The sequence below is a fragment of the Acinetobacter amyesii genome (genome assembly GCF_023499985.1).
In the GTDB taxonomy this organism is placed as follows: Bacteria; Pseudomonadota; Gammaproteobacteria; order Pseudomonadales; family Moraxellaceae; genus Acinetobacter; species Acinetobacter amyesii.
Genome location: NZ_JAMCOU010000034.1, coordinates 1 through 55,405 on the forward strand (window position 1 = coordinate 1; position 55,405 = coordinate 55,405).

Annotated in this window: 38 protein-coding genes and 3 pseudogenes; 27 read left to right on the top strand and 14 right to left on the bottom strand. The window is 38.1% G+C overall.

All coding sequences use genetic code 11. The features are described from left to right. A partial coding sequence (locus M5F03_RS12510; RefSeq protein WP_249708490.1) for an FAD-binding protein occupies window positions 1-378 on the top strand: 378 nt, incomplete at its 5' end. Window positions 379-554: 176 nt separating this feature from the next. On the opposite strand, the gene M5F03_RS12515 is transcribed toward M5F03_RS12510, so the two are convergent. The 4 genes from M5F03_RS12515 to M5F03_RS12530 form a co-directional block, all read right to left on the bottom strand. Next, window positions 555-1,409 (bottom strand): IclR family transcriptional regulator, encoded by an 855-nt coding sequence (locus M5F03_RS12515; RefSeq protein WP_121523334.1) that lies wholly within the window; start codon window positions 1,407-1,409, stop codon window positions 555-557. A gap of 141 nt (window positions 1,410-1,550) precedes the next feature. Then, window positions 1,551-2,759 (bottom strand): 3-oxoadipyl-CoA thiolase, encoded by a 1,209-nt coding sequence (locus M5F03_RS12520; protein WP_121523332.1) that lies wholly within the window; start codon window positions 2,757-2,759, stop codon window positions 1,551-1,553. Window positions 2,760-2,794: 35 nt separating this feature from the next. Beyond that, window positions 2,795-4,315, bottom strand: coding sequence for a 3-hydroxyacyl-CoA dehydrogenase (locus M5F03_RS12525; RefSeq protein WP_121523330.1), 1,521 nt, complete (start codon window positions 4,313-4,315; stop codon window positions 2,795-2,797). 55 nt (window positions 4,316-4,370) lie between these two features. Beyond that, window positions 4,371-5,150 carry an enoyl-CoA hydratase gene (locus M5F03_RS12530; RefSeq protein ID WP_121523328.1) on the bottom strand — a complete coding sequence of 260 codons (780 nt, stop codon included), beginning with the start codon at window positions 5,148-5,150 and terminating at the stop codon, window positions 4,371-4,373. 254 nt (window positions 5,151-5,404) lie between these two features. On the opposite strand from M5F03_RS12530, the gene M5F03_RS12535 reads away from it, so the two are divergent. The 8 genes from M5F03_RS12535 to M5F03_RS12570 all read left to right on the top strand — a co-directional run bounded on the left by M5F03_RS12535 (window position 5,405) and on the right by M5F03_RS12570 (window position 15,098). Further along, window positions 5,405-6,559, top strand: a complete 1,155-nt coding sequence (locus M5F03_RS12535) for an acyl-CoA dehydrogenase family protein (protein ID WP_121523326.1) — start codon at window positions 5,405-5,407, stop codon at window positions 6,557-6,559. Between the two features lie 24 nt (window positions 6,560-6,583). Further along, a complete protein-coding gene (locus tag M5F03_RS12540) occupies window positions 6,584-7,780 on the top strand; it encodes an acyl-CoA dehydrogenase (protein WP_121523324.1) in 1,197 nt (398 codons plus the stop codon). Window positions 7,781-8,282: 502 nt separating this feature from the next. Then, window positions 8,283-9,050, top strand: a complete 768-nt coding sequence (badH, locus tag M5F03_RS12545) for a 2-hydroxycyclohexanecarboxyl-CoA dehydrogenase (protein WP_086179310.1) — start codon at window positions 8,283-8,285, stop codon at window positions 9,048-9,050. Window positions 9,051-9,145: 95 nt separating this feature from the next. After that, window positions 9,146-9,928: a 2-ketocyclohexanecarboxyl-CoA hydrolase gene (badI, locus tag M5F03_RS12550; protein WP_121523322.1), complete on the top strand. Its 783-nt coding sequence runs from the start codon at window positions 9,146-9,148 to the stop codon at window positions 9,926-9,928. A gap of 13 nt (window positions 9,929-9,941) precedes the next feature. Next, window positions 9,942-11,099 (top strand): cyclohexanecarboxyl-CoA dehydrogenase, encoded by a 1,158-nt coding sequence (aliB, locus tag M5F03_RS12555; RefSeq protein ID WP_121523320.1) that lies wholly within the window; start codon window positions 9,942-9,944, stop codon window positions 11,097-11,099. A 145-nt stretch (window positions 11,100-11,244) separates the two neighbouring features. Then, window positions 11,245-12,882 (top strand): cyclohexanecarboxylate-CoA ligase, encoded by a 1,638-nt coding sequence (gene aliA, locus M5F03_RS12560; protein ID WP_249683474.1) that lies wholly within the window; start codon window positions 11,245-11,247, stop codon window positions 12,880-12,882. 136 nt (window positions 12,883-13,018) lie between these two features. Continuing rightward, window positions 13,019-14,362, top strand: coding sequence for a DcaP family trimeric outer membrane transporter (locus M5F03_RS12565; RefSeq protein WP_121523316.1), 1,344 nt, complete (start codon window positions 13,019-13,021; stop codon window positions 14,360-14,362). 148 nt (window positions 14,363-14,510) lie between these two features. Continuing rightward, window positions 14,511-15,098, top strand: a complete 588-nt coding sequence (locus M5F03_RS12570) for a TetR/AcrR family transcriptional regulator (RefSeq protein ID WP_235831043.1) — start codon at window positions 14,511-14,513, stop codon at window positions 15,096-15,098. Window positions 15,099-15,198: 100 nt separating this feature from the next. On the opposite strand, the pseudogene M5F03_RS12575 reads toward M5F03_RS12570, so the two are convergent. Then, a pseudogene (locus M5F03_RS12575) lies at window positions 15,199-15,570 on the bottom strand (transposase); the annotation flags it as partial. 274 nt (window positions 15,571-15,844) lie between these two features. Continuing rightward, window positions 15,845-16,645, bottom strand: a complete 801-nt coding sequence (locus tag M5F03_RS12580) for an undecaprenyl-diphosphate phosphatase (protein ID WP_180133888.1) — start codon at window positions 16,643-16,645, stop codon at window positions 15,845-15,847. Between the two features lie 305 nt (window positions 16,646-16,950). On the opposite strand from M5F03_RS12580, the gene kdpA reads away from it, so the two are divergent. The 6 genes and pseudogenes from kdpA to M5F03_RS12610 form a co-directional block, all read left to right on the top strand. Then, window positions 16,951-18,672, top strand: coding sequence for a potassium-transporting ATPase subunit KdpA (gene kdpA, locus M5F03_RS12585; RefSeq protein WP_180133887.1), 1,722 nt, complete (start codon window positions 16,951-16,953; stop codon window positions 18,670-18,672). A 50-nt stretch (window positions 18,673-18,722) separates the two neighbouring features. Beyond that, window positions 18,723-20,750 carry a potassium-transporting ATPase subunit KdpB gene (gene kdpB / locus M5F03_RS12590; RefSeq protein ID WP_180133898.1) on the top strand — a complete coding sequence of 676 codons (2,028 nt, stop codon included), beginning with the start codon at window positions 18,723-18,725 and terminating at the stop codon, window positions 20,748-20,750. Between the two features lie 19 nt (window positions 20,751-20,769). Beyond that, window positions 20,770-21,435: a potassium-transporting ATPase subunit KdpC gene (gene kdpC, locus M5F03_RS12595; RefSeq protein ID WP_249708491.1), complete on the top strand. Its 666-nt coding sequence runs from the start codon at window positions 20,770-20,772 to the stop codon at window positions 21,433-21,435. Between the two features lie 41 nt (window positions 21,436-21,476). Next, window positions 21,477-24,140: an ATP-binding protein gene (locus tag M5F03_RS12600; protein ID WP_249708492.1), complete on the top strand. Its 2,664-nt coding sequence runs from the start codon at window positions 21,477-21,479 to the stop codon at window positions 24,138-24,140. Between the two features lie 23 nt (window positions 24,141-24,163). Beyond that, the gene (locus M5F03_RS12605) at window positions 24,164-24,886 is read left to right on the top strand and encodes a response regulator (RefSeq protein WP_180133884.1); all 723 of its coding nucleotides are present in this window, start codon (window positions 24,164-24,166) and stop codon (window positions 24,884-24,886) included. A gap of 15 nt (window positions 24,887-24,901) precedes the next feature. Next, window positions 24,902-25,054: pseudogene (locus M5F03_RS12610) on the top strand (acetyl-CoA C-acyltransferase); the annotation flags it as partial. 389 nt (window positions 25,055-25,443) lie between these two features. Here M5F03_RS12610 and M5F03_RS12615 read toward each other — a convergent pair. Genes M5F03_RS12615 through M5F03_RS12625 form a run of 3 tightly spaced genes read right to left on the bottom strand, consistent with a single transcriptional unit; the run spans window position 25,444 to window position 31,123 of the window. Then, the gene (locus M5F03_RS12615) at window positions 25,444-28,518 is read right to left on the bottom strand and encodes an efflux RND transporter permease subunit (RefSeq protein ID WP_249708493.1); all 3,075 of its coding nucleotides are present in this window, start codon (window positions 28,516-28,518) and stop codon (window positions 25,444-25,446) included. Then, complete coding sequence (locus tag M5F03_RS12620; RefSeq protein WP_249708494.1) at window positions 28,515-29,657, bottom strand: efflux RND transporter periplasmic adaptor subunit; 1,143 nt, start codon at window positions 29,655-29,657, stop codon at window positions 28,515-28,517. The genes M5F03_RS12615 and M5F03_RS12620 overlap by 4 nt, the downstream gene beginning before the upstream one ends. Further along, window positions 29,654-31,123, bottom strand: a complete 1,470-nt coding sequence (locus tag M5F03_RS12625; RefSeq protein ID WP_249708495.1) for an efflux transporter outer membrane subunit — start codon at window positions 31,121-31,123, stop codon at window positions 29,654-29,656. Before M5F03_RS12625 ends, M5F03_RS12620 begins: the two co-directional genes overlap by 4 nt. A 45-nt stretch (window positions 31,124-31,168) precedes the next feature. Between M5F03_RS12625 and M5F03_RS12630 the strand changes: the two genes are divergently transcribed. The 5 genes from M5F03_RS12630 to M5F03_RS12650 all read left to right on the top strand — a co-directional run bounded on the left by M5F03_RS12630 (window position 31,169) and on the right by M5F03_RS12650 (window position 38,483). Beyond that, a complete protein-coding gene (locus M5F03_RS12630; protein WP_249734850.1) occupies window positions 31,169-31,771 on the top strand; it encodes a TetR/AcrR family transcriptional regulator in 603 nt (200 codons plus the stop codon). A 256-nt stretch (window positions 31,772-32,027) separates the two neighbouring features. Beyond that, a complete protein-coding gene (locus tag M5F03_RS12635) occupies window positions 32,028-33,362 on the top strand; it encodes an ISNCY family transposase (protein ID WP_249708497.1) in 1,335 nt (444 codons plus the stop codon). A gap of 622 nt (window positions 33,363-33,984) precedes the next feature. Further along, window positions 33,985-34,218: a hypothetical protein gene (locus M5F03_RS12640; protein ID WP_178928827.1), complete on the top strand. Its 234-nt coding sequence runs from the start codon at window positions 33,985-33,987 to the stop codon at window positions 34,216-34,218. A gap of 678 nt (window positions 34,219-34,896) precedes the next feature. Then, a complete protein-coding gene (locus tag M5F03_RS12645; RefSeq protein ID WP_249708498.1) occupies window positions 34,897-37,293 on the top strand; it encodes a glycerophosphodiester phosphodiesterase family protein in 2,397 nt (798 codons plus the stop codon). 398 nt (window positions 37,294-37,691) lie between these two features. Continuing rightward, on the top strand, window positions 37,692-38,483 hold the full coding sequence (locus M5F03_RS12650; RefSeq protein ID WP_249708499.1) for an SEL1-like repeat protein: 792 nt from the start codon (window positions 37,692-37,694) through the stop codon (window positions 38,481-38,483). 340 nt (window positions 38,484-38,823) lie between these two features. Here the strand turns inward: M5F03_RS12650 and M5F03_RS12655 are convergent, their stop codons facing one another. Then, on the bottom strand, window positions 38,824-40,200 hold the full coding sequence (locus M5F03_RS12655; RefSeq protein ID WP_249708500.1) for a hypothetical protein: 1,377 nt from the start codon (window positions 40,198-40,200) through the stop codon (window positions 38,824-38,826). Between the two features lie 168 nt (window positions 40,201-40,368). Continuing rightward, entirely contained in the window at window positions 40,369-40,824 is a 456-nt protein-coding gene (locus M5F03_RS12660; protein WP_249708501.1) for an Rrf2 family transcriptional regulator, read from the bottom strand. Window positions 40,825-40,933: 109 nt separating this feature from the next. Here M5F03_RS12660 and M5F03_RS12665 point away from each other — a divergent pair, with 109 nt between their 5' ends. From M5F03_RS12665 to M5F03_RS12695, 7 genes are all read left to right on the top strand, one after another. After that, on the top strand, window positions 40,934-41,821 hold the full coding sequence (locus M5F03_RS12665) for an NAD(P)/FAD-dependent oxidoreductase (protein WP_249708502.1): 888 nt from the start codon (window positions 40,934-40,936) through the stop codon (window positions 41,819-41,821). Window positions 41,822-42,291: 470 nt separating this feature from the next. Beyond that, the gene (locus M5F03_RS12670; RefSeq protein WP_180036186.1) at window positions 42,292-42,552 is read left to right on the top strand and encodes a helix-turn-helix domain-containing protein; all 261 of its coding nucleotides are present in this window, start codon (window positions 42,292-42,294) and stop codon (window positions 42,550-42,552) included. Window positions 42,553-42,845: 293 nt separating this feature from the next. Further along, complete coding sequence (locus tag M5F03_RS12675; RefSeq protein WP_249683465.1) at window positions 42,846-43,148, top strand: helix-turn-helix domain-containing protein; 303 nt, start codon at window positions 42,846-42,848, stop codon at window positions 43,146-43,148. A 4-nt stretch (window positions 43,149-43,152) separates the two neighbouring features. After that, window positions 43,153-44,412 carry a type II toxin-antitoxin system HipA family toxin gene (locus M5F03_RS12680; protein ID WP_249683463.1) on the top strand — a complete coding sequence of 420 codons (1,260 nt, stop codon included), beginning with the start codon at window positions 43,153-43,155 and terminating at the stop codon, window positions 44,410-44,412. Window positions 44,413-44,859: 447 nt separating this feature from the next. Further along, the gene (locus M5F03_RS12685; RefSeq protein WP_249683460.1) at window positions 44,860-45,531 is read left to right on the top strand and encodes a hypothetical protein; all 672 of its coding nucleotides are present in this window, start codon (window positions 44,860-44,862) and stop codon (window positions 45,529-45,531) included. Next, window positions 45,531-47,858, top strand: coding sequence for a hypothetical protein (locus tag M5F03_RS12690; RefSeq protein WP_249683456.1), 2,328 nt, complete (start codon window positions 45,531-45,533; stop codon window positions 47,856-47,858). Before M5F03_RS12685 ends, M5F03_RS12690 begins: the two co-directional genes overlap by 1 nt. Then, window positions 47,842-51,030, top strand: coding sequence for a tyrosine-type recombinase/integrase (locus tag M5F03_RS12695; RefSeq protein WP_249683453.1), 3,189 nt, complete (start codon window positions 47,842-47,844; stop codon window positions 51,028-51,030). Before M5F03_RS12690 ends, M5F03_RS12695 begins: the two co-directional genes overlap by 17 nt. A 185-nt stretch (window positions 51,031-51,215) precedes the next feature. Here M5F03_RS12695 and M5F03_RS12700 read toward each other — a convergent pair whose 3' ends face one another. The 3 genes and pseudogenes from M5F03_RS12700 to M5F03_RS12710 all read right to left on the bottom strand — a co-directional run. Continuing rightward, window positions 51,216-53,072 carry a UvrD-helicase domain-containing protein gene (locus M5F03_RS12700; protein ID WP_249683451.1) on the bottom strand — a complete coding sequence of 619 codons (1,857 nt, stop codon included), beginning with the start codon at window positions 53,070-53,072 and terminating at the stop codon, window positions 51,216-51,218. Beyond that, on the bottom strand, window positions 53,065-54,939 hold the full coding sequence (locus tag M5F03_RS12705; RefSeq protein WP_130130616.1) for an ATP-dependent nuclease: 1,875 nt from the start codon (window positions 54,937-54,939) through the stop codon (window positions 53,065-53,067). The genes M5F03_RS12700 and M5F03_RS12705 overlap by 8 nt, the downstream gene beginning before the upstream one ends. 362 nt (window positions 54,940-55,301) lie before the next feature. Beyond that, a pseudogene (locus tag M5F03_RS12710) lies at window positions 55,302-55,405 on the bottom strand (IS5/IS1182 family transposase); the annotation flags it as partial.

The following is a 55,405-nucleotide window of genomic DNA, read 5'->3' on the forward strand; positions in this document are numbered from 1 at the left end:
TCTGAACGTCCAGAATTAACAGCTGCGCGTATTGTTGTTTCAGGCGGTCGTGGTGTTGGTTCAGGTGAAAACTATCACACTGTTCTTGATCCATTAGCGGACAAGCTTGGTGCTGCGCAAGGTGCTTCACGTGCTGCGGTAGATGCTGGTTTCGTACCAAACGATATGCAAGTGGGTCAAACAGGTAAAATCGTTGCTCCTGACTTGTACATCGCTGTAGGCATCTCTGGTGCGATTCAGCACTTGGCAGGTATGAAAGAATCTAAAGTGATCGTTGCGATCAATAAAGACGAAGAAGCGCCAATCAACTCAGTAGCTGACTACTGGTTAGTGGGTGATTTGAACACTGTTGTTCCTGAATTGGTGTCACATATTTAACGATACTTGATAACCAAAATAAAAAGCCAGTCTGTATAAATACAGACTGGCTTTTTTAATGAATCACTATTGAGTTAAGAAAACTGATTAGGGATGTACCACCCGAGGCAAAGCAAACTAACAGGCACTAGTTTTTTTATTCAAGAGAATGTTTGACTGAATAAAAAAATATCTTTTTAAAGTGCGTTTAAAGCTTCTTGAATATTTTGAACCATATAGATCAGACGTGGCCCAATTTCATTTTCAAGCTTTTCTTGATTGACCAAATAGCTTGGCGCTCCGCAGTTGAAGACCAATAAACCATGGATGGGATGTACCATTGGTACTGCAACTGAATTTACTTCTTTATGCCATTCACTTAAAGACAAACAGTAGCCATAGTTTTGGTAATCATGAAATGAACGTTCTAATCCGCGCTTTATCATAGGCCAATCATCTTGATGGCGTTTAGCTAAAGCTTCCATAATGAAGTCGCGTTCAGTTTCTGGTAGCGCAGCCAAGCAAGCACGTCCCATTGCAGTATTGTGTAGTGGAATGGTTGAGCCAATCGGGCGACGCATGGTCAAATTCGATTCTGCCTGTACTACATCTAAATACAGCATATTTAAACGGTCGCGTGTTGCCATTGCGACAGGCGCCTGAGCATACTTTGCCATTTCTTCCATATAAGGACGAGCGTGGATACGTGCAGAAATATTTGAAAGGGAAGCATAACCGAGTGCTAATACACCTGTATCTAAGGTGTATTTTGTTGAATTGGGTAATTGTTTCAAATAACCCAAAGAAACTAAGGTATTGGTAATACGTGCAATGGTAGGTTTCGGTAAACCTGTTAATTGCGACAATTCTTGGTTGCCCAAAATTTGAGTTGTAGCGGTAAAACAACGCAGAATTTCCAAGCCACGTGCAAGCGACGCAATGAATTGCGGATTATTTTCGCGATGAATATGTGAAATTGGATCAAGGCGAATTTCATCTAAATTTATTTTTTTTTCTGTTTGCTCAAGAGCAATTTCATCTTGATGATTCATGATGTTCCATTTGTTTTTTAAATCAATACACAATGTATGATAACAATAAATTTCGCTATACAAAACTTTTTGAAGCTTTAAAGCCTAAGTTTCTGCATAGCGGAACCAATAAAAATTGTAATTTCACATATTTAATGCAATTTAGCTTAGCTGTGTATTTTCAATGACCATCGCTAAACCTTGTCCAACTCCAATACATAAACTGATCACTGCATATTTTTTATTGCGGCGTTTTAACTCACGCGCCACAGTTAATGCAAGGCGTGCTCCCGAACAACCCAATGGATGACCAATCGCGATTGCACCACCATTTGGATTTACCCTTGGATCATCAAATGCAACATTTAAACCTTTCAGACAAGATAAAACTTGTGGTGCAAAGGCTTCATTAATTTCAATAATGTCCATGTCATCAAGGCTGATATTGGCACGCTTTAAGGCTTTATTAATTGCTTCAATTGGACCAGCACCCATAATACGAGGCTCAATACCCGAAGAAGCTGAAGCTAAAATTTTAGCCAGTGGTTGTAAGCCATACTTTTGTTTAACACTTTCGTTGCCAATGAGTAATGCTGCTGCGCCATCATTGACCCCAGATGCATTGCCAGCGGTGACTACACCGCCTTCAAATAAAGGTTTGAGTTTTTGTAATGCTTCAAAGTTTGATGAGGGGCGAGGATGTTCGTCTTCATCTACAATTTTCGGTGGTGCTTTACGACCTTGTGGTACTTCAATTGTCAAAATTTCATCTTTGAAGAAACCATCTTGTTTGGCTTGTTCATATTTGGCCTGAGAAGCTGCTGCAAAGCGATCTGAATCTTCACGGCTAATTCCAAAAGCTTCAGCGACATTGTCACCTGTTTCAGGCATAGAGTCATTACCATACATTTTTGTTAATGCCGGATTTGGAAAACGAGAGCCAATGGTGGTATCAAACATTTTTATATCTCGGCTATAAGCTGATTCAGCTTTGGCTAAAACATAGGGTGCACGTGACATATTTTCAACACCGCCAGCAATATATAGATTGCCTTCACCACAGTGAATTGCGCGAGCTGCATCAACAACAGCTGCTAAACCACTAGCACATAATCGATTGACAGTTTGACCAGCGACACTAACTGGCAGCTCTGCGAGTAATAAAGCATTGCGTGCTACATTTCGACAATCTTCACCCGCTTGATTGGTGCTACCCAAGATCACTTCTTCAATATCAGTGGCGTCAATACCCGTTTTTTGTACTAAAGATTTAATCACTTGTGCCACAAGATTATCTGGACGGATACTGGCAAGACTACCTGCATGGCGACCAATTGGCGTGCGTAAGCCATCGTATATATATGCATTCATAACATTCTTTCCTTGAAGTTTTTTAATCTAAAAATTTAGCGTTGATAGTTGAGTGATAGATTCAGTTTGCAGCGTCTTTGTAACCATGGACTTGGTCTATAACGTGGGTCATGACTGATACTTGAAATACGCTCGAGAACTTTTAAAATCTTTTCTTTGCCGATTACATCGCCCCATTCAATCGGGCCAAATGGATAACCAAGTCCAAGTTTCACTGCGGCATTGATATCTTCAACTATGGCAATTTTCTGTTGCGCCATATCGCAAGCCAAATTCACCACCATGGCAAGAACACGTTGTGAAACAAAGCCTAAGCTTTCTTCAATCACTATAGTTTCGGAGTTTGGCTGATTGAATAGATCCAGCGCAGCTTCAATCATTTTTGGCTGAGTCAGCAGGCTAGGCATTAAGGTGCGGCATTGCTCAAAATTACCCAACATATCAATACAAACAACTTGTTCAGGATTGACGCCTAGACGTTGTGCGCTATGTGTTGCGTCATCGCCATAATTGGCAATTAGAATTAAATCTTCATTATTGGGCTGAGCATTGAGATTAATTTGAATCCCTTTTTGTGTTAAATAAGTGCTAAGTTTTTTATGATCATCATCAAATTCTGTACTAAGCCATACTGTTTTTAAATCATGACGATGTGCTGAGTACTTAGGAATAATTGCAATCTCTTGCTTGGCTTGATCAATGTATTTATAAAATCCTTCACCTGTTTTGCGGCCTAGTTTTTTCCCAATGAGCATTTGTTGTGTTAATACATTCGGGCGATAGCGTGGCTCTTGATAATATTGGTTGTAAATTGACAGCATGACAGGATGGGAGACATCTAAGCCAGTCAGATCCAGAAGTTCAAAAGGTCCCATCTTAAAACCTAAGGATTTTTTCAAAATGAGATCGATTTCAGTAACGGATGCAACATTTTCACTCAAAATTTTAAGTGCTTCTGTTCCATATGCACGACCTGCATGATTAATAATAAATCCCGGCGTATCTTTGGTACGTACGGGGCGATGTCCCATCTTGCGTGCGAGTTCAGAGAGTTGGTCAATAATTTTAGTGTTGGTATGCAGACCTTGAATGACTTCAACTACTTTCATCAATGGCACTGGATTGAAAAAGTGATAACCAACTACTCGATCTGGTTGCTGACATTGCGCTGCAATTTCAGTAATTGAAAGGGAAGATGTATTCGACGCTAAGATACATTCTGGACGAACAATAGCTTCGAGCTGTTTCATTAAACTTTGCTTGATGTCTAATTTTTCTATAATGGCCTCAATTACCAAATCACAGATATGCAATTCCTGAATATTTTCAACAATATGTAAATTCGCTAATGATTGTTCTAAGTCGGTTTGGGAAATTTTATTTTTTTCGACCAATCTGCTTAGTGTGGTATTGAGTTTGTCATATGCTTTTTTTGCAGCATCTTGCTGAGCATCGTATAAATAAACTTGACGATTGGATTGAATTGCAATTTGCACAATCCCAATGCCCATAATGCCTGCACCAATCACACCAATGTTGTTGATTAATCTGTCCATGTTTACCTCAATAAGCTGCTGTCCACCATGTTGAAGTAGAACGAGCTAACTCAATTTATTTACCTTGAAAGTTTGGTTTGCGCTTCTCTAAAAATGCCGCCATGCCTTCTTTTTGATCTTCGGTACTAAATAGCAACTGAAAAGCTTTACGCTCAAGTGACAGTCCTGCGTTTAATGGCACATCTTCACTGAGTAATACCACTTCTTTAATTTGTTCAAGGGCAATAGCTGGCAGTTTGGCAATTTGTTGAGCCATTTTATATGCTGTATTTAAGGTCTCAGCATCGTCTGTAACTTGAGATACTAAGCCCATGGCAAACGCTTCTTCTGCGGAAACTAAACATCCTGTCATGATCATGCGCATGGCTTGAAACTTACCAACGGCACGCACTAAGCGCTGGGTGCCACCTGCACCAGGCATAATGCCGACTTTGATTTCTGGTTGACCAAATTGAGCATTTTGACCGGCAATAATTATGTCTGCATGCATGGCGAGTTCACATCCACCGCCCAGTGCAAAGCCGTTGACAGCGGCAATAATCGGCTTGGGGCAATTGGCAATCGTTTGCCAATAACGTTCAGTACGGCGTAAATACAGATCCATAGAACTGGCTTCCGCAAGCTCGGTTAAATCAGCACCCGCAGCAAAAACGTCATCACCACCTGTCAATACAATCACGCGAATATCATCATTATCCACTTGCTGAGCAACGGCTTCTGCAAGCAACTTGCGCACTTGGGTGTTCAGTGCATTTTTAGCTTCAGGACGATTGATTTTTATAATTGCAATGGAAGGCAATGCATAGTCTATTTGAACAACTGAATTTTGGTTCATTTTTCTAAAATTCCGCATAGCAAAACTTAATTTACAAAATAATTTAAGATAATTTTGCTCATTGTTCAATCAAAATACCAGTTAAAAATAAAATATTTCAGAAATAGGCTAAAATTTGTAACTAATTTTATAATTTAGAAGATTTTTAATTGTCACCACATAAAAATATTGATAATGTATTTCGCATAACGAAATTAAGTGACTATTTTGATAAATAAAGGAAGTCTAATCCTAAAAATGGACTAGGAGAAAAAATGATTCGTGATGAACAGATGTTAGAGCAGTTATTGTCGACACTACGTGATTTTGTACAAAATGAATTGCGTCCACTTGAACATGAAGTCGATGAAACTGATGCGATCCCTGAACATATAGTGCAGCAAATGCGAGAAATGGGTTTATTTGGCTTGACGATTCCAGAAGAGTTTGGCGGTCTGGGTATTACCATGGAAGAAGAGGTTCGAGTGGCATTTGAATTGGGTCATACCTCTGCTGCATTTCGTTCTTTAATTGGGACAAATAATGGTATTGGTTCAAGCGGTATTCTGATTGACGGTACAGAAGAGCAGAAACAAAAATACTTACCTCGCTATGCAAGCGGTGAAATTATTGGTTCTTTTTGTTTAACTGAACCAGATTCAGGTTCAGATGCGGCAGCGCTGAAAACTTCAGCCGTGAAAGACGGTGACTATTATGTGCTAAATGGTACGAAACGATTTATTACCAATGCACCTCGTGCACAAACTTTTACTGTTATGGCGCGTACAAATCCTGAAATTAAAGGTGCTGCAGGTATTTCAGCGTTCTTGGTTGAAGCAGGCACTGCAGGTTTGTCACTGGGTAAAATTGATAAGAAAATGGGACAGAAAGGTTCTTATACCTGTGATGTGATTTTCGATAATTGCCGTGTACATAAAGACCAATTGATTGGCGGTGTTGAAGGCATTGGCTTTAAAACTGCAATGAAAGTATTGGATAAAGGCCGCTTGCATATTGCTGCTTATAGCGCAGGTATGGCGGAACGGATGCTTGATGATGCGTTAAATTATGCCATTGAACGTAAACAATTTGGTCAACCTATTGCAAACTTTCAGTTGATCCAAGGAATGCTGGCAGACTCTAAAACTGAAATATATGCAGCCAAATGCATGGTTTTAGATGCAGCTCGTCGCCGTGATTTGGGCGAGAACATTAGTACAGAAGCGTCATGTTCAAAAATGTTTGCAACAGAAATGTGTGGCCGTGTAGCTGACCGCTGTTTACAGATTCATGGTGGTGCTGGTTATATCAGTGAATATTCTATTGAGCGTTTTTATCGTGATGTGCGCTTGTTCCGCTTGTATGAAGGCACAACCCAAATTCAGCAAATTATTATTGCACGTGACATGATTAAGTCAGCGACTGCTTAACACAATAAATGAAGGAAAAACAAAATGAAACCGACTAAATTCAACTGGAAAGATCCGTTTTTATTGGAACTGCAACTGACTGAAGAAGAGCGCATGATTCGAGACACTGCGCATGCTTACTGCCAAGAACGTTTACAACCACGTGTGCTAGAACAATTCCGTCACGAACAAACCGATGCTTCAATTTTCCGTGAAATGGGAGAACTAGGTCTACTTGGTCCAACGATTCCAGAACAGTATGGTGGTGCGGGTTTGAACTATGTGAGCTATGGTTTGGTGGCTCGTGAAATTGAATATGTAGACTCGGGTTATCGCTCAATGGCGAGTGTGCAAAGTTCACTTGTTATGGTGCCGATTAACGAATTTGGCTCTGAAGAACAAAAGCAAAAGTACCTGCCAAAACTGGCAACTGGCGAATACATCGGCTGTTTTGGTCTAACCGAACCAGACCACGGTTCAGACCCAGGCAGTATGATTACACGTGCGAAAAAAGTAGATGGTGGCTATCGTTTAACGGGCGCAAAAATGTGGATTACCAACAGCCCGATTGCGGATGTATTTGTGGTTTGGGCTAAAGAAGTTTCGCAAGAAGGCAATGTCGGTGATATTCGTGGTTTCATTTTAGAAAAAGGATGGGAAGGACTCTCTGCGCCAGCGATACACGGTAAAGTAGGGCTACGTGCTTCAATCACAGGTGAAATCGTTATGGATAATGTCTTTGTCCCAGAAGAAAATGCCTTTCCAGAAATTCGAGGTTTACGCGGTCCATTTACCTGTCTGAACAGTGCCCGTTATGGTATTGCATGGGGTGCAATGGGTGCAGCTGAGTTTTGCTGGCATACAGCCCATCAATACACGATGGATCGAAAACAGTTTGGTCGTCCATTGGCAGCGAATCAGTTGGTTCAAAAGAAACTAGCCGATATGCAAACTGAAATTGCACTGGGTCTACAGGCTGCACTGCGCTTTGGTCGTATGAAAGACGAAGGTATTGCTTCGGTCGAGGGAACTTCACTGATTAAGCGTAACAACTGTGGTAAGGCATTGGATATTGCCCGAGTTGCTCGTGACATGTTAGGTGGCAATGGTATTTCAGATGAATTTGGTGTGGCACGACATCTGGTGAATCTAGAGGTAGTGAATACCTATGAAGGCACCCATGATGTACATGCACTGATTCTTGGTCGAGCACAAACGGGTATTGCAGCATTTTGCAATTGATCAGTCCTTTTTAAGCCAAAAGCGTTCGTGGTTCTCCATTGTTAGTTGGACTAATGGAGAAGTAAACGCAATTTTAAAAAATATAAAATCTAAAAAAGGCATTACATATATTGTAGTGCCTTTTTTTATGCTTGATGAAAATGGATAAAAGCAGGAAATTGATATTTTTTTATTGGAATAAATGTATTTCACTATACGAAATAAATAAGTAATTAAAAGCTAATTTATGATTTTGATTACGGTGAAATAGAGGATTTTTTACAATTTTTAGCTATAAATATTTATATCACACCAAAATATGTAACAAAATATTGCAGATATATGGTGAATATTTAAGTTATATCCATATATAACAATAAGATAGATAGTTGAAAAGAATTTTATTTAAATTCCGTATAACGAAATATGTTAATGGATAATTGAAATTAATTTCCTTTTTGTCTATGTTGGATATATCGATTAGAAAATCATAATTCTGAATAACACAAGAAAGGATACTGGTATGAAAGGCCTAAAGGATAAAGTCATTATTGTAACTGGTGGTGCTGGTGGTATCGGCAGTGCGACTTGTAAACGCTTAGCGCAAGAAGGCGCAAAAGTTGCTGTGTTTGATATGAATATGGACACTGCACAAAAACTAGTTACAGAGATCCAAAACGCGGGTGGTAAAGCATTTGCAGTACAGTGCGACATTACCAATAAACAAGTCGTCGATCAGGCGATTGAGAAAACAGAAGCTGAGCTAGGTCCAATCGATGGTCTTGTGAACAATGCAGGTTGGGATATCTTTAAGCCATTTATTAAATCAGTACCAGAAGAGTGGGAAAAACTGATCCAAATTAACTTGGTTGGCATGTTGAATATGCACCATGCAGTGCTTAAAGGGATGGTTGAACGCAACCAAGGACGTATCGTCAATATCGCATCGGACGCAGCACGTGTAGGTTCATCTGGCGAAGCAGTCTATGCAGCGTGTAAGGGCGGTCTACTTGCATTTTCAAAAACGCTAGCACGTGAGCATTCACGCAACAATATTACTGTAAATGTAATCTGCCCAGGCCCAACGGATACCGCGCTTTTAGCAGGTGTTACGGAAGGAGCATCAAATCCTGAAAAACTTCGCGAAGCATTTACTCGTGCTATCCCGCTTGGTCGTTTAGGTCAGCCAGATGATCTTGCTTCATCTATTGCATTTTTCTTAAGTGATGATGCCAGCTTTATTACAGGACAAGTACTCAGCGTTTCAGGCGGTTTAACCATGAATGGTTAATTGAGTAGTTGCGCACGATGGAATGAAGAACATTCTGAGTCGCTCAAAAATATACAGTAAAAGTCAAATGTAGTTTTCAAGGAAAGGAAAAGATCATGAATTTTGAAGATATTTTATACGAAGTAAAAAATGGTGTTGCATGGATCACAATTAACCGCCCAGAAAAAATGAATGCTTTTCGTGGACAAACCTGTGATGAAATTATCCGTGCACTTAACAAAGCAGGCTATGACCGTCAAATTGGTGCAATTGTTCTGACAGGTGCGGGTGAAAAAGCATTCTGCACAGGCGGAGATCAATCTGCACATGATGGTAATTATGATGGTCGTGGCACGATTGGTCTGCCAATGGAAGAATTACATACGGCGATTCGTGATGTACCTAAACCAGTCATTGCACGCGTACAAGGTTATGCAATCGGTGGTGGTAACGTTTTAGCAACGATTTGTGATTTAACCATTTGTTCTGAAAATGCAATTTTTGGTCAAGTTGGTCCAAAAATGGGTTCTGTCGATCCGGGCTTTGGTACAGCTTATTTAGCACGTGTTGTGGGTGAAAAGAAAGCGCGTGAAATTTGGTATTTATGCCGTCGTTACAAAGGTCAAGAAGCGGTTGATATTGGCCTAGCTAACAAATGTGTACCAGCAGATCAGTTAGATGCAGAAGTACAAGCATGGGCAGAAGAAATTTGTGAACGTAGCCCGACTGCAATTGCGATTGCTAAACGTAGCTTCAACATGGATACCGCACATCAAGCGGGTATTGCTGGCATGGGCATGTATGCATTGAAATTGTATTACGACACAGAAGAATCGCGTGAAGGCGTAAATGCGTTGAAAGAAAAACGTAAACCTGAATTCCGTAAATTCTTTAAATAAGGAGGAACACGCTATGAGTAAAAATCCTTACATCACTGAAGATTTAGAATTCTTAGCCGAAACTGCGGAAAAATTTGCGCAAAAATATATTGCACCGGGGTTTTTAGAACGTGATCAAAGCCGAATTTTTGATCGTGATCTAGTCAAAAAAATGGGTGAAATGGGCTTTATTGCTCCAGAGCTACCAGAGCAATATGGTGGTCAAGGCATGGGATGTTTGGCGGCAGGTGTAATTCATGAAGCCGTTGCCAAAGCAGATTTAAGTTTTTCATACATCAATTTGCTTGCTTCCTTAAATGGTCAAATCTTGGCGGAACATGGTGATCCTGAAGTAGTTGAGCCTTGGTTGCGTAAATTGACAGCAGGCGAAGCTATTTTTGCCATTGGGTTAACTGAGCCTCGTGGCGGTTCAGATGCAGGAAATCTGCGTTTGAAAATAGAACGTGATGGCGATGAATACGTATTAAATGGTGAAAAGACCTCCATTTCGGCGGCTGATCAAGCAGATGCATCCGTCATCTTTGGTCGTACTGGTACGATTGAATCTGGTGCACATGGAGTAACAGCAGTTTTAGTGCCTATGGATTTACCAGGTATTACAACAACACGTTTTGACTGTCATGGGCAGCGTGCCATTGGACGAGGTTCTATTTTCTTTGACAACGTACGTGTACCTGTTAATCACCGTTTAGGTGAGGAAAATAAAGGCTTCGTTCAAGTGATGCAAGGCTTTGATTTTTCCCGTGCATTGATTGGTTTGCAAGTACTTGCAGTCGCTCGTGTGTCTTTGGACGAGGCTTGGGAATATGCGGCACAGCGTGAAGCTTTTGGTAAGCCTTTAACAGCGTTTCAAGGTGTTTCTCACCCATTGGCAGACTATGAAACCCAAGTAGAAGCAGCGCGTTTACTTTGCCTACAAACCTTGTGGCTTAAAGACAATCATTTACCGCATACGTCAGAAGCTGGCATGTGTAAATGGTGGGGGCCAAAATTAGCCTATGACGTTGTGCATCAATGTTTATTGACCTTTGGTCATGCAGGTTATGACCGCGGTGTAATGGAGCAACGTATGCGAGATGTACTCGGTTTCCAAATTGGTGATGGTACAGCACAAATTATGAAAACCATTATTGCGCGCCATAAAGCGGGTCGAAAGGCTGTTCCTGCATAAAGCAGATCGAAAAGGCGCTACATGTCTATTAGCTAAGTTAATTTTTAGCTATTAGACAACGTTTGAAAGAAAATGGCAGTCATAAAGCTTGCAGTTAAATAGTTTGAAGTAAAACGGTTGGATAATTATAAATTGGAGTTACGGAATGGATTTCGATGCGGTTCTTTTACCCCCTCGCAGGGAAAAAATGATTCAAGCAGGTTATTGGTTAAATAAAACCATCTTGCAATCATTAAATGAAGCAGTGCACCAGCATCCAGATAAAATTGGTTTGGTGAGCTATAAAACGGAAAATCAGTCTGAAACCAGCTTTACTTATCGTGAAATGCTGCATACAGCCAATCGTATTGCTTTGGGGCTAAAGCGCCTAGGTGTGCAAAAGCAAGATATCGTTTCTTGCCAATTGCCAAACTGGTGGGAATTTACACTGCTGTATATTGCTTGCCGACGTATTGGCGCTGTACTTAATCCACTAATGCCGATTTTTAGAGAGCGCGAACTTTCTTTTATGTTGAAACATACAGAAAGCAAAGTTTTTATTGTGCCTAAAATCTTCCGTAAATTTGATTATGAAAAATTAGCCAATCAGCTACAAAGTAATATACCAAGCCTTGAGCACGTTGTTGTCATTGGTGGAGAAGGTGAAAACAGCTTTGAAAAACTACTGCTCAATCATGGTTTAGACAAAGATCCGCAAATTCTCAATACACTGAATGACGTCACGATTTCTGCAGATGATATTGCTCAATTAGTCTTTACCTCAGGCACAACAGGTGAACCAAAAGGTGTAATGCATACGGCAAATACTTTATTTTCCAATATTGTGCCTTATGCGAAACGTCTGCATTTGGATAAAGATGATGTGATCTTAATGGGTTCGCCAATGGCTCATCAGACCGGCTTTATGTATGGCTTAATTATGCCTGTACTGCTGAAAGCAAAAGCCGTGCTCTTGGATGTTTGGGACGTCAATGTTGCGATTGACTTGATTCATAAGCACCAAGCGACATTTACTATGGCTTCTACGCCATTTCTAAATGATCTTTCTGAAGCGGTAATGGAGTCTCATCAATCACTTGATAGCTTGAAATTATTTTTATGTGCTGGAGCGCCAATTCCAAGTACTTTGGTACAAAAAGCGCGTCAAAACATGGGGGTTAAGGTTATATCTGCTTGGGGTATGACTGAGTGCGGTGCTGTGACCATGACCTGTCCAGAAGATGATGACGAACGCTCATTCAATACCGATGGTCTGCCATTGCCCGGAGTTGAAGTGAAAATTGTTGGTGATGACGGTGAAACACTTGCACCTATGCATTCTGGCACACTGATGATTCGTTGCTGTTCAAATTTTGGCGGATATTTAAAACGTCCACATCTGAATGAAACCAATGCAGAGGATTGGTTTGATACAGGTGATATTGCCTATCAGGATGAGCAAGGTTATATCCGCATTGCAGGTCGTAAAAAAGACGTCATTATCCGTGGTGGGGAGAATATCCCAGTCGCTGAAGTGGAATCATTAATTTATTTACATCCTGAGATTGCAACTGTTGCTTTGGTGCCATATCCAGATGAACGTATGGGTGAAAAAGCTTGTGCAGTTGTGAAATTGAAAAATCCAGAGTATGAGCTGACATTGCCAGCACTGTTGGAATTTTTGAAGACGCACAAATTGGCCAATCAATATTTACCAGAACGTTTAGAAGTTTGGGATGAGCTTCCAATGACGCCATCAGGCAAAATTCAAAAATTCAAAATTCGTGAATTATTGGCGAATTAATACTTAAAAAGATGTATGGAAAAACCCGAACATTGCCATTCGATAAATAATTGTAGTGAGTTTATCAATAGCTTTTTTCAGACTGAAAACGTGGGTATTTGAAATTAATCATTTGGGGAAAAAAAGGATTTTTACCATGAAAAAAAATGTACAGTTTTTTGCTAAAAGCACACTCACATTGTCAATGTTGGTTTTGACATCAATGACACATGCAGAGTTGAGTTTGCAACAGCAAGTTGATCAATTGCAGCAACAGGTTCAAGCCTTGCAAGAGTTAGTACAGCAACAGCAAAAAGTTTATGATCAAAAATTAAATGAGCAGAAAATAGCAACTGCACCAGTAGTGGTTGAAAGTGTCACACCACAAAAGGTACCGTCACCTGTACTACAACATACGACAAAAGGTGGCGCTGAGTTTGAATTGTACGGTAATGTTCGTGCGGACATGAGTTATCAAATGAAAGGTCCAAGCACCATGTATAACCTGATTAGTGCAGTACCTCTTGAAGGCTCTGCTGATGAGCGTAAAAATTCAGACAAATTCCAAAGTACATTAAATGCCACGCGTTTCGGCTTTAATTTTAAAACACCACAGCTAGGTAATCATGCTGTGGGTGGCAAAGTGGAAATGGACTTTTTTGGTGGCGCGGGTCGCGATACCTTCCGTATACGTCATGCTTATATGACTTATGATCAATGGTTATTGGGTCAAACTTGGTCAAACTTTAACGCTGTTGAATATTATCCAGAAACGGTGGATGCATCACTTTCTGTGGGTGGCTCACTGACTCGTGTACCACAAATTAAATATTCGGTTCCTGTAAATCCAAATTTAAATTTGGCATTTAGCTTAGAGGACTCTAAAGCAGAAACGGTAACGCGTACAGGTACTCAGAATTTTACAACAGACCCAGATGCAAAATTAAAACTGCCGTCAGCGACGGGGCGTATTAATTATAAGTTTGATAATGGTTCAGCCATTTCAGGGCGTACTTTTGTCACGCAAAAAGCGACAAACCATGCAGGAGATGATGATTTCTTGGCATGGGGTGTTGGGCTAGGTGGTAAATATCAAGCTACAGAAAATACACTTGTTCGTGTTGACTATAACCACATAAAAGGCGATACCAAAAATCTACTTTGGTCAAATATGGCATATGTGTTTGATGATAATAATAAAATGCGCGCTAATCAGTTTGATGCGATTACTGTAGGTTTAACTCAAAAACTCACACCTAAAATCCGTTCGACATTAGGTTTTGGTTATATGAAAGCTGATGATAACAATGCTTTCTCTCGTCTTGTACATAATGATGAAACCCAAAATGCTGAGTTAAAAGAGGGCTGGATTAACATATTCTATAACCCAGTGAAACCAGTCAATTTCGGTCTGGAATATATGTATGGTGAGCGAAAAACCTTCAACGACAAGACAGGAATAGATAACCGACTTAATTTCACAGCAATTTATGATTTCTAGTAGGTTTTTTATTCATTAAATAATCCATCTTGCCATAAATCTTATAAGTTTGAGGCTTATATCTAATTTATGGCAGGGTAGATATATCAATGAGCTTGCAATATACAATTGCTGAAAAGAATTCCTATAAAAATATTGTGGTTTATTCATGATGAATTTAGATAAACAGCAAAAACATTTGATCAATATTCATTATATTTTAGAGGTAGCAGAACAAATCATCATTGATAATGAACACGAACTTGTGATTTCAGATCTTGCCGAACAAGTGAATATGGCAAAAGGTACTGTATATAAATATATTAAAAGCAAAAATCAGTTATATCTTGAAATATTGATAAAAAATGAAAAAAGATTGCTAGAAATCTCCATGCAACATGATGGGGATATGCATAACTATTTGTCTAAATATATGAAATTTCATTTGGATGATGCCCTACGAACAATTAAATTCCACCATTTGGAAGAAAGAATCACCAATAAAGAAAAAAATCTGAAAGCATTATTTCAAGAACTATATGTGATACGTGAAAAAAGGATTTTGGCAATTCGAAGCATTGCAATGTCGCATCTAAAATTTAGAAAAAGTGTATTCTCAGTCAGTGAGTATTTTTCTTATATTTGGAGTATTACCTACGGTATTGCTCTGCTTCTAAATTCAAATAGTTGTAAGCAATCTGTACTAGACAAAGAAAAACTAATAAATTTTCATATCGATCAATTAATAAATATTTAATACTGAACTTTGTAGATGTTTTTTACAAACAGTTTTTTAGCACTCACTGGCTTTGTTGCACAAAGATTTAAAAGTTAAATTTACCCTGATCTACTCAAATTTAAGTGACAACTCGGGTATGAGCTTGGCCTAATTCCGTAAATTTATTTAAGACTGCTATGCGAGCATGAATCTCAATGACTTGGCTGTCAAAATTTATGGGACTGAGTTTATCGCATAATAACTTGATGCAATGTAGCTTGGTTTCGACCAAACTTCGACTATGATAACCTGACCATTTTTTCCATAATGTCCTGCCTGAGAAGCACTGCTTCGCAAGATTAACTGTTCGAAGTAATTCATTTCGCTCAAGCGAACTAGTCTTTATATCTTTCCATGGTTTCGCATTTTTTCTAGGTGGAATCACCGCATGCCCTTGCCGATCTGCAATGACCTGACGGCATTGCTTGGTGTCATAAGCTCCATCAGTATAATAAGTATAGAACGTTTGAGCTTACTAAAGTTTATTACTTTATTTCGGGCAGGAGCATTATGTAACATATATGAAGTTATTTTCTCGCATACTTTATTTAACTTATGTTCACCTAAAATCTAGTTCATAAATAATTTCTAGTGAAATTAAAATAAAAACAAAAACTTATATGATTGTTTTGAATTAAATATTAAAGTTGGTTCATGAACTAGTGCTGTAGGCTAATTTTAATCGATAGTAAATCGGTGAGATTCATACTCAAAAACCATTTTTATTATAAAAATATTATGAGTAAAATTCCTCCAAGAATAATCCGATACCAAGCGAAGACTCTCAGTGAATGTTTCTCTACAAATTTGACTAAAGCTTTGACCACAACCAGTGCAGCCATAAATGCGGCCACAAAGCCTAAGGCTATGTTCATCATATTATCTGCATTTAATAAAGAAGCATTGCGAATTAAGTCATATGACGCAGCCCCCAACATTGTTGGCATAGCAAGAAAAAAAGAAAATTCTGTAGCAGCTTTACGTGATAAACCTGAGAGCATACCGCCAATTATCGTTGCTCCTGAACGAGAAGTGCCTGGAATCATTGCAAGGCATTGAGCAAAACCGACAAGAATAGCTTGTTTTATACTAATGTCAGTGGCTTCGAGTGTTTTTGGTTCAAACTTTCTATCTTCTACAGAAAAGATAATTAACCCGCCAATAATAAGTGCGAAAGCTACGACGAGTGGGCTAAACAGCACCTGTTTGATGAAATCGACGGCTAATATACCGATGAAAACAGCGGGAAGAAAAGCAATAAAAACATTGATGGCAAAACATCTGGCATGAGTATCACTAGAGGAAAAGCCTTTTACTAAGTCGATTATCTTTTGACGGTAAAGCCAACAAACAGCAAGAATAGCACCTAGCTGAATGACGACTTCAAATGCACGGCCTGAGTCGGATTGAAAATCTATTAAATGCCCAAAAAGAATTAAATGACCAGTACTTGAAATTGGCAAAAATTCAGTTAAACCCTCAATCAGACCTAAAAATAATGCTTTTAGAAGTTCTAAATTTTCCATAAGTAAAAATAATCATCAATGGTCGGAATCTTTTAAGGTATTTCAAACTTTATATAAATGTATAAATGCAAATTTTTACGCAAATTTTACGCTTCATGCATATTTCTGAATAGAGATTTTACGGGCGTCTTTTAGATACTAAATCATGGAAATTTATCCATGCTTAGGATGGAAAAGATGAGTGCTAAATTCATAGCGCATCAAAAAATGCCGTATCACAACAATTGCGCCATACATGAGGCGATACATCTTAGAGAGATTAAAAAAAGCGTATTTGCTCTCCATTTTAAGGGGAGTAAAAACGGATGTTAGTATTTATTCTACTCATCATGATCGTTGTTGCTCTTGCTTATCCGCTTGGTAAATATTTAGCAGCCGTCATGCAAAATAAAAAAATGCGGATAGATCCACTTTTCAATTGGGTTGAAAAGCCGATTTATGCGGTGTTGGGGACTAACCCTAAATTAGGTATGAGTGTGAAAACGTATGCTCTTAGTTTTGTACTGAGTTGCATGGTGTTGGGTGGCTTTACTTGGGTTTTATTTATGACTCAAGCGAACTTGCCGCTGAACCCCAATCAGGCCCCAAATATGTCGTGGGATTTAGCCCTTCACACTATGATTTCGTTTTTAACCAATACAAATCAGCAGCATTATTCCGGACAGGCTCAGTTGTCGTACTTGTCACAAATGGTGGGGATTGTTGGTCTGCAAATCATTACTCCCATGATGGGGCTAGCAATGGTTGTTGCTACGGTTCGCGCATTATTTTATAAGCAATACGATCCGCTGAATATTGAAAAAAACACAACTTCGGGGACTCCATTACAAGATGTGAATGTCGGTAATTATTGGGCAGATGTCATTCGTCCAACCTTCAGATTTTTAATACCGCTATGCATGGTATGGTCACTTCTACTGACTAGCCAAGGTGTTCCATCAACATTTCAAGGCGGCCCAGAAGTTCAAGTTCTAGACCAAACTGCAGAATTACATACGCAAAAAATTCCATTGGGGCCAGTAGCACCAATGGTTGCAGTTAAGCAATTAGGAAGTAATGGTGGGGGCTGGTATGGACCTAATAGCAGCGTGCCTTTAGAGAATCCAACGCCATTATCTAATTTCCTAGAAATGTTGGCTATTTTACTCATTCCAGTTTCAGTTATTTTTATGTTGGGCTTTTTTACCAGGCGCAAAAAATTTGCAGTCTTCGTTTTTGCTTCAATGCTGCTGATGTCAATCATTTCTGCCAGCAGTGCAATTTGGTCTGAAAGTATTTCTACAACAGCAACACAGCTGTATGCAATGGAAGGTAAGGAAGTACGTTTTGGTGAAGCTTCTTCTGCGCTATGGTCAGCATTAACTACACAGGTGAATAATGGCTCAGTCAATATGATGCATGATTCTTCTGCACCGCTCACTGGATTAATCGCATTAGCAAATATGCTGATTAATGCTATTTGGGGCGGGATTGGCTGCGGGTTACAGCAATTTATCATTTATCTATTTTTAGCTGTGTTTATTGCAGGTTTGATGATTGGTCGTACACCTGAACTATTTGGTCGGAAAATTGAAGCTGGGGAAATTAAGCTACTTGCTGTGGTGATTTTAATTCAACCGATTACAATTTTAACACTTACCGCTGTCACGCTGTATTTCCCTGCATTAACAGGCAATAGCAATCCTCAATATCATGCTGTTTCACAGGTGCTGTATGAATATGTTTCGGCATTTGCCAATAACGGCTCAGGTTTTGAAGGTCTGGCTGATAATACAATTTGGTGGAATTTAAGTACCAGTTTAGCTCTAGTCTTGGGCCGGTTTCCAACATTGATTATTCCTCTTTTCATTGCTGCACGCTTAGCTTCGAAACGTCAAGCTCCTGAAAGCAGTGGCAGCTTAAAAGTGGAAACTCCGACTTTTGCACTCACGTTGATTGCCATTGTGGTGATGTTGACGCTCTTGCAATTCATGCCTGTACTGGTTTTAGGGCCTATCGCAGACCATTTGTTGTTGGTTAAAGCTTAAGGGTGAAAAATATGAATCATTCAAAACAATCAATTAACGCTGTTCAAAATATGCTGTTACCAACAGTACCAAAGCAAAATCAATCAACATTGTTCCAAGCAGAAGCATGGAAAAATGCTTGTATTAAACTGTTGCCGCAGCATGTCATTAAGAACCCTGTGATGGCGATTGTATGGCTAGGAACACTGATTACGCTGGTGTGCACACTTTTGGGAAAAGCAGACTTAATGTTTGGCATTCTAGTCACAGCCATTTTATTTATTACTGTGCTATTTGCGAATTATGCAGAAGCTGTGGCAGAAGCCAAAGGTCGGGGACAGGCTTCCTCTTTAAGACAAGCACGCCAGAATTTAACGGCACGTCGAATTAAAGATAAAGAAGATGCGGATGGTGAACAAATCGCAGCGACGCTCTTAAAAATGTATGATTTGATTGAAGTTCGTGCGGGTGAGTTGATTCCTGCTGATGGTGAAATTATTCATGGTTTTGCAACCATTAATGAAGCTGCAGTTACAGGAGAGTCAGCACCTGTTTTACGTGAAGCGGGAACTGATAAATCAGGTGTGATTGGTGGCACTAAAGTATTGACGGATCGAATAATCGTGCAAGTCACAGCTGAAACAGGAAATAGCTTTCTTGACCGTATGATTGCTTTGGTAGAAGGCTCAAACCGTCAAAAAACACCGAATGAAATTGCTTTAGGTATTTTACTTACAGTGATGACAGTGACTTTCATTGCAGTTGTTTTAAGTTTGCCAATGATTGGACATTTCTTAAATATCGAAATTAATCCAATTCTACTGGTCGCTTTATTGGTTTGTTTAATTCCAACCACCATTGGCGGTTTGCTTCCTGCTATTGGTATAGCTGGGATGAACCGTGCTTTAAAAGCCAATGTCATTGCTAAATCAGGTAAAGCGGTTGAAGTTGCTGGTGATGTAGATGTACTGCTTTTGGATAAAACCGGCACGATTACTTATGGTGACCGCCAAGCAACTGCATTTTATCCGCTCGCTGGTGTCACGGAATCAGAACTTTGCCAAGCTGCAGTGCTTACTTCATTGGCAGATCCAACGCCTGAAGGTAAGTCGGTGGTAGTTCTAGCAAAAGAATATGGACAGCATGTCGATACGCCTGAGCAAGCAGAATTTATTAATTTTGATGCTTCAACTCGAATCTCTGGGATTAACTTAAAAGATGGTCATCAAATTCGTAAGGGTGCATTGGATGCCATACTGAAATTTTCATCACAAAATCTTGAGAATCAACTTGAGTTGAAAACCCGCGTTGAACAAGTTGCTTCTAAGGGTGCAACACCACTTGTGGTCGCAAAAGATCGGAATATTTTAGGTGTCATTGAACTTTCGGATGTGATTAAGAAAGGGATTAAGGAAAAGTTTGCGCGCTTACGTGAAATAGGCATTAAAACAGTCATGGTGACGGGTGATAATCCACTTACGGCTGCTGCTATTGCTGCCGAAGCAGGCGTAGATGACTACATTGCTGAAGCAAAACCAGAAGATAAGCTCAGCTGTATTCGTGCGGAACAAAACAAAGGGCATCTAGTGGCAATGGTCGGAGATGGTACCAACGATGCTCCTGCTTTGGCTCAAGCTGATATTGGTTTAGCGATGAACTCAGGTACGCAGGCGGCTAAAGAGGCTGGTAATATGGTCGATTTAGACTCCGATCCAACGAAGCTTTTATCTGTAGTGGAAATTGGTAAGCAGCAGCTGATTACACGCGGTGCATTAACCACATTTTCTTTGGCAAATGACGTATCAAAATACTTTGCCATTTTACCTGCATTATTTGTCGCGGCTATTCCACAAATGGGTGTGCTGAATGTGATGCAATTGAGCAGTTCTGAAAGCGCCATCCTTTCAGCTCTGATTTTTAACGCAATTATTATTCCTTTACTTATTCCAATTGCCTTACGTGGAGTCAAATTTAAGCCATCAACGGCAACTCAATTGCTGCGCCGTAATATGCTGATTTATGGTGTCGGTGGTGTGTTGTTACCCTTTGTTGCCATTAAAGCGATTGATCTGATGATTAGTCCATTGTTATCACATTGAACTGATGAGGAGAATAAAAATGAATATTGAAAACCATCAAGAAAATGAGCAATTGAATAGTATATCGATGGCTGGATTAGGTTTAATACGTGCATCCATTGGCTTAACAGCTGTGACCTTAGCTATTTGCGGCTTTGCATATAGCTCGGTTGCAGCAGGTTTAGGGCAGGTCATTTTTCCGCATCAAGCCAATGGCAGTTTGATTGTACAGAATGGTGAGGTCATTGGGTCAAGTTTGGTTGCACAACCTTTTATTCAAGCAAAGTATTTTCAACCACGGCCGTCCGCGTCAAATTATGACCCTATGGCCATGGCAGGAAGTAATTTGGCACGAACAAATCCAGCATTACATGAAATGATGGATGAGCGTTTAAATAAAATTGTGGCACAAGAGCGCGTTGAAAAATCTCAAATCCCTGCAGATCTGGTAACAGCATCGGGCAGCGGTATCGATCCTGAAATTAGTCTGCAGGCCGCCTTAATTCAGATCAATCGAATTGCAGCTGCAAGAGGAATGTCAGTACAAAAGGTGGAGAAATTAGTACTGGAAAGAAGTATTCAGCCTAGTTTCGGAATATTAGGGCAGACACGTGTGAATGTGCTTGAAATAAACATTGCTTTAGATCAGGCTAAAAAGCGATTTAATAAAATGGAAGGAAGAGGAGAATTATCCTCTTCCTTCTAGAAAGGGCATAAGTCTAAGATATTTATAAAAGTTATAAATTTATGGATAAGAGTAATACAAGTAAAGCTGATGTTTTTTTACAGCATACTCAACGTTTTCAATCTGGACGTTTGACCATATTTTTAGGGGCTGCTCCGGGCGTTGGAAAAACTTTCGCTATGCTTGTCCGTGCCCATGAATTGGCTTTACAAGGCAGTGACATAGCGATTGCTTATGTAGAAACACATGGCCGAACTGAAACTGAAAACTTAGTGGCCGGTTTAACTTTGATTCCGCGTAAAATTATTCAATATCAAGAGCACCAGCTTGAGGAAATGGATTTAGATGCGGTACTAGACAAGAAGCCAAATATTGTTCTTGTTGATGAATTCGCTCATACCAACGTACCCGGCAGCCGTCATGAAAAGCGCTGGCAAGATATCAATGAACTTTTAGATGCCGGTATTGATGTTTTTACGACAATGAATATTCAGCACTTAGAAAGTTTGAATGATATTGTTTTTCAAATTACAGGTATCCGTGTTAAAGAAACAGTGCCTGATCGGGTCTTTGAACGTATTCGAGATATTCGTTTAATTGATTTGCCTGTCAATGAATTGCTAGAGCGTTTGAAGCAAGGAAAAGTGTATGTACCAGAACAGGCAGAACAAGCTTTACAGCGATTTTTTAATGTCGCTAATTTAACTGCTTTACGTGAACTAGCGATGCAAACAGTTGCTGGTTATGTAGATACAGATGTTCGGGAAAATTTTGCAATTCAAGGGCAAGCGGCTATTCCGCTTAAAAACCATGTTTTGATTATGATAGATGGTTTAGGAAACTCTGAAGCATTGGTACGAGCAGGATGTCGTATTGCCGAGCAACGGATGGCTGCATGGACTGTCGTTACGTTTTCTAAAGATTCTCAGATTCTACCGAAACAAGCTAATCGTCAAAGCCGAGAAATCGAAATTGCATTGAATATGACTCGGCAAATGGGGGGTATGACGGAAACGCTATACGGTAAGCAGCATGTGAAAACTCTTTTTGAGTATGTTATTGAGCATGGAATTTCTACTTTGGTTTTATCTCAGCCGAAGAAAGAAATCTTTAACTTAGCTTTGAAAGCGAATTTCGTTGATCAGTTAATCAAACTTCAGCCACGATTCGAGCTGAGTATTGTTCCTGTTTTATCGCCAAAAAATATTGCTGTTTCAGATAATATAGCCTCAGACAGTAGACGAAATTATTTAACACTGAGCGAAATATCCTACGTACTTGTTACAACAGTGATCAGCATTCTGATCGCAAGCCTAAGTGAAACCTATTTGGGCATTGACGATATTTCAGTTATTTTTATTACTGCTGTGGTATTTGTCGCATCAAAAACAAGAATGCTGGCTGCGGTATTTTCTGCAATTTTATTTTTTTTAGCCTACAACTTCTTTTTTATCAGTCCCAAATTTACATTGGAAATTTCAGCTCATCAAGGTGTGATTACGGTGCTGGCTTTTTTAGGCGCTGCTTTAATTGCAAGTAAGCTGGCATCTAAATTAAAAGAGCAGGTTACAGCGCTAAAAGCATCAAATAGTTATAACAGTATTATGCAAGAACTAGGACAAAAGCTTTCTACTGCAGTAGATTTACAGCAGGTTCAAGATATTGCAATGCATTGTTTAAACAAAAACCTAAATGCAGATGTTTGGATTTATTCACCAGAAACTGAACAGGAAAATCAAAACTTAGAAAAGATGAGTGCAAAGGAACAAATTTCTGCAAATTGGACTTTTAAAAATCATCAGGCTTCAGGCCGGTTTACTCAAACACTGATGGAAAATGCTTGGTGGTTTTTACCGCTATTGGCCTCAAAGCAATGCGTAGGCGTCATTGGGCTAAAATTTCCATCGCAGCAACGGCTTTTAACGTCTGAACAAAAACAATTAGCAGAGGTGATGGTTGAATATATAGCCCAAGCTATTTGGCGTACTCAATTAACCAAAGCACTTGAAATTGCGAATGTGAGTTCAGAAACAGAAAGATTACGTTCAGCATTATTATCTTCAGTTTCACATGACTTACGTTCACCCTTAGCATCGATCATTGGTGCTGCTGATACCTTAAGTAATTATCGGCATTCTATGGACGAAACGGATCAAAATAGTTTACTTGAGGCGATTCATTTAGAAGGTGAACGATTAGACCGCTATATACAAAATTTATTGGATATGACTCGTTTGGGACATGATGGTCTAAGACTGGCACGAGATTGGATTGGTGTCGATGAACTCGTTGGTTCAGCGGTACGCAGGTTACAACGTTATATGCCGCAAGCTTTAGTTGAGGTACATTTACCTAATGATCCGTTAAATTTGTATGTACATGCTGCACTCATTGAACAAGCTATTTTTAATGTATTGGAAAATGCCGCTAAGTTTTCACCTGAAAATAAACCGATTTCAATTCAAGTTTCTAGGTTAAAAGAAAATGAAATGGAAATAACGATTTCTGATCAGGGGCAGGGGATTCCTGAAAATGAGCGTGATCGTATTTTTGATATGTTCTATACAATGGAACGAGGTGATCGTGGACAACACGGTACCGGATTGGGCTTGAGTATTGTTAAGGCCATTATTGGTGCACACATGGGGACTATTTCTGCTTCGTCTCTAAGTCATAATCAAGGTACATGTATTCGCATGCAGCTTCCAATTAATCCATTACTGTAAGGTTTTCACCTGAGGAAAAATGAATGGCTGAACTCAATCCATCTACTAGTGCTATCGCTACAGTCTTAATCATAGATGATGAGACACAAATACGAAAATTTCTTGATATAGCATTGCGTGCACAAGGTTATAAAGTTATTCAAGCTGAAAATGGCCAGCAAGGTTTAGGTGAGTTAGCCTTGCATGGTGCTGATTTAGTTATTTTAGATTTGGGCTTGCCTGATTTGGATGGTTTTGAAGTTTTAACGGAATTGCGAAATTGGTCTCATGTACCAGTAATTGTTCTTTCTGTCCGTTCTGATGAAAATGAAAAAGTAAAACTTTTGGATTCAGGCGCAAATGATTATGTGACGAAGCCATTTAGTATTCAGGAGCTCTTGGCAAGAATTCGTGTTCTACTTCGGCAGACTCAGTTAAGTGTGGTTGAAAGCGTAATTTTTGATGATGGCTACTTGAAAATTGACTTTGCTCAACGTCAAGTCTATTTGCAGGGGAGTTTGATTGCTTTGACGCGTAAAGAATATCAACTATTAACGTTGCTTGCACAGCATAAAGGACAACTGATAACCCAGCCACAGATACTCAAGGAACTATGGGGTGCAACGCATCAGGAAGATACGCACTATTTAAGAATTTTGGTTGCCAAATTACGTGCTAAATTAAATGATAATGCAGTTCATCCTAAATATATTTTGACAGAACCTGGTGTAGGATTGAGATTCTTGAATATAAATATTTTTGTATAATAAAAGAATAATTAAATTGATATTGGTCATCAACTCAGTGTATCAAATACACGATTTATGACATCGACATGCAATCAACCTGAAAATATCCAGGGTAAGTATGCGTTATGCTCGATGTTCATTGGTGTTGGTCAGGGTATTGCTTTGATTGTTAAACGAATTGAATAGATTTAGTTTTATTACTCATACCTAAGAGAAAATAGATAGAAGTGAATTTTAAGTAAATTCACTTCTAATATCTAAAAGAAATTGACAAAGGACTGTAAGAAAACTAGTGTATATCAATATTAATGAAGTAAATGACACATGTTATTTATTTAACTTGTGTTTACCTAAAATCTAATTCACAATTAAATTTATGTTAAATAAACAATAAATTTAATTACTTAGAGAATTAAAATTATAACTTATAAAATATTTTGTTCATGAACCTAGCGATGAATACACATTTTTCCTACTAAAAAAGCCTTTATAAATATTAAAGACTCAAACTTTAGGATTTAGACGTATTTAAATGTATTAAAAAGGAGCTAAACAGCTCCTTTCTTAATGAATCGTTAAACTTGTGCTTTAGATTTGAACTTGGACTTAATCCAATGATGTAAATCATCAACATAAGTAAAGATTACAGGAATCACCACAAGGCTTAACACGGTAGAAGTAATTAAACCACCAATCACAACAACCGCTGTTGGCTGTCTAAAGCTTGGTTCAGCGCCAAGCCCTAAAGCATTCGGCATCATGCCGGCAGCCATTGCAATTGTGGTCATAATGATTGGGCGGGCACGTTTAGAACAGGCATCCATTACGGCAGCATAACGACTAAGACCGTGTTCATTACGGGCGATAATGGTGTAATCCACCAAGAGAATGGAGTTTTTCGTCACGATCCCCATCAGCATCAGAATACCGATGACTACAGGCATTGAATACGGCATGCTGCAGATATACAGCGCAACAAATGCACCGCCCAAAGCCAACGGCAAAGCAGACAAGATTGTTCCCGGCTGTAAAAAGTCATGGAATAGAAGCACAAGTACAGCATAAATGCAGACAATGCCGATAAACATTGCTAAACCAAAGCTGGTAAACATTTCTGACATGTTTTGCAGCTCACCTTGCTGAATCTGTTTCACGCCTTGAGGCAAGTTTTTCATTGCTTCAAGCTGCATCACTTGGTTTTGTACTTCACCAATACTTAAACCATTTAGTTCAATAGACAATGTGACATTACGCATACGGTCCATACGGCTAATTTGAGTAGGACCTCCCTGAATTTGAATATCTGCGATACTTCCTAAACTGACTGAACCATTGCTTCCTTGCACACGTACTGCAGCAATAGACGATAAATCATTACGTACAGATGGGTCTAAACGGACACGAATTGCAATTTGGCGCTGGTCTAAGTTCAATTTTGGCAAGGTTGTTGAGTATCCACCGTATGTTGCATAACGAATGGCATCGGAGAGTGCTTCAGATGTAACGCCTAGCTGTGCAGCCTTGGCAAAATCTGGCGTGATTTGGACTTCAGGCTGTTCAATGGCAGCACTAGAACTGACATTACCAATGCCTTTTAAACCGCGCATTTGCACTTCAAGGTTGTTGGCTGTCTCAGTTAGTAAATCTGCATTGTCGCTGGCTAAGGTTATGTCGAGTTTTTCGCCGGTATTGCCACCGCCAACACTGATTTTAACGCCAGCCAAAGGTTTTAATTTTTCACGAATATCTTGCTCAACTGCGCTTTGACGGGTATCGCGCTCATCATACGGCGTCAGTTCTACTGTTAATGTTGCTGAGGCCACATCAGCAGTAGAAGAGCTGTCCATGCCAGAACCGCTTGAAGCTGTGCCGACAGAACTGAAAACTTGTTTTACATTTGGATTTTGCTGGATGATTTTACTGGCTTCTTCAGCAGCCTTCGCTGTTTGATCTAATGTAGAGCCTGGAGGCAGCTCAACGGTAACAGTAGTCTGCGATTGGTCCTGTGCAGGCATAAAGGTGACGCTGTTTTGCATACCAATAAATAGCGTCACAAAAAAGAATGCAGATGCACCGAGTATCGTGGTTTTTCTGTGATTTAAAGTGAAATTCACGATGGCTTTATAGTGTCGCATAACCCAGCCATCCGGCTGTTTTTTGGTTTCATCCTTCTTATTTTTGGGTTTCAGCATATATGCTGCCATCATTGGTGTCAGCAGTCTGGCAACCAATAAAGAAAATAAAATCGCAACCGAAGCGGTAATACCGAATTGCTTAAACACTAGTCCTGCAATACCGCCCATAAATGCGGTTGGAAGGAAAATCGCGACAAGCGTCAGTGAGGTTGCAACCACCGCAAGACCAATTTCATCTGCAGCCTCCATGGCTGCTTGATACGGTGTTTTGCCTTGCTCCAAATGTCGCTCAATGTTTTCGACTTCTACAATCGCATCATCGACCAAAATCCCGACGACTAAAGACAGCGCCAACAGGGTAATGACATTCAGTGAATAACCGAGATAATACATCACCCCAAAGGCTGGAATAATCGATAAGGGCAGAGCCACAGCTGAAATAAACGTGGTGCGCCAGTTTTTAAGGAAGATAAAGACCACGATAATTGCAAGCAATGCACCTTCGTACAGCATGGTCATCGAGCCATCATAGTTGTCTTGAATGGAATCAACTTTGTTGCTGATTTCTTCAATTTTAACGGCCGGATTTTTTTGTTGAAATGCTGATACTGCTTCACGGACATGCTTGACGACTTCTACATCTGAATAGCCTTTTGAGCGTTCAACCTGAAAACCAATAATTGGTTTGCCATTCAAATAAGCACGAGTAGTACGTTCAGCTGTGGTATCGTGAATTTGTGCAACTTGATCTAAACGTACATAGCGGCCATCTTGCAGCGGTATAGAAATTTTACGTATATCATCTGCCGTTTTTACTGTTGCTAGGGTACGGATGGATTGGCGTTCACCGCCAACGCGTCCTTGACCGCCAGAGGCTTCTTGCTGCACAGCTTTAAGCTGTTTAGAGACATCTGAAGGCATTACATCTAAACCCGCCATGAGCGTCGGATTTAAGTCAATTTGTACTTCACGGTCTACACCGCCAACACGTGAGACACTATTAACGCCATTGGCTGCCATAATGGCATTGCTGACGTCATTATCAACAAACCAAGACAGGTCTTGCTCATCTAAATTGTCTGAAGTAATGCTATAGGTCAGTAAGCTAGAGCCTGCCGCAGTCACTTTAGACACTGTGGGTGAGTTCATGCTTGCGGGCAAATCTGCTTTCGCTCCGTCAACTGCATTGCGGACTTCAGACAAAGCGACTTCTACATCTTTTTCCAATTCAAAACTCACGGAAATATTTACAGAACCGTCAGTAATGGTTGTGGTGATGTGATCAAGCTTGGTCAGTGAAGTGAGTTTGTCTTCAATTTTACGTGCAACTTCAGTTTCAAGCTGCTCAGATGCTGCACCTTCTAGACTGGCGCTGACGGTAATGGTGGGCAAATCCATGTCGGGCATATCTTGAATGCCCAACTTCATAAACCCGTAAAGCCCCATAATCGTCAGCATTATAAATAGGACGATCGCTGGGATGGGGTTTTTAATAGACAGGGAGGAAATGTTCATTCATTCACTCCATGCTGTGTATTTTGTACGGTCGTTTTCTGTGCAATTTTGACGGTCATACCATCAGTGAGAAATGCACCGCCAGTTTCAACAATCTTTAAATTGCTTGCTAGTGGGCTTACAATTTCCACATAGCCGTCCATACGGCGTGCGGTTTCAACCACTTGACTGTTGGCAATGTTTTTATCATTGACCACATAAATATATGAACGACCGTCACGCATCACAATTGCGGTTTGAGGCAGCACGTATGCTTTATCTTGACCAATAGTAATTTTGCCGTCTACAAAAGTACCAACATTGGCCGTTTTACTGCCTTTTAAAGTCACATATACAATGCTGCGCGCCGTATCAGTGGATACGGAAGGGCTGACTGTTCGAACTGTACCAGTTAGTTTGGTTTGATCTGGCAGTGTTACTTCTGCAAGATCCCCCGCTTTGATTAAATGTGACTGTGATGCATCTACCTCTGCACGCCATTCAATCACGCCATTTTTAATCATGTGATACAGCTCAGTACCAGCACTTACTACATTACCGACCACACCTTGCTTGCTGTAAATAATTCCGCTTGCAGGTGCTTTAATAGCGGTTTGACTGATTTTAAGCTGAATCATATCTAACTCAGCTTTCGCAGCATCTAAGTTTGCTTTTGCAACATCTTGATTAATTTTATATTCTTCAATTTGCTGTGCAGATAAGGCTCCGCTTTGCCCGACAATTGCTGCACGACGTACGTCTGAAGCTGCTTTTTCTAAATTCACTTGCGCTTGTGTCACCGCCGCTTTTTGTTTTGCTAATTCCTTCTTCAAATTTTCATCAGACAATTTTGCTAAAAGCTGACCTTGTTTAACTGAAGTGCCGACGTTGTAATATAAGTCTGAGAGCCGGTAACCGCTAATTTCAGGACTGATAATAATTTCTTCGTAGGGTGCAATTAAACCGGTCACAAAAAATTCTTGAGGCCAAATTTGTTGACTTAAATTGACGATATTAACTGTCATGGATGCTTGCTGCTCGGCATTTTCAGCTTTGTGTTCAGATTTTTTGTCTTCTTTCTTATTGAATGTTAAGGCAATGACCAAGCAAATAATGATCAGGGCACCGATCAAAATGGCCATTTTTTTAGAGATTTTCATTGAATTTCACCATTTTGAGCGATATGTACTGACGTTTGTGATGGCGTGAATGTGCCGCCTAAGGCTTTATACAAGCTGATCCAGCTCTGAGTATGCTGCTGCTGAATGTTCACCACACTGATTTGCGCATTGAGAGCTGAACGACGTGCAGCTTCTAAATCTAATAGGTTGGTTGAGCCAGCTTTTTGACTGATTTCAAGTGCATTAAAATATTTTTGGTATTGCACATAACTGCTTTGTGCGCTTTTTTCTTGTTTTTTCAGGGCTTGAATTGTGACAAGCTGTTTTTCAATTTCAGCGGCAGCATTAATGACACCTGACTGATAATCAGCGACAGCAGCATTGTATTTCGCAATGTTGCTTTCAACAGTAGCTTTACGTTTACCTGCATCAAAAATCGGCTGTAATAGATTTGCGCCAATTGACCATGTATTTAAACTGGCTCCACCAGATGACGCAGCATTAATGACACCAGATAAACTCAAATTTGGATAACGATCTGCTTCGGCGCTTTTGATTTCGGCGTATGTTGCAAATACTTCACGCTCTAAAGCAGCTATATCTGGACGGTTGCGCATGACATCGGCAGGAACTTCGCTAACACCAAAGCTTCCATGCTGTAGCGGAAATTTAAGAGATGATTGGGCAAGAATTTGACGTAATTCTGATTCATCAATACTGGCTAAGGCCGTCATTGATTTGATTAATATTTCACACTGTTTATTTTGATCTATGCTGTTCGAGCGCGTGTTTTCTAAGTTTGCCACAATGAGGGCGTGATCCATAGGGGCTGTAAAACCCGCTTTAACTAAAAGGGAAGTAGCTTTTTCAGTTTTTTGAATGGAACTTAATTCTGTTGCGTACACCCGCTGTATCGAACGGCAAGCTAAATACTGCGTATAGTAATCTGCCATCTCAGCTGCCAGAGAAATCTGCATGCTGAGCATATCTGCAGTACGTGCTTGTAAACGTGCAACTGCTGCATCACTTTGATTTCGATACTTTCCCCATAAATCAATTTCCCAACTGGCATCTAAGCCAATCGAGTTTTGATTAGATTGACCACTCGCATCTTTTACACGGTCGACAGAGCCATTTCCAGACAATGTCGGGTATAAGCTGGCACGTTGCGTGGTTAAATTTGCACGGGCAGCGTCAATATTGGCTAAAGCCGTGACTAAACTTTGGTTGTTTTCAAGGGTGGTACGAATCAATTGTGTTAAAGCAATATCATGAAATGATTGCCAAAATTGGGTTAACTCAACACTGTTTGAGGTTGGATCAGGTGATGAATTCCACTGAGTTGATATTTTTGCAGCAGGCGCTTGGTAGCTTCCCGAAGCAATACATCCATGGAGTAAAGGAAATAAAATCATCAGACAGCCAAACTTGGTCTGACTTGAAATATTCAAAATAGCACCAATAACTAAAACTAGACGGTTTAGTTTAGATTGACAGTTTAACACTGTCAATCTTAGACTACGCTATGAAATTACTTAAGGGGTGGCTGAATGGCTAGAGCAAAGAGTGAAATAACCAAGCAAAAAATTTTAAAAGCTGCTTTATCTGCTTTTAAAAAAAAAGGTTATAGCTCGACCAGCATGGATATGATCCGTGATGAATCTGGTGTATCCAAAGCCACACTTTATAATTATTTTCCATCTAAAGAAGAATTATTTTTAGATGTTATGATGTATGAAATGGTACAGCAGCATGGCGTGCCAGAATTTGATTTATTTGAAAAATACGAACTAACAGTTGCATTAAAAATTTTAGCAAAACAATTGATTACTGTAGCTTATTCAAAAAGTATTATTGCTACGCGTCGTATGCTTGTGGCAAATGCTTCGCATAAAAATCTAGGACAGCGATGTTATGAAAAAGGACCCAAGCGTGGTGAACGCATGATGTGCGATGTTTTTCAAAAAGCGATGGATGATGGTATTTTGATGAAAGCTGAACCACGCGTTGTAGAGGCACATTTTCGCGCTTTGGTTGACGCAGAATTCAGCCAGATATTTACATTTGGTTTAGACATCCAGATTACTGCAGAATGGATTGAGGCAGCAACTGAAAGAGCAGTTGATGTTTTAATGCGTGCATATCAAATTTAATTTTTTTCATTTCGACGAAGATGCATGGCTTTAGCTCAGCAATATTAAATTGATTACGTTGAGTTAACTTTTAAGCATAATGTGCTGAAGCTAAGTAATAGGAGCTTATTCCTCAGAATTAAATAATATTTTATTTAACATAATCTATATTATACGAAATTCTTCTGTTAGAACCCATTTAAAGTATCTATATCCTCACCAATAAAAATGTCTAGTTTATGATGGTTTTACCATCATGGACTGGATATAAATATAGATGCTGATCACTATGTCTGACAAAGAAATTCAACGCCTTGCTGTTCTACAAGACGTTCGAGATCACCGTATTACTCAAGTCCGTGCTGCTGAAATCCTAAATCTTTCCACCCGTCAAATTACCCGGTTATTACACAAGCTCAATCAAGATGGTGTTTCAGGTATGGCTCATGCTAGTCGTGGTCAACCTGGTCATCGTCGCCATGATGACTTGTTAAAATCAAAGTGCCTCTCCATTATTTCTGAACATTTGTTGGGATTTGGGCCGACCTTGGCTCATGAGAAACTCAGCAGCATGTTTGACCTGAATATCCCGGTAGAAACGCTTCGGCGCTGGATGACGGCCAATGACCTGTGGATTCCGCGATCCAAGCGCCTGAAGCGTCCATATCAGCCACGTTATAACCGGGATTGCTTCGGTGAACTGATCCAAATTGATGACTCATATCATGACTGGTTTGAAGGTCGAGCTGCAAAATGCTGCTTGTTGGTTTATATCGATGATGCTACTGGAAAGCTGTTGCATCTGCGCTTTTGTGAGGCTGAAACGACCTTTGACTACATGCTTTCAACCCGAGCCTACATTGAACAATACGACAAACCTCTAGCCTTTTATAGCGACAAGCATTCGGTATTCAGAGTTAATCAAAAATCCAGGCAAGACAGCCAGATTACGCAATTTGGGCGGATTCTGAATAATTTGAACATCGATATTATCTTTGCCAACTCACCCCAAGCCAAAGGTCGTGTGGAACGTGCCAACAGAACCCTTCAGGACCGTCTGATCAAGGAGATGCGCCTGGGAGGCATCGGTTCGATTGCAGAGGCCAATATATGGTTACCCTGCTTTATTGAGCAGTTCAATCAGAAGTTCGCCAAATGTGCGCGAAACTCAAAGAACCTGCATCGGCCATTAAGCGAATCTGATCTTGAACTGGATGATATTTTTACCTGGCAGGAACCGCGTAAGGTCACCAAGAATCTGACCCTGACCTATGACAAGTGTATTTATATGCTTGAACCGACAGAGCTGAATCATAAGCTTGTTGGGCAATACATTTCATTTCTGGAGTACCCGGATGGTACTGTGGCAATCATGCATGAAGGACGGAAGATCAACTATAGCGTCTTCAATAAACTGGCTGGACTACAGCAGAATGATGGGGTTGAGAATAAAAGATTAGGTTCGGTCCTGGCCCATATCCAGCAGCAACATGAGGAATTGGAGAAACAGAATAAACGTTCCCGTCTCAAGAAAAGTATGCCGAGTCGTAAAGCTCAGAAAGTTGTTATTGAACAAAGAAATTTAAATCCTGTGCTTGACTCTTGTAGTTAAAAACAGGACATTTTAAATGGTTTATCGCATAGACATTTTAATTGGTGAATAACAGCTTTTTAAAATATCATTGTTTTTCATATAGTTAAAAATTTTTCATCCCCCTAAAAAAACCACAAAAAACCGACTTGGAAACAAGTCGGTTTCTTTTTGAGCAATTTTGATACTTCTTGCCAATAAAATTGATCCATATTTAATCAAATTGTCGTTTTTCTCTGGCTTATCAATGCGCCCCATCCCGAAACTATCCCCAATTTCTGCGGACAACTCTTGGGATAAAAAATAACCAATTTTGTACGCTTTGGCTCACACCAATTCCGGCCCTTTGCGCCTATACGATCTGGCTGCAATTTCCTATGATGGATTCATCAGGAACAGGAAGTTCCACACAATAATAAGAACATAGATACGCATAAGGACTGTAAGGTACGACAGGAGTTATACCAAGCGAACCAATACGAAAAAGCCCAACAGGATGTTGGGCTTTTTTATTACCACTTCCTTAAAAAAATGTTTGCTTTAAGCTATTGATATTAATAATTAAAAATCGCCTCAGGATTCCTAACATTTTTAGGTTATTCTTTTTACTTACTTATTAAAAAGCAAAAATTTGGAGAGCTTTATGGAATTAATTTATAGACCAAAAACAGGAAATTTTGCAGGACTAGAGCATCACCCTTATCAAAATAAGGATGGTTTATTTGTGGTGAGTAAGGATAGATTTAAAAAAAATTATATTTACGTGAATACTATTGAAGAAGTTTATGCCTATTTAAAAGAAGGATTAAAGGTTCGTATGAGATATGGGAAGAACCCAGCAAGTTTAATTGCTCTAGAATCTTTAGACGTTTGTTGATTATTTTTTGCTACCTTGTATATGTAGACCTAATGAAAATATGTCACCTTTTCATATGTTTAGTAATTAGATTAAGTAAAATATACAACTAACCACCTTTTAGGTGGTTTTTAACTTCGTATAAGAGATTTTATGTTAAATAAAAGGTATTCTTTCTTCCGTATAGTTAAATAATCGGTAGTAAGGCTAAAAAAATGCAATTCAAAGGTTAATTTAGTCAATAAAAAAGCCCAACATCCTGTTAGGCTTTTTTACATATTTGATGCGTTGGTATAACTCCTGTCGTACCTCACATTCCCTGTATCTGATCTTATTATTCTTATCTGGAGCATCCAGCTCTCTATGTCCCCATAATAGAAAATTGATGAAGAATGGCATAGACGCAAAGAGCCTGAATGAATGTAAGTCAAAGCGTACAAAATTGGCTGAGATTTATCCCAAGGGTTGTCCGCAGAAATTGGGGATAATTTGAGCAGTGGATGAGTTGATAAATCACAACAATGTACTTTTTGATTAAATATTGATCATATTTATTTAATCTATTTTTATTAAAATTTTATGAATTCATAAATCATTAATATGTAAGCAAAGTTTAGATATATGACAAATCAACCAAAGTGTCATTTTCAACTCTTAAGTTTGAATCGCTTTTTAAAAAATCAAACCTGAGACTACATAATGACTAAATTGACTTCATTGAGCTTAGCAATATTATTGGCATTCAATTTAACTGCCTGCAACGACAATGATGATAAAGATGAATCATCCGCCCTGCCTGAAACACCGACAACACCAGCCCCAGAGCCAGAAACACCAGAAGAAGAAGTTCCTGTACCTAAAGTCTACTTAGACGAAAACTTCGATCAACTCACAGCGCTGCCAGCAGCATGGACAACACTGCGCTCAAATGCAGGCACGGTTGAAGTCAAAGACGGCAGCTTATTCATTGATGGGCGCGCCAATGACACACAAATGACCACGTTAATGCTGTCACCTGAATATCAAAAACTCAGAAACTATCGCATAGATATCGAATTTACTTATTTAGAAAGAAATAATGGTGGCCGCTGGGGCAGTATTATTTACCGCGCTGCTGACAGCTATGCTGAACCTGCCTTCACGCCTTATTATCAATTTGCAATTCGCGCCGATGCAGCTGGCGCCAGCGGTCTAGAACTTGCGCTGCGCCAGCCTACCAATGCTTGGAATGTGCTGCATAAATCTGCTTATAAAGAAAATATGGAGGTCAATAAGTCGTATAAAGCGACTGTGATTGTGCATGGTCAACGTGTGCGCCATTATATTGATGACAATTTAGTCTTAGACACCACACTGCCTTATAATTTAGATCAAGGCGCAATTGGCCTCTCTACTGCTGGCTTATTGATGAAAGTAGATGCCATCAAAATTACAGAACAGCTTGATCCTCTGCCAGAATCAAACCGTGTTACCGAAATTATTGATCATAATCTGCCAGTTTCTATGGCGCCAACCATTGCACAGCCTGCACCCGTGAACGGCATTTCCTCTACAGCAGCAACACACATTGCCTATCAGCTCGATGAACAATTAAATCTATTGAATACTGAGCAGAAAAAAGTCATGGCTTTACGTGATTATCTGAATGACTCAACACGCCGCACACTTCCGCTGCTACGCATTCAAAATGAACAGACCATTAATAAGCTAAAAACATTGGGCGAAAGTTATGATCTGGCGGATATTACCTTGCTTTCAGATCAGCCAGAGCTTCTTCGCAAAGCGCGAATTGCAATTCCAGCACTGCGTACCGCGCTGGATTACTCTAAACAAACTGGGCTGAGCAGCTCAACTAAGGATATTGTGACCATTGCCCACAATACCAATTCATCACTTGCAAAAATTGTGATTCTGCCTAAGCATCTGGTACAAACAGAAGTGGTTTCACATTTACAGCGTCTGCTGATTACACCGTGGGCAAACCTAGACAGCAGCAGCCCATTAACAGCAGCAGAGTTCTTAAGCACAGGTGTAAACGGTATTTACACCGAGCAGCCCGACAGCGTTCTTTCTATTATGAAATTAATGGCGCCGAACACGCTGCTGCGCAAACCGCTGATTACAGGCCATCGCGGTATTCCTGCACTTGAGGATGAAAACACTTTAGAAGGCACATTAAAAGCGATTCAAGTTGGCGCAGATGCGGTTGAGTACGATGTATATCTTTCTAAAGATAATCATGTCGTGGTCATGCATGATTCAACCACAACACGCACTACAGGTGTAAATGCCAAAATTGAAGATTTGACGCTCGCAGAAATTCAAAACTTACGCACCATTCCAAATGGACGTAAAGTACCGACAATGGATGAAATTCTTGCGGCTGTAAAACAATATCCAAATGTGACAAACTTCATTGAAATAAAGAGTTCAAAACCTGAAATTGTACCAAAAATTAAGGAATTGCTAGATAAGCATAATGCCTATGATCAAGCGATTGTCATCAGTTTCGTTGGCGATCAAATTCTACATATGAAGAATGAAATTCCTGGTGTATCCACTGGATACTTGACCAGTACGCCAACAGCTCAAAGCAATATTGTCAACACGCGCCGCATTTTAGATGCTGCACAAAAATACTCTTCTACTTTTAATCCTTCTTTTTCTGGTTTAAATAAAGAGCTGATGATGATGGCGAGCCAGCGCGGCGTGACTTTCTGGCCATGGACTTTCCGCTTAAATAAAGATGACTTCTACCGCATGTATGTACAAGGCACACATGGTCTAACGACTGATTATGCGCATGAATCTTCAAATCTGGCGGTAAAATTGAATACAGCAAGTCAGCTCATAGCCACTGCAGGCAAGCCTGTAGAAATCAATGCAGAAATCCAAACTCAAATTGGAACGAAATCGAATTATCTTGTTAAAAATATGCTGGTTTTGCCAAATTCGGCTAAATATACGCAAAATGGCCAAGGGCTGACATTTACTGAAAAAGGTACAGCTTATGTCATGCCAAGCTATCAATATACGATGGCACCAAATTACACCTATACGATTTATGCAAAACCTGTCACTGTAACAATTCAATAAAATTAAAACATATGCTTAGATTCTTAGAGCATCACCTTGATGAGTTAATGTAGTAAAAACCCACTGTAAAGTGGGTTTTTTTAACTAAGTCAATAAAAATTGATAAAGCATGCTGTTCGGTAAGTATCAAGGTAGTTGTCACCTTTTATTGATTTTAAATTTGTATTTTTAACCGATCAGGATCAAGCATAACAACATCCGTTCTGTGCTAATTTTTAGTCTGTTTCTACCATTCTCTATTCCCATCCTTAATATTTTCTAAAATTAACATAATACGCGTTATACGAAAGGCCCTATTTACGGGCCTTTTAATCATCTGATTAACATAAAATCTCTTATGCGAAATTATGAGGCTATATACTTATAGCGTACCCAAAAAAAAGTAGTTCAATTTAATTATGTATTTCATACCCAATATAAAAATAATAATTCTTTTATCAATTTTATCCTTGTCTGCATGTAGCCAGACATCTGATTTTGAAGATATTGAAGAATCAGCAAATCGTGGAGATGCCTTGTCACAAACTCTGCTAGGTGAAGCTTATGTCAATGGCGAAGGCGTTTCTCAGGATTATAAAAAAGCGTTTGAGTGGTATAGCAAGGCTGCCGAACAAGGAAATGCTGATGCTCAGAATAACCTTGGAGCACTATACGCCAATGGTCAGGGGGTAACTGAAGATGATAAAAAAGCGTTTGAGTGGTATAGCAAAGCTGCCCAACGAGGAAATATTCAGGCTCAAAATAACCTTGGTGCAGCTTATGCTAATGGTGAAGGTGTAGCTCAAGATTATAAAAAGGCCTTTGAGTGGTACAGTAAATCTGCCGAGCAAGGAAATGCTGATGCTCAAAAATATCTAGGATTTATTTATGAAGATGGTAGTGGTGTCACTCAAGACTATAAAAAAGCCTTTGAGTGGTACAGTAAATCTGCCAAGCAAGGAAATGCTGATGCTCAATATAGTCTAGGTAGAATTTATGCCATTGGCCAAGGTGTCACTCAAGACTATGAAAAAGCCTTTGAGTGGTACAGTAAATCTGCCGAGCAAGAAAATGCTGATGCTCAATTTACAGTGGGAATGATGTATCTTCGGGGTGATGGAACCGCCCAAAATAATGAAATAGCTGAAATATGGATAAAAAAAGCTGCTGCTAATGGTCATCAAGACGCTATATCCCTTTTTTACAGATGACCAGTAATAAAACCCATAGACATCGAAGAAATGCCAAGGGTGTGAATTAATGTGTGTCATAGTGTACAAAATTGATTAAAACTTATCCCAAAAGTTGTCCGCAGAAAATGGGGATAATTTAAGCCAGCGCTGGCTTGATAACGCAGAGAAAAATGACAAATTGATTAAATACTGATCAATTTTATTGGCAAGAAGTATCAAAATTGCTTAAAAAGAAACCGACTTGTTTTTAAGTCGGTTTTTTGTTGTTTTTCAGGGGGGATGAAAAATTTTTAACTATATGAAAAACAAGGATATTTTAAAAAGCATTTCGTATAACCTCTATTATGTTAAATAGAGATTAATCAAGTAGATGGAACTCAGATGTTTTAATGTATCCTGTAATATCATGCCCATCTTTATTGAATTTAATTCTGGACCATCCATCTGGGATATCTTCATTCGTTTTATACACTGTGACTATAGATTCTTTTTCTAAAATTATTTCTTTTAGACCGTTTGGTTGATCCTTTAAGTCACAATCTTTTATGACACGCGCTAGACCTTCTACACCATTTACAAGGTTTACTAAGCGTTTTTGATTATTTTTAATAGGTTCATATTCATTAATAATTGGTTCTGTAACGGTCCCTGCAAACCATACAAGTAAACAAATTATGAGCCTTAAAAGATATGATGCTTTATCTGTTGGCAGTGTTTCTAAATATTCTAATAAAATAGATCCACTTGCTGTATCAAAAATACCTATATTTTTTAGGTCAGATGTCAGCTCTAACGTCTCTTGCTGTTCAAGAACTAAATCTAGTGTTTGGATTGTTGTTCTATTGATGTTTACGTCTTGATTATATTTTTCATTAAAATCATCGAGAGTGTTCAAATAATTTTGAATAGAATCAAAATTATTCTGGTTGGGACTTTGTTCAGCTAACCCAGCAATAGCATAAAGTTTTTGATTCAAATTAAAAATTTTAGTATTCAAATCTGGAATTAGTGTCTTAGCAGCTATAAGTCTTTGTACATCGGCCTGTAAACCTAATGATTTGTTAATTGTGACAGATGATGCGGCACTTCTAATAGCCTCCAGCGCAGGATTTTCATATGCTCCTGTGATACTAGCCATCGCTGCATTTATAGCTTCATGTTCTTTCCAAGGCATTGAGGCTTTTTTCATAGCCTCCAGCGCAGGATTTTCATATGCTCCTGTGATACTAGCCATCGCTGCATTTATAGCTTCATGTTCTTTCCAAGGCATTAAGGCTTTTTTCATAGCCTCCAGCGCAGGATTTTCATATGCTCCTGTGATGCTAGCCATCGCTGCATTTATAGCTTTATGTTCTTTCCAAGGCATTGAGGCTTTTTTCATAGCCTCCAGCGCAGGATTTTCATATGCTCCTGTGATGCTAACCATCGCTGCATTTATAGCTTCATGTTCTTTCCAAGGCATTAAGGCTTTTTTCATAGCCTCCAGCGCAGGATTTTCATATGCTCCTGTGATGCTAGCCATCGCTGCATTTATAGCTTCATGTTCTTTCCAAGGCATTGAGGCTTTTTTCATAGCCTCCAGCGCAGGATTTTCATATGCTCCTGTAATGCTAGCCATCGCTGGATTCATGGAAAGATATCCTTTCAAAGGATCTGTAATTCTAGTTATAGTTTTATGAAGTTTTTCTATGCCATAAGGATCTAATAATTTATCTAAATCATATTTGGATGACATATTTATGATCCCCTTATGGAACATTAGTAACTTTTAGTATTTCTAAAATTAACATAATACACGTTATACGAAGTTAAAAAATCGAGTCTAAAAACTTAATTTTTATGTATTTTTTTAAAATTAAGACCTAGGCCAGTGCCTAGTTTTTTTTATTTCGTATAACAGCCATTATGTTAAGTGGGACTGTTTATCCGCAATATGTTTATCCCATTCAATCTGAAAATCATGTGCCAATTTATCTAGTTTGGTAGCCTTTAAATTATTGATAAGTAATTGTTGGGCTTCAATGAATGCCTGATCCAGAGCTTGGTTTACGACGAGTTCAACCAAACAATCAGGCTGCTTATTTTCGTTGCCAATCGCAAAAATTGACGGCTCACCTACTGCCACATAAACATCATACAAAGAGATTTCACTTAAAGACTTAATTAAAGTCCAACCGCCCCCAGGTCCTTTCTCTGAATCAACAAATCCATGCTTCTTTAAGCCAGACATTGTTCTACGTACAACAACGGGATTGGTTTCGAGCATCTCTGAAATGTAATCTGACGTGAAAGGCTTATCTTCACGAGCCATATGTAAAAGTACATGAAGCATTCGAGAAAGTTTACTGTCTTTACGCATGGTTAGATCTAGAAGTGAATGGATTAGAAAGATTGTAACATTGAAAGTTTCATATCAATTTTAAAAATGATATAGTAACTTCAAAAGTTACATATTGAGTGTCTTTGGAATGAACTATGAAGTTGTAATTATTGGTGGTAGCTATGCAGGTCTTTCTGCTGCATTGCCTTTAGCACGTGCTCGTCGTCAAATTTTGATTATTGATGCAGGACAACGTAGAAACCGCTTTGCAGAGCATTCACATAATTTTCTAACCCAAGATGGTCGTGCACCTGATGCAATTGCGGCAGAAGCACGCGCACAAGTTGAAAAATATTCAACAGTTTCATGGCTATCTAAAACAGTAACAGATGTAAAAGCTGTAGATGGAAAATATTTGGTAAGTGCTGGAGAGCAGCAATTCCAAGCAGAAAAAATCACCATTGCCACAGGTGTAAAAGATGAATTACCTCAAGTTGATGGTTTAGCAGAGCGTTGGGGTAAATCGATCTACCACTGTCCTTATTGTGATGGATATGAACTGAATATGGGTGAGGTTGGTGTGCTTGCATCGGGTATGCATTCATTACATCAAGCATTGATGTTGCCTGATTGGGGAAATACAACATTATTTTTAAACGATGCTATCAAAGCTGAACAATTAGATGATGAACTATTGGCGAAACTCTCTAAGCGTCAAATTGTCATAGAAACTCGTAAAGTTGCACGTATTGAAAACCATTGTGACATCGTGTTTGTAGATGGAGAGCGTACAACATTAAATGGTCTATTCGTGTCTACAGTCACTCGTTTACAGGCAGATTGGATTCGTAATTTAGGCTTAGACATTGACAGCAATGAATACGGTGAAGCGATTAAAACCTCTCCTGCAAAAGAAACCAATATTAAAGGCGTTTATGCATGTGGTGATGTGACTCGTTCTGGCGGTTCTGTTGCTTTATCTGTCGGTGATGGTGCAATGACAGGAATAGTGGCACACAAGTCTTTTATTTTTTAAGGCTGTGTCTGTGATTATGTAATTTCTCTAAAATTAACATAATACGCGTTATACGAAATGCTTGAATTTTACTATAAGTATCAATACCTTAACTAAAGCCGTTCCAGTAAACAGCGCACTGGAACGGCTTTTTTGTTGAATTTTACTGTTCCACGCCTGTTCTTTAATCAAAGTTCCACATCTTTGTGTAGTTTCATTTAACCCTAAAGCAGAAAAAAATGTCCAGATAAAACAAGAATAGATGTCCAAGTATTATTTATTTTACATCAAGAGACAGGCTAGCCTAATTCTAAAGGATTAAAAATCCTATACACATATGAGCTCTATTCAAATAATTTAAGGCAAAATCGAACCCTATAAATTCAAAGGTATTCAAAAATCACTATAAAAGTTTGCTATATAGCGAATATTTGCCATAATTTATCAAAAGTTTGCTATATAGCGAACAAATTTCTAGGGTTAGAATTGATATGGCTTCAAGAGAAGAAATAGGTAAAGAAATACGTTTGGCAAGAAAAGCTCTGGGCTATACACAGAAAAATCTTTCAGAAAAAACGAACGTTAATAAAACAACAATTTCAGAGATAGAAAATGGCCACTTTACAGGCTCATTTAGCATATTTGAATCTATACTTAATGCAGTAGGCCTGCAATTTGAAGTGAATAAAAACAAGTATAAATTTCCGCACTGGGATGAAATTGAAGCAATGTTTGCGGAAGATGATGAATAAATTGTAAATCGGTACTGAATAAGGTATCAAGAAAGGCAAAGCGCTGCCCATCGACCTCATTACTCCAGACCACTTGTGTCAGATATTCCAGATTGAACTGATAGCAAATCACGGTTCCTCGCGACACCACGCGAAACTGATTGAGCTTAAAGCAAATGTCTAATTAGACTTCTTTAATCTAATAGGATCTAATCAGGCCAATAAAGTACCCTCCTTACCGACTAAGTCGGTTTATTTTATAACTCCATTATTTTGTGGTTTAATAGGCGTATATAGACATAAGACCCAATATTATGTATTTAAAATTCAAAAAACCTGAAGAAGTTGTTACTTTATTATGTGAAAGGCTTCGTAAGGAACGACTTTATCTGGAAATGACTCAGGCAGACGTCGCTACACGTGCTGGTATTGGTGTAAATACAGTATCTAATTTGGAAGCTGGTCGAAATGTTTCATTTGAAAATTTAGTACGCGTTGCCATGGTACTGGGTCGATTAAAAGAATTAGAGGAACTCTTTAAACCTCATTTAAACAGTGTAGATGACATTCTCCGCTATGAGAGCAATACGGCTCGCCAACGTATCAAAAGGAAATAAATCCATGCTCAAAAAACTTAATGTTTACTACAATGGATGGGGTGAATATTGGCTTTGGGGTACACTGGTCTCCTCAACCGCAATCACAGGTCGACCATTAATCGCCTTTGAATACAGTGCAGAAGCGATCAGTAAAGGTTTAGAACTTTCCTCTTACCTACTTCCGTTAAAAGGTGACCCATTAAGAACGAACTTTCCTGCACATCAAATGGGATTACCAGGTCCTATATATGATGCCCTACCCGATGGTTGGGGCATGCTCCTTATGGATCGCTTATTTAAAAAAAATGGACTCAATCCAGCACGGATTGGGCCATTAGAAAGACTCACGTATATTAATACACATGCGATGGGGGCATTATCCTTTGAACCTTCAGCACCTGAGTTAGCATTAACTGAAAATATTCCACTGCTTAAACTCGCCCAAGAAGTCCAGGAAGTTCTCAAAGGAGAAGGTGCTGAATTTTTACAGCATTTATTAGTTATGGGTGGATCACCACAAGGTGCAAGGCCAAAAGCACTCGTCTATCGTGATCCTGTCACCAACGAATTCTCAACAGTTAGCTCACATCAACATGAAGCCTGGCTGATCAAATTTCCCGCTCAGCAAGAGCATCCTGAAGTTTGTGCAATTGAAGCTGTTTATGCAGAATGTTTACGTCATTGTGATATTGACACCCCTGATACTCAATATTTTACTCTTCCGAATGGATTAACCGCATTTGCATCAAAAAGATTTGACCGCCATGATGGTATGCGTATCCCTATGCAAAGTTTAGCTGCCTTCACCGGAGCTGATTTTAAATCACCAGGGAGTTTAGACTACAGTAACTTTCTTCGCGCTGCACACTTTTGCACCAATGATGTTCGCGAAAAAGCAATTGCATTCAAGCGAGCTGTTTTCAATGTAGTCTTCAATAATCGAGATGATCATTGCAAAAACTTTTCATTTCTGATGTCCCAAAATGGGCAATGGAAACTCTCCCCTGCCTATGATGTTACTTTCTGTGAAGGGCCAGGTGGATATCATCAAATGGATATCATGGGTGAGGCACTGGATATTCCTCGACAAGCTCTTGTAAAACTTGGTACTCAGGAAGCGGAACTTTCTGCCCAAGAAGTCGATGAAATTATTGGCTCGATTTGTAAGGTTGCAATCCGATTCAGCAGTATCGCTCATAATCTATTACCTGGACAAATTCAAACAGAGACTCTCCAGATGATCCAAAATAGGATTGAGCATAATATTCATTTATTGAATTGAATATAAAAAATTTTCATGAGGATCAAGAAACATTATATTAAATTATATAATGTTGTTGTTTCTCATGAAAATTAGCACCAAAATACAGGTGACTTTTATAGACGAAAATTTCCAATATGAAGTGACCAAAATACCCTTAAATGATCTAAATTGCTAAAAATTTCACCCCACTAAAAACTACACACAATAAATTAAATCATATACTTATAGTTAACATTATTTAATGGTATAAATCTCGGTGACCTTGCCAAGGTTGGGGGGCTTCTAAAATAAATAGCATTGCTACAATTTGTGACTCAGTCCTTAAAATGATAAAAATCACAACATATTGTATGTTAATTGTAAATAAACACAAAATATAGGGTAGATCAATCTTGTTTAAAATTTCAAAAAATTATAAGAATATTCACTTGATTATTTTTTACACTTTTGGGGACTCTCATTTATATGGGAACAGCTTTTTATTTCAATGAAGAATTTGGCACACCAAAAAAATTGTTGTGCAAAAATTTTAATAAAATCCAAATCAGTATACACCCTGATTTTTCTGGAATTTATCTTTGCTATCAAGAGGCTTTCAAAGCTTTAAAAACAGATCTAGGTATCTTGAATCCACGTCCCGAAATTCACGTCTGGAAAGATACTAATCTATCCGGTTATACCATCGCCAGTAATTTCCAATGGTTTCTATACTGGACTCAGAACGCACCCAAAGAAATTAATCTAATTATCCATTCTCTTCCCAAAGATAACAAAAAAATCGAACTATTAAAAAATGTGGTTAGTTCCGAATTTCTAAAATTTCTATCATCTACTTATTATGATCTTAATCGATTGAATCCCAAAAGGTTACATAACTTAATAAATGAATACATTTCTGCCGAGACTATTTACAAGTTAAACAAAGAAAACTCCTTCAAACCTCAACGTAAAATGAGTTTGGATCTGCTTGCCTATCTGCTGTCATATACACGAAATCAGCTGAATTATCGCAATAAAGTTATAAATCGAAAAAGGCAGAGTGTGCTTGATCAACTGCAACAAACTAGTGAAATTGTTCAACAGTTTTTAAACAATGTGGACTTCGTTCTCACGCCAGATCAGCTATGGAAAGCATAATGTCAGAATCTAACTCAAGCCGTCAAAATGCTGCTGATATTCCTCGGGTATCATTAAAACAGACATTGGAAAAACTCTTTGGTGATGAGCAGCTCCAACGTACCGAACATATTCAATATGTTGCTGATTTACTGACTTCACACCCCACTGATCAATATCTGAAGGAGCTGAATCTCGATCTATTAGATTTTGATCTACAAACCAATTCTGTTGTTGTTAGACCCGCTGCCTTGGTCTCCTCTCGAAAACATACTGTTAGTGCAACACCCATTACTTGGTATGTGAACTCAATTGCACAATTAGTAAAGTCACAAGAAAATGCCTTAATCTGGAATATCCTAGTCTTAAAAGCAGCAATCTATTTAATTGCACTTCCAGACATTAAACCTGAACTTTTTAAAGAGGATCACACTGAACATTTCAATACTGTAAAACGTTTATTCCAACGCTTCCGTACCGCCAATCGGATTCTAAGTTCTGAAAAAGAATATCAAAATACTCCTGAATATAGACTCCTTTGGGAAAAGTATCTTAAAGATCCCTCCCTTTCCTTAGTTGAATTTATTCGGAATTTGAATGAGGTTATTGATGAAGAACTTGATAAAGAGTCATCTAATGATTTTATGCAAAACCTGCTAAACGTGATCCGCATCACCTTTAATTATGTTTTGCAAAATAAGGCAAAAATTGCCAAAGCGAGCATCGAGACGCAACTGCAACATGAATTTTTAGACGAAGATCAGCTGATTGCAGAAAGTTCAGAAATTAAAAAAGGGCAAAAATCTAAGGCTCTCAATATAGAACAACAACTAGATGACCAAGATACACGTCAAATATTTGTAGACCCAACCATCGTTACCCCCCTTGCTGCATATTCCGAATCCAGCCAGAGCTATGTGCTGCCTCTGGTTGCCAAACATATTCAACGGAAAGAACATTTGCTGCCATACAGCAGCCTCTTTCCTAATATCGCAAGCATAAGTGCCTTAATTACTGAACTATATAAAAATTACATTGTTGAGATTAAAGAAGATTCTAAAGACAAGGATAAAGAAACCAAAAAAAAGAAGGTATCCTTAATCCTGATGCTGTCATTTCTGACAGGAAATAAAATCCAGGAGTGGCTACGTCTACAAAGTAAACGTGCTAAAAATTTAAATGCTCGCCAACAGATCAAGCAAAGCAATGGACAATATTATCTGAGAAGTAAATTTTCAATTTTTGAAAATAAGGATTTTGCTTATCCAGAGGGCTTGCTAAACCAAACAGTTCATCTGGACATCCCGATCCCGAATTCATTTATTGAATCTCTGCGAGACGGTGACCCCATTAAGGAAGAGGACCTTCAGCAACATTTGAAACAGCTGAGAGCCAAATTTTATATTCCAAAATTATCACTAATAAGAATTGGCTCTGTTTTACATCAGACTATTTTGCAACGCACGGGAAATAAACAGCTTGCTGACCTTCTCACCGGTATTGATGCCAACAAGTCTTCTTCTACTTCTTATTGTCATCAAAATATCCTGACTTTACAGACTGAATATGTCTCAATTTTAAAAGAACTGTGTGAGTCGTTGTCCGATGAGTACCAGAATATTGAATATGCTGCAAAAAAAAACTTTGGAAGCCGCAAAGCACCTACTTCAAATGTGATTCAAAATATCTTTGCCACTCTCAAATTCAGAATAATTTCACAAAAAGAAGACGACTGGATAGTAATTTTTAATCACTACAATCTGTGGATGTGGCATTTCTTGTTGCTCTTTACTGCTGCACGACCCGTCGCTGAATTTCCAGGTTTTTTAAAAAGCTTTAACCTAAAAAGAAAAATATGCATGGTTTCTGATAAAGAGGTGGGTGGGCGTCAAGGCTATGGACGTTTAATTCCACTGGGTCATTTTGTTGTACAAGAACTCCAGAAATTCATAGATTTTTTACATTATTTAAAAACTCAAATTGCTCCTAGTCAGCCAGAAATTTCACTACATATTCAACAAATTTTAGAGAGCAAGCTCCCACTTTTGAATATCTTTCAGGATGGTCAATGGCAACCTTTAAGGCCATCGATTGTAAAAAAATCTAATCCTGAGTTAAGTTTGCTACATGAAAACTGGCACCGGCATACTGCCCGTGCGTTTCTCAGCCATAAAATTAGCGAAATTGAAATTTTAGCTTTATTCGGTCATGAACCGATGCAGCAAGAAGCTGCTCATCCTTACTCCAGCTTATCTATTTCACAATATTCAAGCATTGCTCATATTCTTGAACAAATGAAAGATCATTTTAATATCACCGGTATTGAACTCGATGTCCTCACTCAATAAACGTACTAAGCAAATTCAACCACTGTATGCAGAAAAACGTAGAAAACGAGACCGACTCGATCAGGAAAAACAGCTTCGAGCAGATGTAGAACAGGAACTAATTCAATATTTCCAAGAACAAGATTTGGAACAAAAAGAGCACCTTGAATCCTTCTATCCAGCAGTTTATGATTTTATTAAACGCAAAGCTCCAAGCTTGGCATGGAAAAAATATGCGCATGAATTTTTTCGGTCATATATCAAGCGAATCAATTTAAATCGTCGTGAGACTTTGCCCCTACCGCATCTGACATTTGAGATGCAGCGTGATCAGCCGGTTTTTACCATGGACTGGATCGAGAAGGGACATCATGTTGATGAAGTTATTGATAAGCTTTGGGACTACTGGATTCTAGCGAAAGATAGTCAGGCATTTTCAGATGATGAAATCATTGGAAATATTGTTATTTCTGCCCTGCTTTACTCAGGCTTAAATCAAAAATCCTCTTTAGAGGCTTTGCTTGAACACTTAAAAGATCCGGCAAAAATCAGAAAAATCGACGATCTGAATATTATATTTTTAGAACCGCTCTCTCCCTCTTATGGAGATCTATTTATTGATGAAAAAAACATTCGTAAATCGCGTAATTTTATTCCTGATCAAATTACCCGCTTATGGTTAATTCATTTTAATAGCAGAAATATTCGTACAGTAAACCAGAATGTAGAAGATTATCTACAGCTTATTTTTAATAAAATTAAGTTATCATTTAATCTCAAAACTTATAAATTATTACGCGACTACGCCAACTTTAACTGGATGCAACTCCCGAAAGTTGACATTGATCCTGCTCTCTCACAATGTCTCATAGAAAATACTGCAACATGTGGCTTATCAGAAATAGAATTTGAAAGATTTCTTCATCCAAAATTTAAATATCAGCAGAACACTCTTACTGATTCAAATGTAGAAAAATCATCATCTTTTGTGGGTCAATCCTACTCTAATGATGATATTCAGCAAGCCTTGGATGATGTTATAAAGATTCACAAAGACCTTTTACAACTGATTCGTACATCACAAACTGATCAAAGTATCGATGCATTAATCATTAAATATTGCATTGAAAATACTAATAAATTTAATGAGTATAGTAAACGTGTCGCCTTATGGCTCATCAGCCTTTATAAACCAGCACTGGAACATATTAAGCCGCTGGCTGAACGTTTTAATTTTTGCGTAAACCAATTTCAAAAAGCGTTTCAGAAGAACAGACCGTTAGCAGATAGTTCCATTTACACTTATTACTCCCGTATTGCTGAGCCGTGGCTCACCCATTCTTTACAATATCTGGACAGCGAAGATGATCTGAATACGAACTTAGCGAAGATCTACCAACAAATCATCACGAATACCCGACTCGCAGACGAAGCAGGCCAACCTGAGTTTAAAAAATCCAGTGGTCAGACCGTCAGGATGTTGAAGCGCTTCCAGAGCTTTCAACAAACAGTTTTCGAAGCTGAATCTCTCGAATTAGAGTCAATTGCCATACAAAATAGGCCTAGAGCCCGTATTATTGGCCCTTTGACTTATCAAGCTTTCATGAACAAGTTAGATACCTTATTTTCAGGTGCTAATAGTCAAGAAAACACTTATAAGACATTAAAAATCATCTATATCTTAGCTTACCGTACTGGTATGCGTATTAATGAAATTCTAGGCTTACGTGTGCGGGATATCGAGGGCTTGAGCTGTCTATCAGTATGGATTCAGCCCTACGGCTCAAAAAAGAAAGGAAACTTACATCAACTTAAAACAGATAGTGCTGAACGCAAAGTCCCTGTATATTGCTTATTAAAACCCGATGAATATCAACTATTTCATAATCATGTAGTCGAGCAACGACTACTAAATCAGGAAAACTTATACCTATTCCGTAATTGGAATGAAAATAGCAAGCTGAACAAACATACGGTGACAACACCTTTTAGAATGATTATGAACGAGCTTTTTAAAACTCATGATTATTCTTTTCACTCATTTCGACACACGGCTGCCAATCACTTATCCGTTCTGCTCAACTGCGATTACGCTCCCCTAGCCAAGAATCTGACGGATTATACTGAAGAACAATATCAGTCCATTCGGACAGAGTTACTCCGTCATACACATGGTCAAAATCATTGGTTTATGATTGCCCATTTACTGGGTCACATTGACCCTACAGAAACTTTTAAAAGTTATATTCATCTAAGCTACCTGATTGCTGGGCATAAAATACTGAAATATCACCCAGACATCGATACTCAACTGGCAAAAAAGATGATGGGCTACCTACCTTCTTTCAAATTTTTAAACACAGTAAAAGATTCTGCTCCATTCAATTTCGAAAAGCATGCTGTTCATTTAAGTCAGCAGTTACTCAACGATCAACCTGACTGGTTAAAAAGTAATGTCGAAGACATTCTAGATGAGGTTTCATTTAACTCACAGCCTCATGACTTTTTTAAATATTTCGCGGGAACAAAAGAATCCAAAGTTTCATTTGTATGGTTTTTTAAGTGCCTAAATTTACTGGAAATTCATCATGATCCAGATCGGGTATCACAAGAAATGAGCTTACCTGTTGAACTGGTTAACTATTGGTATGAAAATGCCAAACAACTGGGCCAACTCAAGTCTCAAAAAAACAACCCAAGGTTATTTGATCTCAACAACACAAATCATCTGGATAAACCTTTGAAACCCGCGATGATAGATACCATTGAAGAGCGCAAAGCAAGGAACTATTTCTTTGAAAATATTCAAAATATCTTTGAAAAAAAGCCAGATCAAATAAAAGCGGTGCTTGAGACATTTTTAAGTCGTGTTACAGTTTCGCATACTGGCATTCATTATCGCTGGAATAAAATCGATCAATTGGAATCATTTTATTCCAAGGTAAAAGACCTGTTTCCCCATCAATTTTGGCATTTGCTTGGACAAGACTTGGTACAATTGTTAGATAAAAAGAAACAACCTTTTTTAATAAAGCTGGCTAAATCAAGCACAACAGAGCATCCTACGACCCAAGAAGATTATGTTCGTCTCCAACTTTACTCAACAAAAGATGCCAAAGCGCTAGCAGCATTTAAATTCTGTTTACATTTAGCCTGTATCGGCAGACCTCGATCTCTTGAACTTAAAGTCTAAGGATCAGAAAAGTCATAATCGAGCACATAACTTAACTTTTGAGGGGGAAACATTACCTTTCCGTCTGAATAAAAATGAAGATCAAATTAAATTTTGTTTCAAATGCAAAGATACTAAAACACTTTTACATAGATATTTCACAAATATATTTTTAACAAGTCCAATATATTTAGTAAAATATAGAATTAAGTCATAGTAAGATCAATTATTTTCCAACCTTTTTGTTCAGCCAAAGAAAGATGCTCGTTAACCTTGTTTTTATGTACAGCTAAACAAACAAAATGCCTAGGGCGAGTCATAGCGACATAGATTTGTTTCATGAACTTAACTGTCTGTGGTCTTGGTTGTGTAGCTTGTTGTTGATGTACAAGGTAAGTAAATACATTTGAAATATCATATGATCTTCCAAATGTTGTTTCAACTATTAGAGTTGCGGCGTGGGTTTCGCCTTTAATGCTATGTATAGTAGCAACTTCCATTTCTATTTTCTTGGTATTAATTTCGATAGAAATTTTATTTTGTTCACACTTTTCATTATTGCCTTGTGCAGATAGGGTATGTCCATCGTAATTAAGATACTCTGGAATTTTTGATAAGCCATTTAGATTAAAAATCTGGAACATTTGCAAAATTGAGCTATCCCAGAACTCTTGATTTAAATCTTCTTCTCTTAATATAGATATAAATAATTTATTAAAATTTTTTAATTTTGATTCTTTTTTTAAATATTTTTTAACATTATTAACACTAAACTCTAGTTCGGTATTATCTATAGAAATTTTTTGGCTATTAATTTTTGCATAGTAGCATATTCCTTCTAGTACAGATTTATAAATTTCTTTAGAATGCCAATTTTGATTGATATTATTTCTTCTAAAACAATAAATAATTCTTTCAGGTCTATAATTTGATAATGAATTAGATTTTTTGAATTCTGGAAAGTAGTTTACTAAAGATATATTGGTGTTATTTTTAGTTCCTATAGCACCTACAATCTTAATAGGATCCTTTTTAAATTCTGTTAACTGATTAGAGCATAGCGTTGCGAAAGCATTAATAACTTTATGTTGATTTTCATTATCTATTAAGAATATAGTATTTTCAAAATTTGATGTAATAGCTGATGTTAAGCTTAATCTATTATAACTTAATCCAGAAGATAAATTGGCTATAGTCTGGTTAAATCTATTAGAGTCAGTAATATTGTGATGATTTCTACCATTGTAAGATGTATTTAAAAGTTCATTACTACTTTCGAAAATACTTTGATCAGGATCGCCAAATCGTTGAATATTTGAATCCTCACCAAATATTATATTTAAGATTTCATCTTGATATTGATAGGTATCTTGCATTTCATCTATAAAAACAATTGGAAATCGTTTTTTTAAAGAAGAAATGATTTCTCTATTCTCTTGAATGTTTGCACTAGCGAATTCAAACATTTCTCTATAAAAAAATAAACCTTTTTGTATTAATAAGTCTTTTGCACTGACTAGATTTTTATAGGATTCAGAGTTAGATTCTCTTGTAAACCCAGGAATATTTAAATTTAAGTCCCCATTTACAAATTTAAACTGAAGATCAGAAATACTAGCATGTTTATTTTTTAGATAAGCTTTAGTACCTGGTTTTATGTGAAATGATAATACTTTTGTACAAATTTCATCATCAACTTGATTTACATGAATATTATTTTGGCGGCAATATGGTATAGCCAAATATCTATTAATAAATTCTTGAATGGTGCCAATAAAGTGTGGGTAGGATAAAATTTTTCTACCATGTTCATGTTTTTCAAGTCGAGCAATAATTTCATCTTTAGCAACATTAGTATGACTAATAATACAAATACCTTTATATGGGCTATTCCATTTTTTTGATAATAAAATAAGCTTGGCAGCAATTAATGTTGTTTTTCCTCCGCCAGGGCATGCTTGGACATCAATAAAATTTTTTAAAGCCTCTCTGCGGCTACTATCAAATTGAAGGGACATTTCTCCTTCTAGTAAATTAATATCATCATCAGAGATATTAAACATAATCATCTCCAGTTGCGGTTAATTCTGAGAATGGTTCTGTTACGTATGCAATTGCTTCTACAATATATGATGGAAGATGTGCTCGAAGTTCTAATGGTTTATTTTTATATTTACTTTTTAATATATCGACTAACTTGTATGTTGCTTCTGTTTTCCCTGAGCCTTTCTTTTCAATCATACTATATATTTTAATTGCTTTTTCTTCGATATCCGTAGGTAAAGTTGAAAATTCGGGGTCACTTGTCACTTTTATTGAGGAATACACATGCTCAGCTAGACCATATTTGCAGAGACAATACTCAAAAGTCCATTCATTAGAAACAAAGGTATAAACATTTTCACCATCTATTGCTCGTTTCTTTTGAAAATGGTCGTCTATTTTCTCCTGTGTATCATAATAGTCCTTCCAATACTTTAAATTTCCTTTTGCTTGAGTATCTAGATTAGGATATTTTTTATTTTTAAACCCAATAGGGTTATCAGCTCTAGCTTCAGCTTTCATTGGCCAAATATCTAAATCTGTAATACATGCGACTTTTATTGGAAGTGTCGAAGTTGAACTATTTCTACGATAGATTTTTGCATAGCGTTTATAGGCGAGATTGCCAACATTAACCAAGGAAACACCATAATCTTCTAAAGGTCGACCTAGAAGTTCTGCAATCGTGGGTAATAGGATGTTCTCTCCATCACCTTCTACAATTAGAACACTTTTAGCAAAAAACATATTTGCTTTACTAACATCTAAAAATTTTGCTAAGAATGGATAGTCATCAGAATCGAGTAATGTGCATTCCCTTCTTAAAGGAAATGCAATTCCACTATTCATGATGATTAGATTCTCTAGAGGTGCTTTAGAAGCAAAGTGAGGGCTATGAGTAGATAATATACATTGTAGATTTGGTTGATCTTCAGTTAAATATTTAAGGAACTTCATTTGAAGTTGTGGATGTAAGTGGGCTTCTGGTTCCTCAATGAGAAGTAAAGGGAATTCATCGGAACTTTGTGATAACAACATAAGCTCTGTTGCCATAAATAATAGATTGCTATATCCAAGACCATGAGATTTCCCAGCGTGATCTAAACCCAATGACAATTTTTCTAAGATTACTCGAAAAAGTGCTTGTCTTTCTGTTTCATTCAATTCTTCTAATGCTTTGCTACCAAGCATATTTAAAGATGGAATAAATTTTTTATCATTAAATGTGATTTTGTCTAAAAGAGCTTGGATTTGTCCTTTTGTATCTATAACTGCAGTATCATCTTTAATTGCTTGATTCGCACAAATCATGGTACGAATTAGCCTTTCCACATTCTCTTCATTTTTTCCTAAGATTTCGTGGTTAGCCAGGATTTGAGATAACCGTGATGCGCGCCCTGCTGATAATTCTCCTTCAACATCACGTAAAGGCTTTAAGTAAGTTGTAGAAAGATACATGCGCGCTACTTTCTCTAGAGCGGGTCCTTCAGCATTTTGTCCAGAATTTATATCTGTTTGAATAAATTGACCGATTTTGTTGGTTAATTGTTTGATAGATGCGGTCAGATTTACGTATAAAAATGCTTCAGATTGGCTTTGTGTATTCTTGATATATGTAATGTGCTCAGGAAAAATACTTTGGTCATCAATACTAAGATCTGCAAATTTCAATTGAATATTCAAAGTATTTTTACCATCATGAAAATCGGAAATTATAAATTTTGTCCACTCTGATGAGTTAGTATCTAACACAAGTCTAATAGCATCAATAAGAGCAGTTTTACCAGAGTCATTTTCCCCGATTAGAATGTTTAGACCTTTATTCAACTCCAGTTCAAAATTTTGAAAAATACGAAAATTATTTATCTTTATCGATTGTAAGTACATGCTTTTACTCTAAGTATTTCTTGAATACAAAATTTATATCATATTTTCTTACTAATGGTCGAAAAGTCTCCGTGAATAAAATTTCAGCTTGAATAGCCACTGATTTTATAAAATCTTATAGATAAAATGGCTACTTAACGAGGTGCCTGTGAGTAGTAAAAAATCCTTAAGAATTCAAAATTGAGAGTAGCTAGTAGCAATCAATAATTTACCAAACAGTAAATTATCTTTAAACCAAGTACCTACATGTTGGTTATTATTGTTGATTATCATAAAAATATTAGTGACCAAAAATCAAAGTACACTACACTACCCTAAATTACATCACGCAAAATAAAAACACTATAGACTTCTTTCATAATTCATTTTTTGCTCAGCTTTAAATTATAGATTCCCGCAATTAAATTGAATCTTAAGCCCAGTCTTTTTCCTCGATTACGATATCGCTCGGCAAGGATTTTGAAAG

Bases quoted from the DNA above. Each gene is read 5' to 3' on its own strand.
- M5F03_RS12515 (WP_121523334.1), bottom strand. From the start codon at position 1,409: ATGAATCATCAAGATGAAATTGCTCTTGAGCAAACAGAAAAAAAAATA.
- M5F03_RS12520 (WP_121523332.1), bottom strand. From the start codon at position 2,759: ATGAATGCATATATATACGATGGCTTACGCACGCCAATTGGTCGCCAT.
- M5F03_RS12525 (WP_121523330.1), bottom strand. From the start codon at position 4,315: ATGGACAGATTAATCAACAACATTGGTGTGATTGGTGCAGGCATTATG.
- M5F03_RS12530 (WP_121523328.1), bottom strand. From the start codon at position 5,150: ATGAACCAAAATTCAGTTGTTCAAATAGACTATGCATTGCCTTCCATT.
- M5F03_RS12535 (WP_121523326.1), top strand. From the start codon at position 5,405: ATGATTCGTGATGAACAGATGTTAGAGCAGTTATTGTCGACACTACGT.
- M5F03_RS12540 (WP_121523324.1), top strand. From the start codon at position 6,584: ATGAAACCGACTAAATTCAACTGGAAAGATCCGTTTTTATTGGAACTG.
- badH (WP_086179310.1), top strand. From the start codon at position 8,283: ATGAAAGGCCTAAAGGATAAAGTCATTATTGTAACTGGTGGTGCTGGT.
- badI (WP_121523322.1), top strand. From the start codon at position 9,146: ATGAATTTTGAAGATATTTTATACGAAGTAAAAAATGGTGTTGCATGG.
- aliB (WP_121523320.1), top strand. From the start codon at position 9,942: ATGAGTAAAAATCCTTACATCACTGAAGATTTAGAATTCTTAGCCGAA.
- aliA (WP_249683474.1), top strand. From the start codon at position 11,245: ATGGATTTCGATGCGGTTCTTTTACCCCCTCGCAGGGAAAAAATGATT.
- M5F03_RS12565 (WP_121523316.1), top strand. From the start codon at position 13,019: ATGAAAAAAAATGTACAGTTTTTTGCTAAAAGCACACTCACATTGTCA.
- M5F03_RS12570 (WP_235831043.1), top strand. From the start codon at position 14,511: ATGATGAATTTAGATAAACAGCAAAAACATTTGATCAATATTCATTAT.
- M5F03_RS12580 (WP_180133888.1), bottom strand. From the start codon at position 16,645: ATGGAAAATTTAGAACTTCTAAAAGCATTATTTTTAGGTCTGATTGAG.
- kdpA (WP_180133887.1), top strand. From the start codon at position 16,951: ATGTTAGTATTTATTCTACTCATCATGATCGTTGTTGCTCTTGCTTAT.
- kdpB (WP_180133898.1), top strand. From the start codon at position 18,723: ATGCTGTTACCAACAGTACCAAAGCAAAATCAATCAACATTGTTCCAA.
- kdpC (WP_249708491.1), top strand. From the start codon at position 20,770: ATGAATATTGAAAACCATCAAGAAAATGAGCAATTGAATAGTATATCG.
- M5F03_RS12600 (WP_249708492.1), top strand. From the start codon at position 21,477: ATGGATAAGAGTAATACAAGTAAAGCTGATGTTTTTTTACAGCATACT.
- M5F03_RS12605 (WP_180133884.1), top strand. From the start codon at position 24,164: ATGGCTGAACTCAATCCATCTACTAGTGCTATCGCTACAGTCTTAATC.
- M5F03_RS12615 (WP_249708493.1), bottom strand. From the start codon at position 28,518: ATGAACATTTCCTCCCTGTCTATTAAAAACCCCATCCCAGCGATCGTC.
- M5F03_RS12620 (WP_249708494.1), bottom strand. From the start codon at position 29,657: ATGAAAATCTCTAAAAAAATGGCCATTTTGATCGGTGCCCTGATCATT.
- M5F03_RS12630 (WP_249734850.1), top strand. From the start codon at position 31,169: ATGGCTAGAGCAAAGAGTGAAATAACCAAGCAAAAAATTTTAAAAGCT.
- M5F03_RS12635 (WP_249708497.1), top strand. From the start codon at position 32,028: ATGCTGATCACTATGTCTGACAAAGAAATTCAACGCCTTGCTGTTCTA.
- M5F03_RS12640 (WP_178928827.1), top strand. From the start codon at position 33,985: ATGGAATTAATTTATAGACCAAAAACAGGAAATTTTGCAGGACTAGAG.
- M5F03_RS12645 (WP_249708498.1), top strand. From the start codon at position 34,897: ATGACTAAATTGACTTCATTGAGCTTAGCAATATTATTGGCATTCAAT.
- M5F03_RS12650 (WP_249708499.1), top strand. From the start codon at position 37,692: ATGTATTTCATACCCAATATAAAAATAATAATTCTTTTATCAATTTTA.
- M5F03_RS12655 (WP_249708500.1), bottom strand. From the start codon at position 40,200: ATGTCATCCAAATATGATTTAGATAAATTATTAGATCCTTATGGCATA.
- M5F03_RS12660 (WP_249708501.1), bottom strand. From the start codon at position 40,824: ATGCGTAAAGACAGTAAACTTTCTCGAATGCTTCATGTACTTTTACAT.
- M5F03_RS12665 (WP_249708502.1), top strand. From the start codon at position 40,934: ATGAACTATGAAGTTGTAATTATTGGTGGTAGCTATGCAGGTCTTTCT.
- M5F03_RS12670 (WP_180036186.1), top strand. From the start codon at position 42,292: ATGGCTTCAAGAGAAGAAATAGGTAAAGAAATACGTTTGGCAAGAAAA.
- M5F03_RS12675 (WP_249683465.1), top strand. From the start codon at position 42,846: ATGTATTTAAAATTCAAAAAACCTGAAGAAGTTGTTACTTTATTATGT.
- M5F03_RS12680 (WP_249683463.1), top strand. From the start codon at position 43,153: ATGCTCAAAAAACTTAATGTTTACTACAATGGATGGGGTGAATATTGG.
- M5F03_RS12685 (WP_249683460.1), top strand. From the start codon at position 44,860: ATGGGAACAGCTTTTTATTTCAATGAAGAATTTGGCACACCAAAAAAA.
- M5F03_RS12690 (WP_249683456.1), top strand. From the start codon at position 45,531: ATGTCAGAATCTAACTCAAGCCGTCAAAATGCTGCTGATATTCCTCGG.
- M5F03_RS12695 (WP_249683453.1), top strand. From the start codon at position 47,842: ATGTCCTCACTCAATAAACGTACTAAGCAAATTCAACCACTGTATGCA.
- M5F03_RS12700 (WP_249683451.1), bottom strand. From the start codon at position 53,072: ATGTTTAATATCTCTGATGATGATATTAATTTACTAGAAGGAGAAATG.
- M5F03_RS12705 (WP_130130616.1), bottom strand. From the start codon at position 54,939: ATGTACTTACAATCGATAAAGATAAATAATTTTCGTATTTTTCAAAAT.